Genomic DNA, 57671 nt, shown 5'->3' on the forward strand with positions numbered 1-57671 from the left:
GAAAAGAATGCCGACTTGAGACTGCCGAGCTTGCTGGCGTCGATCACCAGGATGCTCTCCATCGCGGTTTCGATGACGGCCTGCTTGACGGCGACCTCGTGAAAATTCGAGCAGCTCGCACCGCGGGTCCAGTGCACGCCGCCGGCGGAAATGAACGCCTTGTTGATGCCGAGCCGCCGCAGATAGGACAGCCCGTCGTCCGACGCAAAGGACTGCGAAGAGGGATGATAGAGCCCGCCCATCAGCATCACCTGCGTGCCGGGCCTGTGCGTCACGATCGACGCCACGTTCATCGAATAGCAGATCACCGAGAGCGGCAGATCCTCGGGCAGGCAGTCCGCCAGCGACTGCATCGTGGTGCCGCAATCGATGAAGATCGTATCGCCTTCCTTGATCGAGGCGGCCGCGGCCCGGCAGGCGAGACGCTTGTCCTGGGTGTGCTGGTCGATCTCCTGCTCGAACGTGTACTTGATCCCGGTCGGCGATGCCGCGTTGACGACGTAGCCGCCGAGCAAAGCGAGGGCAGCCTCCGCGCCGGCAAGGTCACGTCGCACCGTCATTTCGGAGACCTTGAGCAGTTCGGCGGCGTCCTTCAAGTGCAGCGCACCACTCGATTCGACGGCGCGGCGCAGCCTCTGCAGGCGCTGGACGCGTGTCTCGCTTGGTCGTGCGTTAGGGGTTTCAGCCATTTTTGTCGCCGAGCTTGCTTATCTGATTGACAATGATCTTACAATGTTGTGAGTTTAGCAACGTCGATTTGTTACAATAATAACATCCAGTTTGGCGGCGCATCTGACGTCGGGACGATGTCGTTCCTCTCCAGGTGGCAAGCCCAGCGGCAAGGTCAGGGGAGGATCACATGTTGCGATCGACACATTCAATTTATCTGGCGATCTCGTCGATTCGCTAGGACCGCAGGCGCTTCCATGACGCAGAGCGTCTTCATGCAGAATCCGACCGCACTGACCGCGGTGCCGCCTTCGCCCGACGGCGGGCAGTCGCATTCGGCCCCGCGCAACAGCGGCCGCGCGCTCGACATGGATTGGGTCGACGAAATCAGGATCAATCTGTCGGCCGCAGAACGGCGGGTCGCGAGCCTGCCGGGCCGTCGGACGGTCAAGAAGGATGCGCAGGCGGCGTGGCTGCTCAAGGCGGTTACCTGCATCGACCTGACGACGCTCAACGGCGACGATACCACCGAACGGGTGAAGCGCCTCTGCGCCAAGGCCAAGGCGCCCGTGCGCGGCGACCTTCTCGAGCGGCTTGGCTTTGCCGAGCGCCAGCTGCACACCGGCGCGGTCTGTGTCTACCACCGGTTCGTCGGCGCGGCTGTCGAAGCGCTCGCTGGATCCGGCATCCCGGTCGCCGCGGTCTCGACCGGATTTCCGGCGGGTCTGGTCCCCCACGAACTGAAGCTGAAGGAGATCGAGGCGTCGGTCCGCGACGGCGCGCGCGAGATCGACGTCGTCATCACGCGCGAGCACGTGCTGACCGGCGACTGGCGGGCGCTCTATGCCGAGGTCCAGGACTTCCGCGCCGTCTGCGACAACGCGCATCTGAAGACGATCCTGGCCACAGGCGACCTCAAGACGCTGCGCAATGTCGCGAAGGCATCGATGGTCTGCATGATGGCCGGTGCCGATTTCATCAAGACCTCGACCGGCAAGGAAGGCGTCAACGCCACGCTGCCGGTGACGCTGGCGATGCTGCGGATGATCCGCGTCTACCAGGAGCGCACCGGCTTCAAGATCGGCTTCAAGCCGGCCGGCGGAATCTCGACCGCAAAGGACGTGCTCAACTATCAGCTCCTGATGAAAGAGGAATTGGGGCGCGACTGGCTCGAGCCGGATCTGTTCCGCATCGGCGCCTCCAGCCTGCTTGCCGATATCGAGCGGCAGCTCGAGCATCACGTGACCGGCCACTATTCGGCTTTCAACCGCCACCCCGTGGGATGAGACTCCAGCGATGAGCGTCGCAAACTATTTCGAGACCATGGAGTACGGCCCGGCGCCCGAGGCGGACGGCGAAGCGCGCGCCTGGCTGGCGCGACATGACGCCACGTTCGGGCATTTCATCGCCGGCAAGTTCACAACGCCGCATGCCGGCAAGCACCTCACCACATTCGAGCCCGCCACCGGCAAGGCGCTGGCGCGCATCGCGCAGGGCGCGGCTGCCGACGTCGAGGCGGCGGTCCGTGCCGCGCGCACCGCACAGACAGCATGGGCAAAGCTTGGCGGTCACGGCCGCGCCCGTCATCTCTATGCGCTGGCGCGCATGTTGCAGCGTCACGGCCGGCTGTTCGCCGTGCTGGAGGCGATCGACAATGGCAAACCGATCCGCGAGACCCGCGACCTCGACGTGCCGCTTGCCGCCCGCCATTTCTACTATCACGCCGGCTGGGCGCAGTTGCAGGAACGGGAATTCGCCGATCAGGTGCCGATCGGCGTGATCGGGCAGATCATCCCGTGGAATTTCCCGCTGCTGATGCTGGCCTGGAAGATCGCGCCGGCACTGGCTGCCGGCAATACGGTGGTACTGAAGCCGGCGGAGTTCACCTCACTCACCGCGCTGCTGTTCGCCGAACTCTCGGCCGAGGCCGGCCTGCCGCCGGGTGTGTTGAACATCGTGACCGGCGATGGTGCGACTGGCGCGCTGCTGGTCGAAAGTCCCGTCGACAAGATTGCCTTCACCGGCTCGACCGAGGTCGGGCGGCTGATCCGTCAGACGACAGCAGGCACCGGCAAATCGCTGACGCTGGAGCTCGGCGGCAAGTCGCCGTTCATCGTGTTCGACGATGCCGATATCGATGGCGCGGTGGAAGGCGTGGTCGATGCGATCTGGTTCAACCAGGGCCAGGTCTGCTGCGCCGGCTCGCGGCTGTTGCTGCAGGAGGGCATTGCAGAGATCTTCCGCAGGCGGCTGATCCGCCGCATGTCGACGCTGCGCGTCGGCATGCCGCTCGACAAGACGATCGACATGGGCGCGGTGGTCGCCCCGGTGCAGCTCGAGCGGATCAAGTCGATGGTCGAGACCGGGGTGAAGGAAGGCGCCGAGAAATATCAGACGCCCGGCGCGATGCCCGCGGAGGGATGCTTCTATCCGCCGACGTTGCTTTGGAACGTGCATCCATCCTCGACGGTTGCGACTGAAGAGATATTCGGTCCTGTCCTGGTCGCGATGACGTTCCGCACGCCCGACGAGGCGGTCATGCTCGCCAACAACACGCGCTACGGCCTTGCCGCGAGCGTGTGGAGCGAGACGATCGGTCTCGCGCTCGACGTCGCGCCGAAGCTGCTGGCCGGCGTGGTCTGGGTCAACGCCACCAACCTGTTCGACGCCAGCGTCGGTTTCGGCGGCTACCGGGAGTCCGGCTTCGGCCGCGAGGGCGGCCGCGAAGGCATGGTCGAATATCTCAAGCCGAAGGCCTGGAGCGGGCGCAAGGCGCGGCCCAAGCCATCGCCGCTGCCGATCGCGTCCGGCGCCAGTGCCGGTTTCGACGCGCCGCCGATCGATCGGACGGCAAAACTGTTCGTCGGCGGCAAGCAGGTTCGCCCGGATGGCAATTATTCGCGCGCGGTGCTCTCGCCGAAAGGCCGGCGCCTCGGCGAGGTAGGAGAGGGCAATCGCAAGGACATCCGCAATGCGGTCGCCGCGGCGCGCGCCGCCGAGGGGTGGGCGCGGGCGACGGCGCATAATCGCGCCCAGATCCTCTATTACCTCGCTGAAAATCTCTCCGCGCGCAGCGACGAGTTCGTCCGGCGCATCGCCGACATGACCGGCGTGCCGTCGGCGAAGGCGCGCGCCGAAGTCGATGCGAGCATCGAGCGGCTGTTCAGCTATGGCGCATGGGCCGACAAGTTCGAGGGATCGATCCACGCGCCGCCGCTGCGCGGCGTGGCGCTCGCGATGCACGAGCCGATCGGCGTGGTCGGCGTTGCCTGTCCGGACGAAGCGCCGCTGCTCGCCTTCATCAGCCTGGTCGCACCGTTGATTGCGATGGGCAACCGGGTCGTCGCCGTGCCGAGCGAGCGGCATCCGCTCGCCGCGACCGACTTCTACCAGGTGCTCGAGACGTCGGATGTGCCGGGCGGCGTGGTCAACATCGTCACGGGTGATCGCAACGAACTGGTCAAGGTGCTTGCCGAGCATGACGATGTCGACGCGCTCTGGGCGTTCGGGTCGGCGGGCGCTTCGGCGGCAGCGGAACGGCTGTCGATCGGCAACCTCAAGCGGACGCTGGTCGATCATGGCCTCGCGCTCGACTGGTACGACAAGGCCGCGAGCGAGGGCCCGATCCTGCTCCGCCATGCCGTGCAAGTGAAGAACATCTGGATTCCGTACGGCGACTAAGGAAGTCACCTTGCGGTGATATGGCTGGGGTCCGGGCCGCCAGAGCCCGGCGATGCCGAAGACGAGGGAGGGACGCAACATGCTCAAGGGCATCAATCCACTGCTCAATGCCGACGTGCTCTATGCCCTGCGGGCGATGGGGCACGGCGATCGCCTGGTGGTGTGCGACACCAATTTTCCGGCCGACTCGATTGCCCGGCAGAGCGCGCTTGGCGAACTGCTCCGCATCGACAATGTGGGCGCCGCCAAGGCGGTCGAAGCCGTGCTCTCGGTGATGCCGCTCGATACCTTCGTCGACGATGCCGCGATCCGCATGGAGATTGTCGGCCAGCCGCAGGAGGTGCCTCCCGTGCAGCACGAGGTGCAGGCCGCGATCGATCGCGCCGAGGGACGGTCCTGGCCGTTGGTCGGCGTCGAGCGCCATGCGTTCTACGAGAAGGCCAAGACGGCTTATTGCGTGATCGCGACCGGCGAGCGGCGATTCTACGGCTGCTTCCTGTTCAGCAAGGGCGTGATCGCGCCGGACGGGGAGTGATCACATGAGCAAGCGTGGCGTCGCCGTCCTCGGCGTCTTTGTCGTCGACCTCGCATTCCGCGCCGGCAATATGCCGGCGATCGGCGAGACGATCGCCGGCTCGGGATTCGCCATGGGGCCCGGCGGCAAGGGATCCAACCAGGCTGTCGCGGCCGCGCGGGCCGGTGCTAGCGTGAGCTTCATCTCCCGGATCGGCAGCGACGCCTTCGGCGAGCTTGCGGTCAAGACCTGGGAGGCCGAGGGAATCCGGCCGCGGGTGGCGAGGACAGCGGACGCGCCGACCGGTGCTGCGTTCATCTACGTCCACGAGACGCGCGGCGACAACGCCATCATCGTGGTGCCGGGTGCGGCGGGCGGCATCAGCCCGGCCGATGTCGATGCCGTGGCGGACGCCATTCGTGACGCCAGCGTGTTCGTGACACAACTCGAGCAACCGGTCGATGCGGCATTCAGGGGGCTCGAGATCGCGCGCGCCGCCGGCAGCATCACGGTGTTCAATCCGGCGCCCGCGATCAAGTTCGACGATAGCCTGTTTGCGCTCTGCGATTACGTCGTGCCCAACGAGACCGAAGCGGAAGGGTTGACCGGCATCGCGGTCAGCGATCTCGCCGGTGCCCGCCGCGCCGGCGATGCCTTGCTGGCGAAGGGCGCAGGCACCGCGTTGATCACGCTCGGCGAGCGTGGCGCGCTGTTCCATGCGCGGGATCGCTCGCTGCACGTGCCGCCGTTTGCGGCCGGCAAGGTGGTCGAGACCACCGGCGCGGGCGATGCCTTCGTCGGCGGCTTCGCTGCGGCGCTCGCGGATGGCGTCGATCCGCTCGAGGCTGCGCGGTTCGGTTCGGCCACCGCCGGAATTTCCGTCACGCGCCCAGGGACAGCGCCCGCCATGCCGCGGCGTGCCGAGATCGACGCGCTGCTGAAGGGATGATCGCGCGATGATGCGGAACGATCCGATCAAGCATGTCTTCATCTGGCCGGCGGTGCTCGTCGTGCTGGCGATCTCGATCTTTCCGCTGATCTATTCGCTCACCACGAGCTTTCTCAGCTATCGCCTGATTCCGCCGATCCCGCCGCGCGTGGTCTGGCTCGGTAATTATGCCACGCTGTTGCAGGAGCCGCGGTTCTGGAGCGCGCTGTTCACCACGACGCTGATCGCCTTCATTGCGGTCGGCCTGCAATATGCGATCGGATTCGGCGTCGCGCTGGCGCTGAACGCGCGGGTGCCGGGCGAGCGGCTGTTTCGCGTCGCCCTGCTGCTGCCGATGCTGCTGGCGCCGGTCGCGGTCGCGCTGGTGGCGCGCATGATGTTCAACCCGACCATGGGACCGCTCAACCAGTTCCTGTCGAAGTTCGGTCTGGTCAATCTGCCCTTCCTCACCAATGGACATTGGGCACTCGCCTGCATCATCGCTGTCGAAGTCTGGCAGTGGACCCCGTTCGTCATCCTGATGATGCTGGCCGGCCTGCAAACGCTTCCCGAAGACGTCTATGAGGCCGCCGAGCTCGAGAACGCCAGCGCCTGGCAGCAGTTCTGGGGGATCACGTTTCCGATGATGCTGCCGATCTCGGCCGCGGTCGTCTTCATCCGCCTGATCGAGAGCTACAAGATCATGGACACGGTGTTCGTGATGACCGGCGGCGGGCCGGGCGTCGACACCGAGACGCTGACCTTGTTCGCCTACCAGGAAGGCTTCAAGAAGTTCAATCTCGGCTACACGTCGGCACTGAGCTTCCTGTTCCTGATCGCGATCACGATCATCGGCGTCACCTATCTGGCGCTGCTGCGGCCGCATCTGGAGAAGCGCCGATGAGCGGACAGGGCTTGACCGGACTGTCGCAATGGAGCCGCCGGCTGGTCGCGGTCGGCGTTCTCGCCTGGTGCCTGATCACGGTGTTTCCGCTCTATTGGGTGGTGGTGACCGCGTTCAAGACGCCGCCGGGCGTCGTCGGCGGGCCGACTTACATTCCGTTCGTCGACTTCACGCCGACCTTGCAGCCCTTCATCGATCTCTATCAGGGAATTCGCGGCGAGTTCTTCCGCACCTTCTTGAACTCGACCATCGTGGGCCTGTCGGCGGCGGCGATCGCCACGGCGATCGGTGCGATGGCGGCCTATGCGCTGGTGCGGTTCGAGTTCAGAGTCCGGTTCGGCGCGGGCCTCGTGTTTTTCCTGCTCGCGCTCGGCCTCTACCTGCTGTTCAACGCAACGCTCGGATTGACCCGCCCGCAGGCACTCCTGCTCGCCTTTCCGATCGCGTTGATCGCAGCCGTCGTCGCCAATCGCCTGCCGCTGCCCGGACCGATCCTCGGCAATGAAGACATCCTGTTCTGGTTCGTGAGCCAGCGCATGTTCCCGCCGATCGTCACGGCGTTCGCGCTGTATCTGCTCTACAGCGAGATCGGCCGGCTCGGCTTCCAGCTGATCGACAGCTATGTCGGCCTGACGCTTTGCTACGTCGCCTTCTCGCTGCCGATCGTGGTCTGGCTGATGCGCGACTTCTTCGAGGCGATCCCGATCGAGGTCGAGGAAGCCGCGATGGTCGACAACGTGCCGAGCTGGCGCATCTTCATCGGCATCGTGGTGCCGATGTCGATGAACGGGCTGCTGGCGACGTTCATGATCACGCTGGCCTTCGTCTGGAACGAGTTTCTGTTCGCGCTGTTCCTGACCAATTCCAGATGGCAGACGCTGCCCATCCTGGTGGCGGGACAGAACAGCCAGCGCGGCGACGAATGGTGGGCGATCTCGGCTGCGGCGCTGGTCGCGATCGTTCCCATGATGATCATGGCGGGCCTGCTCAGCCGGATGATGCGGTCGGGCCTGCTGCTCGGGGCCATCAAATAACAGAAAACTTTGTAGGGAGGACTAAACGATGTTGCGACGGACGTTCCTGATGTTGACCACTTCGCTCGCGATGGCCTGCGCCGCAGGCCATGCGAATGCTGCCTGCAGTCCGGATTACACCGGCGTCACCCTGACGGTGGCGTCGCAGACCGGACCCTATATCGCCTCCGCGCTCAAGCTCGGCGCCGACGAATGGGCCAAGAAGACCTGCGGCAAGGTCAATGTCGTCGAGTTTCCCTGGTCCGAGCTCTATCCGAAGATCGCGACGTCGCTGACGGCGTCGGACGCGACGTTCGATCTCGTCAGCTTCGCGCCGGCCTGGCTGCCGGACTTCGTGCCTTATCTGAGCGAGATGCCGAAGGAGATGCAGTCCGGCAAGGACTGGGACGACATCGAACCGGCCTATCGCGAACGCCTGATGGTGTGGGAAGGCAAGATCTATTCGCAATCGATGGACGGCGACGTCCACACCTATACCTACCGCATCGATCTGTTCAGCGATCCCAAGGAGAAGGATGCTTTCAAGGCCAAGTACGGCTACGACCTCGCGCCGCCGAAGACCTGGAAGCAGTATCTCGACATCGCGGAGTTCTTCCAGCGGCCGGACAAGGGGCTGTGGGGAACCGCGGAAGCCTTCCGTCGCGGCGGTCAGCAGTTCTGGTTCTTCTTCAGCCACGCGGCGGCTTACACGAACAATCCGAACTATCCGGGCGCGATGTTCTTCGACCCCGAGACGATGGACGCGCAGATCAACAATCCGGGCTGGGTGAAGGGCCTCGAGGAATACATCAAGGCATCGAAGCTCGGGCCGCCCAATGCGCTGAACTTCTCGTTCGGCGAAGTCAACGCGGCGGTCGCCGGCGGCCAGGTCGCGGAATCGATCGGCTGGGGTGACACCGGCGTCATCGCCGCCGACCCGAAGCAGTCGAAGATCTCGGGCAAGGTCGGCTCGGCGATGCTGCCCGGTTCGGACGAGATCTGGAACGCCAAGACCAAGAAGTGGGACAAGTTCCCGGGCGTGCTTCCAGCCCCGTTCATGGCGTTCGGCGGCTGGCAGATCGCGGTGCCGAAGGCCGGCAAGAACCAGCAGGCGGCGTGGGACTTCGTCAAGACCCTGACCAGCCCCGACGTGTCGGGCCAGGCGGCGATCACCGGCGGCAGCGGCGTCAATCCCTATCGCAAATCGCACACCGCCAATCTGCAACTGTGGAGCAAGATCTTCTCGCCGGAAGAGGCCAAGGAATATCTCGGCGCACAATCGGACTCCATCAATGCCAAGAACGTCGCGCTCGACATGCGTCTGCCCGGCTATTTCTCCTACACCGAGGTGGTGGAGATCGAGCTCGGCAAGGCGCTGGCCGGCCAGACCACGCCGCAGGCAGCGCTCGACGCGATGGCGAAGGAGTGGAACAGGCTGACCGACGAGTTCGGCCGGGCCAAGCAGCTCGCCGCCTATCGCGCGGCGATGGGCCTGCCGCCGAAAAACTAGCTTTCAACCGAGACATCCCGGATGATGCGCGCGCGTCATCCGGGATTTTGACGAGCCGTCGACGAAGGGACGGAAAAGGATTCCATGGCGCACGTCGAGATCGAAAACGTCAGCAAGGCATACGGGCCCTACAAGATCATCGAAGGGCTCGACCTCACCGTGGCCGACGAGGAGTTTGTCGTGCTGGTCGGCCCGTCCGGCTGCGGCAAGACCACCACGCTGCGCATGATCGCGGGGCTGGAGGCCGTCACCGGCGGAACCATCCGCATCGGCAACCGCGACGTGACCCAGTTGCGCCCCGGCTTGCGCAATTGCGCGATGGTGTTCCAGAATTACGCGCTCTATCCGCACATGACGGTCGCCGAGAACATCGGCTACGGCATGAAGGTGCGGGGCGAGCAGCGCGCCAGCATCGAGAAGGCCGTGGGTGACGTGGCGCGGGTCCTCGGCCTCGAGCAATATCTGCAGCGGAGGCCGAAGCAGCTTTCCGGCGGCCAGCGCCAGCGCGTGGCGATCGGACGGGCCATCGTGCGCAGCCCGGACGTCTTCCTGTTCGATGAGCCGCTGTCCAATCTCGACGCCAAGCTGCGCATCGAGATGCGGACCGAGATCAAGGCGCTGCATCGCCGCCTCGCCAAGACGATCGTCTATGTCACGCACGACCAGGTCGAAGCCATGACGATGGCCGACCGCGTCGTGGTGATGAACAAGGGCCGGATCGAACAGGCGGCCGATCCGATCACGATCTACGAGAAGCCGAGCAACCTCTTCGTCGCGGGCTTCATGGGCGCGCCCAGCATGAATTTCATCCAGGGCGAGCTCGCGGCTCGTGACGGCGCGCTCATGTTCACCGAGCCGTCCGGCACCGCGTTGAAGGTGCCGAGGTCACGTGAGGCGGCCTATGCGGGCAGCGTCGGCAAGCCCGTGGTACTTGGCGTGCGGCCCGATCATGTGTTGCGGCAGGGTGCGCCGGCGGGCTCTTCCGTCCGTTTGCTGGTCAAAGACGTCGAGCCGCTCGGGCCGCACACGCTGGTGATCGGAACCGTGGGCGCATTCGCGTTCACGGCGCAAATGCCGGTCGGCGTCGCCGCCGAGCCGGATCATGTCATTGACGTCGCGCTCGATCTCGAGCGAACGCATCTGTTCGACAAGGCATCGGGGATGGCCATCTCCTGATTTTGCTGCTGGGCCGGACCAGGCGTTCGAACGCCCCTGGGAGCCGCAAGGGGGCCTCTGACGCGATTGTTTTCTATGTTATCAAGTGATCCGTCGAAGCTGCGCTCGTGCAGGACCTGCCCGAGCCTTACGAACCCGGATCCCGATGATGCTGTCGCTTCCCAAGACCAAGATACGCGTGCTGCTGCTGGAGGGCGTGAATGACTCCGCGGCCCGGATGTTCGAGGCGAACGGCTATACCGAACTGCAACGGCTGCCCAAGGCGCTGGGACCCAAAGAGCTCCGGCAAGCGCTGTCAGGCATCCATATGCTGGGGATTCGGTCGCGGACGCAATTGACCGCGGAAATCCTGGAGGCCGCCGACCGGCTGCTGGTCGTCGGCTGCTTCTCGGTTGGCACCAACCAGGTCGACCTCGACGCCGCGCGAAAACTCGGAATCCCCGTCTTCAACGCGCCATATTCCAACACCCGCAGCGTCGCCGAGCTGACCATTGCCGAGATCGTGATGCTGTTCCGCCGGATCTTTCCGCGGTCAGTCTCGGCACATGCCGGCGGCTGGGACAAGTCCGCCGAAGGCAGCCGCGAGGTGCGCGGCAAGACGCTCGGCATCGTCGGCTACGGCAATATCGGCTCGCAGCTGTCGAACCTCGCCGAAGCGATGGGCATGCGCGTGATCTATTTTGATCACACCGACAAGCTGCGTCACGGCAATACCGAGCCGGTCGACACGCTCGACGAACTGCTCGCGGCCAGTGACGTGGTCTCGCTGCACGTGCCGGAAACGCCGGCGACCGCCAATATGATCGGCGCGGCCCAGCTCCGGTTGATGAAGCCCGAGGCCTATCTGATCAACAATTCGCGCGGCACCGTGGTCGATCTCGATGCGCTGGCGAGCGCCCTGCGCGAGAACCGCCTGGCGGGTGCCGCAGTCGACGTGTTTCCGGTCGAGCCGGTGTCGAACGAGGCGCGCTTCGTCTCGCCGCTGCAGGGCCTCTCCAACGTCATCCTGACGCCGCATGTCGGCGGTTCGACGGAAGAAGCTCAGGATCGCATCGGCGGCGAAGTCGCCCGCAAGCTGATCGATTATTCCGATGTCGGGTCGACCTTCGGCGCGGTCAATTTTCCGCAGGTGCAATTGCCGGCGCGGCCGACCGGCACCCGCTTCATCCATGTTCATCGCAACGTTCCCGGCGTCATGCGCCAAGTCAACGATGCGCTCTCCCGGCACGGCATCAACATCCTGGCGCAGTATCTGCAGACCGATCCGGAAGTCGGCTATGTCGTGCTCGAGACCGACGTGGTCGGCGGCGAGGGCGAGGCACTGCTGGCCGATTTGAGAGCCATCGACGGCACCATCCGCGCGCGGGTGCTGTACGACCAGAACCGGCCGCAGGGGTGATCGACTGCGTCAGTCGGCAGAGAAGCCGAACGGGACGCTCGAGGTCCTGAAATCATCGGGAAGAATCTCGCGTCCGATCGGCGGCGCGGATCGCGCCGCGCATCGCGGACGATGGCAGACGCGGCATGCGACGCCGATCGGCGTCGGCTCGTCCGCGTTCGGCCCCTGTCCGTCGCGCGTGTAGATCAGCTGGCCCGCGTGCTCGGCGGCGCAACCGATCGCGATCGCCCGCTCGACGCGGATGGCGCCGAATGCGCCGCCGCCGGCGGTCACGGTGCGGGCGATCGAGAAGAACCGCTGTCCGTCCGGCAGTTCCAGCCATTGCGTCACGATCTGGCGTGGCGTCTTGAAGATGCCGTGGACCGACCACAGCGGACACGCGCCGCCGTGCTTCGCAAACGGAAATCCCGCGCCGTCGAGCAGCTTGGAGATGTTGCCCGCCGGATCGACGCGGATCAGGAAGAACGGGACCTTTTCCAGGCCCGGCCGCTGCAAGGTCGTGACGCGATGCGCCGTCTGCTCGAAGCTGGTGCCGAATTGACGCGCCAGTGCCTCGAGGTCGTAGCGACGGGCTTCGACCGCTTTCGCGAACACGGAGTAGGGCATGATGAGCGCGGCTGCCGCGTAGGCGCCGAGCGCGCGGCGGGCCAGCAATTCGGCGCTCTTGCTGGTGAACTTGCCGTCCTCGACCGCCGCGCCGATCTCGTCTTCCAGCTCGAGATAGGCGAGCTGCTTGGCCAATTGAAAGTTGAGACCCGCGGTATCGAGCGAGTCCTCGAGCAGCAATTGTCTGCGATGCATGTCCAGTCGCCTGACCGAACCGAGCATGACGTTGGGCGGCAGATAGCGGACTTGAAGCTTGTGACGCTCGCGCAGCCGCTCGATAAATCCGGCCGGCCCGGCAGGCTCGTGGACGAGGCGCTCGGCTGCGTCGTCGAGGTTGGCGAAATTGTTGCGGCGCGCGGCGAGGAACCGCCTGACCTCCGCGACGGGATCGTTGGCGTCGAAATTTTGCTGCCCAGGAAAGGATCCGCCGCCAGCCAGGTCCGGAGCGCTGCGCTCCGCCAGCGCCAGCTGTTCCTCGCGATAGGCGGTGTAGAGGCGAAGGAACGCTTCGGTCATGCCGGGATAGCTGACCGCGAGGTCGCTGACCTCGAGCGCGGGGATGTCGATGTCGGCGAACATCGGTTCCTTCAGGATCGACTGCATCCGCGCGGTGTGATCGGCGCCGCCGTCGCCGGCGAGATCGGCCAGATCGATCTTGTAGGTGCGGGCGAGGCGAAGCAGCATGTCGGCCGTCACCGGCCGCTGATTGCGTTCCAGCAGCGCGACATAGGGGGCGGAGATTTCCAGGTCGGCCGCCATGTCGGCCTGGGTCAACCCGAGATCGCGCCGCAGCCGGCGCAGCCGGGGGCCCATGAAAACGGAACGGGCGCTTGAGGTTGCCATCGCCTAATCCAGGTGAAGTGTAAGATTCTTACAATAATACAACGGTTTCTTGTAAGTTATGACAAGTTTTCCGCGCCAAGTCTAGCTCCCGGCGAGACTGGGCTTACAAAAGAGCCCAGTTATTTCGTCACCGAAGGGATCACGGACATGAACTTCCAACCGCGCGGGATCAGCGACCGGGCCATCCAGGGACCGGCTTCCTATCAGAGCGAGCTCGAGGCTGCTGAAGCGCTGCTCAAGACCAAGGACACCTGGAACGGCGTCACCGCCGAAGCCGTGGCGCGCATGCGCCTGCAGAACCGCTTCAAGACCGGTCTGGACGTCGCCCGTTACACGGCTGCGCTGATGCGCGCCGACATGGCGGCCTATGATGCCGACAGCACCAAGTACACCCAGTCGCTCGGCTGCTGGCACGGCTTCATCGCGCAGCAGAAGCTGATCTCGGTCAAGAAGCACTTCGGCAACACCGATCGCCGCTATCTCTATCTCTCGGGCTGGATGATCGCCGCGCTGCGCTCCGAGTTCGGCCCGCTGCCCGACCAGTCGATGCACGAGAAGACCTCGGTGCCGGCCCTGATCGAAGAGCTCTACACCTTCCTGCGTCAGGCGGATTCCCGCGAGCTCAACGACATCTTCCGCGCGCTCGATGCGGCGCGCAAGGAAGGCGACAAGGCCAAGGAAAAGGCGTTGATCGAGAAGATCGACAACTTCCAGACCCACGTCGTGCCTGTCATCGCCGACATCGACGCCGGCTTCGGCAATGCCGAGGCGACCTATCTGCTCGCCAAGAAGATGATCGAGGCGGGCGCCTGCGCCCTGCAGATCGAGAACCAGGTTTCGGACGAGAAGCAGTGCGGCCACCAGGACGGCAAGGTCACCGTGCCGCATGAGGTGTTCATCGCCAAGATTCGCGCCTGCCGCCATGCGTTCCTCGAGCTCGGCGTCGAAGACGGCATCATCGTGACCCGCACCGACTCGCTCGGCGCCGGCCTGACCCAGCAGATCGCGGTCAGCCACAAGCCGGGCGACATCGGCGACCAGTACAACAGCTTCCTCGATTGCGAGGAAGTGACGGCTGCCAATGCGCGCAACGGCGACGTCATCATCAACCAGAACGGCAAGATGATGCGTCCGAAGCGGCTGCCCAGCAACCTCTACCAGTTCCGTCCCGGCACCGGTGCGGATCGCTGCGTGCTCGACTGCATCACCTCGCTGCAGAACGGCGCTGACCTCTTGTGGATCGAGACCGAGAAGCCGCATATCGAGCAGATCGCCTCGATGGTCGATCGCATCCGCAAGGTCATCCCGAACGCGAAGCTCGCCTACAACAACTCGCCGTCGTTCAACTGGACCCTCAACTTCCGTTGGCAGGTCTACGACGCGATGAAGGAAGCGGGTCAGGACGTCAGCAAGTATAACCGCGCCGAGCTGATGAAGGCCGAGTACGACGACACCCCGCTGGCGAAGGAAGCCGACGAGCGTATCCGCACCTTCCAGGCGGATTCGGCCAAGCGCGCCGGCATCTTCCACCACCTGATCACGCTGCCGACCTATCACACGGCTGCGCTGTCGACCGACAATCTCGCACGCGAGTATTTCGGCGAGCAGGGCATGCTGGGTTACGTCAAGAACGTGCAGCGCGCGGAGATCCGTCAGGGCATCGCCTGCGTCAAGCACCAGAACATGGCGGGCTCCGATATCGGCGACGATCACAAGGAGTACTTCGCCGGTGAGGCTGCCCTGAAGGCGGGCGGCGCCCACAACACGATGAACCAGTTCGGCTAACGGCTCGAACGGATCATTCGAATATCGGCCGGGCAGGCGGGATTGCGATGCAGTCCCGCCTGTTCTCCAAGTTGGCGGGGCGGTCTCGATCACGGTGATGCGAGATCGCCCCGCATTGCTTGCAAAGCCGACTCCCTCAGGCCTCAGCCCTTTCGAGATTCCCGCATTCCGCACGAGCGTGGTACGTTGCGATCCCGGGGGCATGTCGCGCTACCGATGGACCTCGGGAACGCGGCCGGTGATTGCCCGCTTTGTATGGGACGGTTGGCCGTTCGAACTGTTCGGCGATCACCGCCCTGTGGATCAGCAGCGCGGCTGGATCCATTTCGAGGTCGAGCGGCGACTGCTCGCGCTTGATGGCGGGACGTTGCGCCGAGCCGTTGGCAAGCTAAGGGCAGATGGCCTCAAGACCGAGCCTGCATTCGCCGCCGTGCTCGGCATATCGGGCGATCCCTATCGAGGCTTGCTCCAACTCGCGGCGGAAACGGACGCCGAGTTGCGCGCCCGGCTTGCGGTGCGCGGCCTCGGCTGATCGCGAGGTCATTCGCCCGGAACGAGATGGCCGACCGGCTGGCGTACGAGGCGCCGGTGCCTGCGGCGGGACAGATAGAGCAGCAGGCCGGTCACGGCGAATAGCGGCATCATGGCGGCGGCGAGCATGAAGGCGAGCTTGCCGGGCCATCCGAGGATGGCGCCGCGGTGGATGTCGAGCACGCCGGCGAGGACGCGCTCGCCCAAGGTCTTGTCCGCGTAGCGATCCGACGAGATGACGTGACCGGTGACGGCATCGATGCGGAACTCGTCGCGCACGCTCTCGAGCGATGAACTTCGCGACCATGACCGCACGCGCACGGCGGCGCCCGCACCCGCCGGCAGGGTCAGGAGCGCCCTTCCGTAATCGTTGTTCTCTTGCTGCAGGAACGTGGTCCAGACACGATCGAAGCCGAGCGGCTTCGTCTCGGCGGTCTTTGTATCGGTCTTGTTTGTCTCAGCCTTGGCGTCTGCTTTGCCCTCGGACGCCGCCGCGCCGCGCGGCGGCTTGGGTTGCATCGCCGCGGCCATGGCCTGCGGCCGCGCCAGCAGCCAGTTGGCGCCGGCCTTGTACCACTCGAATGAATACCACAGGCCGGTCAGCGTCATCACCAGATAGACCGGCAGCACCCAGGTGCCGATCACGGCGTGCAGCGAACGATGCAGGCCGCGCCCGCGCAGTGCCAGATTTGGCTTCAGCCACATCTTGACGCTGCGCGCGCGATGCGGCCAGCGCAGCACGAGGCCTGATATCAGCATCACGATCAGGCAGATCGCGGCTGTGCCGGTGATCTTGCGGCCGATGCCGTTGCCGTCGCCCGGCAGCAGCAGCCAGCGATGCAGCTTGCGGACGGTCGCGAAGAAGTCCTCGCCGCGCGGCGAGCCGAGCACGTGTCCGTCATAGGGATCGACATAGACCGAGGACGGCCGCGTGCCGCCTTCGCTGCGGGCAAAGCGGATATGCGCCGCCGCCGCCGGATCGCTGGCCATCGCTACTGCGGAGACCCCGCCGAAATCACCCACCTTCTGAAGCTGCGCGACCAGCTCGTCCGGCGTGAGCCGCCGGGCCGCGCTGGCCTCGACGCGCATCAGATGGCTGTTCAGGCTGGCCTCGATCTCGTCCTCGAAGCTCATCGTCGCGCCCGTGAGGCCGACCACAGCCCAGAGCAGTGCCAGCGCAAGACCCGCGATGGAATGGATCTGCAACAGCACGGCCTTGATCGGGCGTCGAGCATCACTCATCGAAGCCGGCCTTTCGGATCAGGGCGATTGCGGCTGCCTGATGCGCGGCGATCCTCTCGACAGGCAACGCATCGATGGGGAACGATCCGATCTCATCGACGACCGGAGGCCGCTTTGCGGTCGCCAGCACCGGATATTCCAGTTCGGCGGCTGCAAAGATCGTCTGGGCTTCCGGCGTGACGAGGAATTCGAGGAACGCGCGCGCGGCGGCCGGGTGCGGTGCGTGCCGCGCCATCGCAGCTCCAGTCAGATTGACGTGACTGCCGCCGCCTCTGAACACCGCCGGTACCGCCTTCACGGCGTCCGCCCAGGCGCGCCAGTCATTGCCTTCGCGGCCGTCGCGGAGTTGCGCGAGCGCGACCGTGTTGCCGATTCCGATGTCGCAACGCCCTTCCGCGATCTCGCGCACCACGTCGTTGTCCTTGCCGGCAGGCTTGCTCGCGAGATTACCCTTCAGGCCGGCGAGCCAGCCCTCCGTCGCGTCAGTCCCGTGATGCGCGAGATAAGCCGCGATCAGCGCGACGTTGTTCTGGTGGAGCGCCGGCCGCATGCACAATCTGCTGCGCCATTTGGGATCGGCGAGCTCTTCATAGCTGATCGCGGCGAGGGGATTGTCCTTGCGTGCGAACACCACTCGCGGACGGACGGCGAGCGCGATCCACTGGTCGTCGCCGCCGCGCAGGTTCGCGGGCACCGCCTGATCCAGCGCCGGCGATGCAAGCGGTTGCGTCAGTCCGCGCGCGGCAAGCTGCGTCGTCTTGTCGAGACCGATGGTGAGGAGGACATCGGCGGGTGAGCGCTCGCCTTCGGACATCAGCCGCTTGACCAGACTGTCTTCGATGAAGACGGTCTTGACGGTGGTGCCGGTCGCGGCTGTGAAGGCCGCGACCGCGGGCTCAACCAGATTGGCTTCGCGGGTCGAGTAAAGTGTGAGTTCCTCGGCGTGCGCCGTGGCGCAGGCGAAAGCGATCGCGGCCAAGGGGGCCAGCAGTCTGATCGCTGTCCGCGCGGTGGCCATGCTAGAATTTCACCGTTGCCGACAGCGAGACGCGGCGCGCATCGCCCATCGCGACCGACAGAATGTTGTTGGCGGAGGGATAGTAGACAGTGTCGAACAGGTTCTTGACGTTCAACTGGTAGATCACCGGGAACGTCTGGACCTTGGTCTCGTAGGTCGCAAACACGTCCGCGACCGTGTAGGACGGCAGCACGAAGCTGTTCGTCGCGTCGCCGGGGCGGTCACCGACATAGCGCGCGCCGCCGCCGAGACGCAGCCGGCCGGGCAGGGTGGTGCCGAAATCATAGACCAGATAGAGCGATGCGGTGTTGAGCGCGACGTTCTGCAGGGCATTACCGACGAGCGTCGGATCCTCGGTGACGCGTGCGTCGGTATAGCCATAGCTGCCGATCACGCTCCAATTGTCGGTCAGCCTGCCGGTGACGTCGAGTTCGACGCCGCGCGAGCGAACCCTGCCGGCGGTGCGGTATTCAACGATGCCGGTCGTGGGATTGAGCTGCGAAACCAGCACGTTCTTCTTGTCGATGTCGTAGAGCGCAAGCGTGCCGGAGATCCGCTTGTTGAAGTCGAACCTGACGCCGGTCTCCCACTGGGTGCCCTCCTCGGGCGCGATGTTGGAGCCGATCACGACGCCGCCGGTGAGCGGCGCGATCGTCGAGGTCGGCTTCAGCGACTGCGTATAGCTCGCATAGAGCGAAACCTGGTCGGTGAGCTTGAGGATGGCGCCGCCGAGCGGCAGCACCTTGTCGGCCGAGACGTTGGTGTTGGTGATGAACGGCCGGCCCCTGCCGGCAATCTGGTCGTAATCCATGTAGCGCACGCCGCCGACCAACGCGAAGCGCTCGGTCAGGTGCAGCGTGTCCTGGAAGAACAGCGACCACTGGCCGAGCTTGTCGGTCTGGGCGCTGTCGCTGGCCGATATTGTGCTGCCGGGAACGACCAGCCCATACACCGGATTGTAGAAGTTGAAATTCGGTGTCGCCTGCCGGATCAGATTGTCGCGATAGATCGTGCGGTATTCGCCGTCACCGCCGAACAGCACCTCGTTGCGGAATCCGCCGAGCCAGACATTGCCCTGCAGATAGGACGTGCCGTAGCTGGCATTGCTGAGCGAACCCTGGGTGCCGTCATTGCTGCGGGTCTCGACGCCGGTCCTGGCGTTGACACCGGTGATGCGGAGCTGGTTGGCGCTGAAAGTCTCGGTGTTGTAGCTGTAGGCCGCGAACAGCTTCCAGTCCTGGTTCAGGCGGTGCTCGACCGAGGCCTGCATCAGGTCGGAGGTGCCCCACATGTTGTTGAAGGGCTCGTCGAGCCGGCGCGTCGCCGGGAGCGCCAGCGGCGTCTTCGTCACGGAATCGAACGCGGTGCCGCGGTCGAACGGCGTGATGAATTCGCGATGCTCATAGTTGAGCTGGACGGTGGTGTTCTCGCCGTACCAGGCCAATGACGGTGCGACCAGCATTTCGCGATGGCGCCCGAAATTGCGCCAATAGTCTTCGCTGACGCCATAACCGATGAAGCGATAGGCGAGGCCGCCATTGCCGATCGGGCCGGTGATATCGACCGTGCCGTCGGCGCCGCTCTTGTTGCCGGCGTAGGTCGAGCCGAGCAGGGTCATCGAGCCATGCTGATAGAGTTCGGGGCGCTTGCTGATCGTGTTGACGATGCCGCCGGGATCCATGATGCCGTAGAGCAGCGAGGCCGGCCCCTTCAGCACTTCGACGCTCTCGACCGCGGCATTGAGGCTGCGGCCCTGCACCAGCGGCATGCCGTTGCGCATGATCGAGCCGTCGCGATTGTCGCCGAAGCCGCGGCGCATCACGGCATCCAGCGTGCCGGCCAGCGTGTTGCCCTGGGTGACGCCGCTGACATTGGCCAGCGCGTCATCGAGATTGCGCGGCAGCTGATCCCTGAGCACCTGCTCGGGCACGACGTTGACCGTCTGCGCGGTGTCGAGCGGTGAGGCACCGCTGCGCAGCGTGGTCGAGCTCGGCATCGCGCGGTAGCCGAGCTTGGCTTCGTTCAGCGCGGCGGCTGCTGCGGCTGCGCGCTCGGACGCTGTCGGTGGCGTCGGCTGGGCGTTCCGGCTGCGCTGCCGTGCCGCGGCGGTCGTCTGGGCCGGCTGTGCCGATCGCGCCGAATTGGCTGCAGGCTTGCGCTTCTGTGTCGGCTGCTCGACCGTGACCGGCGGCAATGCGACGCTCGATTGGGCGTTTGCCGGCGTCACCGAGGAGGCGGCGTCGGCGAGCAGGAATGCTGCGCCGATCAGCAGATGGGTGCGGCTCCTGTCGGCGGCATTTCGACGGTCGCCGACAACCCGGCCATCAGCATTCACAGACACGCTTGGACTTCCGATTCACGCGAACTCATTCACGACGCGCCTCTAGCAGTCGGCGCGCGCGAAAAGAACCGGAGCAGACTTGAATCTCTCTAACTGGATTGGATTTGAAGCGTTCTAAGACGCAACGAGGCCGCGCACATAGGCAAGCCTCGCACCTCATGACGTGGTTGCTGCGTCGCGCGTCAAATCGTCGCGCGATGCGCCTCACGACATCGTCAGGCTTACCGGAGCTTTGCCGACCATGCCCGTGCTCACGCCATCGCGCGCCATCGATTCGATCTCGCCCCAGTTCTCGCGAAAGATACGCGCCGCCTCGTTGGCATTTTCCGCATGGATCGTCAGACTGCACGCGCGTCTCGCGCCGTTGCTGGCAAGCTGGAAGTAAAGAACATATCCGGACGATTCCGCGCTCCGTGCGTCCAACGGTGCCTGCTGCATGTAGGTTTTCCCCATCAGTGTTTTGTTGCGCCACCCGCAGGCAGGATTTGACAGGGATGCGGCACGGTCGTGATTCAGAACGCGCAATCTGAAGGCTTGCGCGTTTTGTTTGGCGGTGTTGCCGGGATTCAACAGGCGATGGAACCGGCGGTGCGCGGCAACTGCAACTCAGCGGCGATCGCGGCGCGGCCTCAACTGTCGTGGCGTGGCTTCGCGTCGTCGTCGCCGCGCACCGCTAGGATTCCCCGGATCGAAGTCGTGAGCGCCGTTCCGTCGTGGTCGTCGGCGCCGGTGATCGAGTGTCCGCGCGAGCGTGACAGCGGGCCATGACGCCGCCGACCGCCGGGTATTTGGCAGCGTCTGGGATGCGTGGCGTTCGTAAAGCCGCTTGCCCGCCCGTGGGGCCCGTGCTATTCATTTACCGAACGGTCGTTCGGATTATTATTGGCGGCCGGCGAGGGAGACGGAGCGATGAACATGATGACCGGCGTCTCGCCATGGGAGCGGCTGATCCGGCCCGACCGGGTGCACGGATCGCTCTACACCGACCCCGAGATCTTCGAGGCCGAGCTCAAGCAGATCTGGTACCGGACCTGGGTCTATGTCGGCCATGAGAGCGAGGTGCCGAACGCCAACGACTACGTGGTCAAGTCGATCGGCCCGCAATCCGTCATCATGACGCGCGACGAGCAGGGCAAGGTCAATCTGCTGCTCAATCGCTGCTCGCATCGCGGCAACCAGGTCTGTTCCTTCGAGCGCGGCAATGCGCGCTCGTTCACCTGTCCGTTCCATTCCTGGACCTTCGCCAATGACGGCCGGCTGGTCGGCTATGCCTTCCCCGACGGCTACGAGGGGCAGGACAAGTCGCAGCTCGCGCTCGGGCGGGTGACGCGGGTCGAATCCTATCGTGGGTTCGTGTTCGGCTCGTTCGCGGCCGATGGGCCGACCCTCAAGGAACATCTCGGCGGCGCCGCCGAGACCATCGATCGCCTGGTGCGCACCTCGCCGGAAGGCGAGGTCGAGATCACGGCGGGCTTCCTCAAGCACCGCGTCAAGGCGAACTGGAAGTTCATCCTGGAGAATGAGTGCGACGGCTACCACCCGGCTTTCGTGCACACCTCGATCTTCGGCGTCGCCGACAGCATGATCGGCAAGCTCTATGGCGGCGCCTCGACCGCGCTGACCCGCGATTACGGCAACGGCCATACCGAGATCGATCTGCGCCCGGAGTTCCGCAAGCGCGATGCGCCGATGAGCTGGTTCGGCACCAGCGAGGAGCGGTTGCCCGACTATTCGGCGCGGATGAAGACGGCCTATGGCGACACCGCGGCGCGCGAGATCATGATCGACGGCACGCCGCATGTGATGATCTTCCCGAACCTGTTCATCGCCGAGATCCAGATGTTCGTGATCCAGCCGCTCGGCGTCGACGACAGCGTGCAGCACGTCACCGCGCTGCAATTCAAGGGCGCGCCCGACCTGAACCGGCGGCTGCGCCAGCAGACCATGGGCTCGGTCGGTCCGGCCGGCTTCCTGCTTGCGGACGATTCCGAAATGTACGAACGCTGCCACCGCGGCGTGCTGGCGCGCAATCCGGAGTGGATATTCCTTGGTCGCGGCGAGAAGCGTCAGCGGCAGGACGAACTCGGCTTCATCGTCGGCCACGTCACCGACGAGGTGCCGTCGCGCGGCATCTGGACCCATTATCGCAAGCTGATGGAGCCGGCCTGATGCTGTCGCGCGAAAGCAGCGCCACCTTGATGAGCGCCATCACCGCCTTCCTCTATCGCGAGGCGCGGCTGCAGGACGAGCATCAATACGAGGCCTGGGAGAAGCTCTGGACCGACGATGGCGTCTACTGGGTTCCGGCCAACGGCGCCGACATCGACCCGGAGCGGCAGATGTCGATCATCTACGACAATCGCTCGCGGATCGCGCTGCGGGTCCGGCAGCTGATGACCGGCAAGCATTTCACCCAGACGCCGCAGTCGAATTTGCGCCGGTTGATCTCCAATATCGAATTGATGGACGAGCAGCCTGACAACGGCGACTTCGCGGTCGCCAGCAACAGCCTGATTTTTGAATCCAGCCTGCGCGACGACACGCTGTGGGCGGCGCGCAACGAATACCGGCTGCGCCATGTCGATGGTGAATTGCGAATGGCCCACAAGAAGGTCGTTCTCGTCAACAACGACAAGGCGATCTACACGCTGTCATTCCTGGTTTAGGGAAGGTCTCGCCATGATCGACAAGGGCCCCGTCCTGCTCGACATCACCGACGGCATCGCGCGGCTGCGGCTCAACCGGCCTGATGCCGCCAACGGCATGAGCGCCGAGCTTTTGAGCGCACTGTGCGACGCCATCATGGTGTGCCACGGCCATTCGGACCTGCGCGTGGTGCTGCTGAGCGGTGAGGGCACCAATTTCTGCGCCGGCGGCGATGTCCGCGCCTTTGCCTCCAAGGGCGAGAAGCTGCCGGACTATATCCGCCAGGCAACCGCCTATCTGCAGAACGCGGTGACCGGATTGCTGCGTCTCGAGGCGCCGGTGATCGCATCGGTGCAGGGCTTTGCGGCGGGCGGCGGCGGCTTCGGCCTGGTCTGCGCCTCCGACATCGTGATTGCGGCAGAGTCCGCCAAATTCCTTGCGGGTGCGACGCGGGTGGCGATGGCGCCGGATGCCGGCGTCTCCGTCACGCTGTCGCGGCTGGTCGGTTTGCGGCGGGCGATGTCGATCCTGCTGACCAATCCGGTGATCCCGGCAGCCGAAGCGTTGCAGATGGGCATCGTCACCAAGGTCGTGCCCGATGCCGAACTCGCCGATGCATCGCTGGCGCTGGTGCGCGAGCTTGCTGCCGGTGCGCCGAAGGCGCTGGCGGCGACCAAGCGGCTGGTCTGGGCCGGCACCGGCACCAGCATCGAGCAGTGCCTGTCGGAAGAGGCGCGCACCGTTGCCGAGCTCTCGGGCATGGCCGATGCTCGCGAAGGGCTCGCCGCCGTTATCGAGCGGCGCAAACCAGTGTTCACGGGGCGCTGAGGTGGCGACCTTGCCATTCGGACGCCTCGACGGCCGCCGTGCCTTCGTTTCCGGCGGGGCGCGCGGCATTGGAGCTGCGATCGTTCGCAGCTTTGCCGCCGCGGGCGCCAGAGTCGTAATCGCCGATCTCGACGTGGCTGCGGCGTCCGAACTCGCGCGCGAAACCGGTGCCGGCGTCGCGGGGCTCGATGTCAGCGATACCACGGCGGTGCATGCCATGATGACGCAGGACGGCCCGTTCCACATCGTCGTCAACAATGCCGGCATCGATCAGCATGCCTTCTTCACCGACACGTCCGCGGACGATTGGGCCCGTCTGATCGCGGTCAACCTCACCTCGGTCCTGGCCTGCACCCATGCCGCGCTGCCGGCGATGCAGGCGGCGCGCTTCGGCCGCATCATCAACGTCACCTCGGAGGCGGCGCGGCTCGGCTCCAAGGGCGGCGCGGTCTATTCCGCAGCCAAAGGTGGCGTGATCTCCTTCACCCGGAGCATCGCGCGGGAGAATGCGCGGTTTCGCATCACTGCGAATGCGATCGCGCCGGGGCCGATCCGCACGCCGATGCTGGAGCAGGCCGTGGCAAAAGGCGGCGACAAGATCCTGCAGGCGATGACCGGCGCGACGCTGCTCGGCCGCCTCGGCGAGCCGGAGGAGGTTGCGGCCGCCGCGCTGTTCCTGGCTTCCGACCAGGCGGCCTACATCACCGGCGAAACGCTCGGCGTGTCCGGTGGCATGGGTATCGGCGGCTGAGATGGCGAGCGCGAGCGACGATATCGCAATCGATCCGGTCGAACGTGCGATCGAGCGCCTGCGCGTGATCTATCGGAGCTGGACCCGCGAAACGACTGTGGCGCAGATGCGCAGCGATTGGGATGCCGCCTTTGCCGGCTGCTCGGTTCCGGTGACGTGCCAGCCGGTCTCGGCTGGTGGTGTCCGTGGCGAATGGATTGTGCCGGCCAACGCGCCGCGCGACAAGGCGATCCTTTATTGTCACGGCGGCGGCTTCCGCATCGGCTCGGTCGCCTCGCATCGCGACCTGATCGCGCGGATTGCCGATGCATCCGGCTGCCGTGTGCTCGCGATCAACTATCGCCTCGCGCCGGAGCATCGCTTCCCTGCCGCGCTGGATGACGCGCTGATCGCCTATCGATATCTGCGTGATCAGGGATTGCGTCCCGCGGATGTCGCCTTCGCGGGCGACTCGGCCGGCGGCAATCTCGTGCTCGCGGCGATGCTGGCGGCGCGCGAGCGCGGCTGGCCTCTTCCCGCCGCCAGCGCTTTGATGTCGCCCTGGACCGATCTCGCCGCGACGGGCGCGAGCTATGAGACCAGGGCCGAGGCCGATCCGATCCACCAACGCGCGATGATCCTGGCGCTGGCGAAGAATTATCTCGGCAAGGATGGCGACGCCCGCGATCCGCTCGCCTCACCGCTCTACGCCGATCTGACGGGTCTGCCGCCGCTGCTGGTTCAGGTGGGCGACCGAGAGACCGTGCGCGACGATGCGACGGAGCTCGCCGTGCGCGCCAAGGCAGCCGGCGTCGACGTCGAGCTGCAGGTCTGGGACGGCATGATCCATGTGTTCCAGCTCTTTCCGGAGATTCCGCAGGCGCGAGAGGCGATTGCATCGCTGGCAAAATTCCTGCGCAGCCATCTTCACATCGGCCAAGAGAGGGCGCCACAATGAACGTCATGACCTCGGACCCGCGCCAGCTCGCTGAGACCGAATTCCATTTCCCGGAGCCGCCCAATCTGCCCGAGGAGCTGCGCATGCTGCGCGAGCAGGTCCGCCGCTTCGTCGAGAAGGAAGTGGTACCGCATGCCGAGGCGTGGGAGCGCGACGGCAAGATTCCGCGCGAGATCTATCGCCGCATGGGCGCGCTCGGCTTCCTCGGCATGCGCCATGCGGCCGAGTATGGCGGCACCGACATGGGGCCGCTGGCCTCGATGGTGTTCGCCGAGGAGCTCGGACGCTCGAGCTTCGGCGGCTTCACCTCGTCGATCCTCGTGCACACCGACATGTCGGCGGTGCATATCTCCCTGCGCGGCACGCCGGAGCAGAAGCAGAACTACCTGCCCGCGATCATCCGCGGCGAGACGGTCTGTTCGATCGCGGTGACCGAGCCCGACGCGGGCTCGGATGTCGCCGGCCTCAAGACGCGCGCGCGGCGCGACGGCGATCATTGGGTGATCAACGGCGCCAAGATGTTCATCACCAACGCGGTCTATGGCGACATCCTGATCGTCGCCGCGCGCACCGACCCGCACGCCAAGGGCAGTCGCGGCATTTCGCTGTTCATCGTGGAGCGCGACACGCCGGGCATCACGGCGACCAAGCTCGACAAGCATGGCTGGCTTTGCTCGGACACCGCCGAGCTCGGCTTCCAGGACGTCCGCGTGCCGGCGGGGAATCTGCTCGGCGAGGAGAACAAGGGTTTCTACGGCATCATGGAGACGTTCCAGAACGAGCGCATCTGCATCGGCGGCATCTGCGCCGGCGAGTCGGCCAAGGCGATCGAGCTGACGACCAATTATGTGAAGACGCGGCAGGCATTCGGCGGCCCGCTGTGGAACCAGCAGGGTGTGCGGATGAAGCTCGCCCAGCTCGCCGCGAAGGCGGCCGCTGCGCGGGCGCTGGCCTATCAGGCCGCCGAACTCGCGGCGGCCGGGAAGGAATGTCTGCGCGAAGTGTCGATGGTGAAGGCGCTGTCGCCCGAGGTGCTGCACGAGGTCGTGCACGGTTGCCTGCAACTGCATGGCGGCTCAGGCTTCATGCGCGGCACCGCGATCGAGCGCATGGTGCGCGACGCCCGCGTGCTGACGATCGGCGGCGGCGCCACCGAGGTGATGCTGGAGGAAGTCGCCAAGCGGATGTGAGGGCTTATCGCTGCGGCGCTGACGGCTTGCCCTGGCCGACCGCCTGCGCGGCGATCCCCGGTTTCAGCCGCCAGTCCTCGCCGAAATCCGCCAGCGGATGGAAGAACAGCGGCTCGGTGGTCTCGAGCTGGCGCAGGCGCTCGGCATAGTCGTCGAGATAGCGCTGCCGCGTGGCTTCGTCGACGAAGTTCACGGAATACGACACGAAGGGCGGCAGCACCTTGCAGCCGGCATAGGCCAGCATGCCGTTCTGGATCGGCCACAGCACCACGTCGAGCGCGCCGACCAGCCCGTCGGGCGCGCACATGCCGGGATAGGCGGCGGTCGAGGTCACGACCATCGCCCGGCGCCCCGCGAGGCCGCCGGTGTCATAGCGGCGGCCGCTGCCATAGACCGCGCCGTTGACGAACACGCGGTCGATCCAGCCCTTCATGATGGCGGGGACGGAGAACCACCACAGCGGAAACTGCAGGATCAGCAGGTCGCACCACAACAGCTTCTCGATCTCGACCGTGATGTCGCTGCTGAGCGTGCCCTGTTGCAAATTGTACTTCTGCTCGCGGTCATATTGCAGCCGGTCGGGAAACCGCCGCTCGCCGAAGTCATCTGATGTCGCCACCGGATTGAAGCCCATGGCGTAGAGATCCGAGATCCTGACCGCATGTCCGAGCGCGGTGAGCTCCGCCACCGACCGCGCCAGCAGCGCGGTGTTGAACGATCGCGTCTCCTGATGGGCAAAGACGATCAGGACCTTCATCGCTCTCAGTCCACCGGCTTGAAGCTGAGCGTGGCCGTGTCGGCCTGCATGATCTGCAGCTTCTGGTTGGAGAATCGGACGCCTGGGCCGAAGCTGATCGGCGCCATCACTCCGGTCTCGACATTCCTGGTCTTCTCCAGCTCGGAGATGGTGCAGGCCCAGGTCGGCTGCTTGCCGCAGCGCTCGATCGCCGCGATCAACACTTTGGCCGCGGCGTAGCCGGTCATGGTGTAGCGGTTGATGCCCTTGAATTCGGCTTCCGACACCAGGGGCTTGGCCTTTTCCAGGAACGCCTTGCCGGCTGGCCCTGCGAACGGCTCGACATAGTCGACCGCATAGATGCCGTCGCCGGCCGGGCCCATCAGCTTCAGCACCGGCTCGATCCGGCCGGGCCAGAAGATGCCGGTCACCGGCTTGATGCCGAGCTTCTCGATCTCCTTCATCATCGCGATGTTCTCGGCGATGATGCCGCCGGCCAGGAACACCTCGGCGCCGGAATCCTTGAGCTGCAGCATGTCGGACGAGAAGTCCTGCTGGCCCTTCTTGTAGTTGCCGCTGTAGACGACGTTCAGCTTCTTGGCCTTGACCACGCTATCGAAGCCGTCACGAACCGTGATGCCGTAATCGTCGTCCTGGGTGATCAGGCCCCATTTCTTGCCCGGGTTCTTGTCGGCCAGGAAGTTGACGAGGTGGACGATGCCCTCCTCGTAGGATTGTCCGATCACGAACACGTTCTTGCGCGGCGGCTCCCACAGGTGCTTGACCGGCGCGACGTCGATCACGGTCGGGATGCCCGACTTTTCCAGCACCGGCATCACGGCGATCGACTGGCCCGAGCCGGAGATGCCGATCATGGCGAAGACCTTGTCGACGTCGATCACCTTCTTGACGCCCTGGATGGTGCGCGCTGTCACGTAGCCGTCGTCCTCCAGCACATATTTGATCTTGCGGCCGTTGATGCCGCCGGCGGCATTGGCCTCCGCGATCGCGATTCTGTGGCCGAGCGAGGCCGCGACGCCGAGCAGCGCCGGCGGGCCGGTCAACGGTTCGACGTCGCCGATCAGGATCTCGGTGTCGATGATGCCGGGATCGGCGGCACGAGCAGGGCCGATAGCAAGACAGGAAGCTGAAAGCAGCAGCGACGCTGCTGCCAGATGTTTGATCATCGTCTCCTCCTCATGGTGTTGTGTCTTTTCTTGTCAGTAGCGCAGCGGCCAGTGCACCCAGGCTCGCTTGATGTCGTGCCAGGCGCCGACCAGCCCCCTCGGTTGGAAGCGCAGGAACAGGATGATGACAAGGCCGTAGAGCATGCTCTTCAGTTCTTGCGCCCCGGTCGTGAACGTCGCGTCCATCTGTGCGCTGAACAGGCTGAAGACGAGCCTGGTCGCCTCCGGCAGCAGCACGATCAGGACAGTGCCGAGCACCGCGCCGAGCGCCGAGCCGAGCCCGCCGACGATCAGGATCGCCAGCGCCTCGATCGAGAGCAGGAACGGAAAGCCCTCGACGCTGACGAAGGACAGATAGATGCCGTAGAGCGCGCCGGCGATGCCGGTGATGAAGGCAGAGGTGACGAAGGCGAACAGCTTGTAGGCGTGCAGATTGATGCCCATGACGCGGGCCGCGGTGTCGTTGTCCCTGATCGCGACGAAGGCGCGGCCGACCCGGCTGCGGCGGATGTTGAGGGTGGCAAAGAGAGTCAGCGCCGCGATGGCAAGGCAGAGATAGGTGAAGGCGGCATCGCTGTCGAAGCTGATGCCGAAGATCTCGGGCCGCTGCAACTGGATGCCGCGGGCGCCGTTGGTGAGCCAGCGCATCTCCAGGATCACGGTGTTGATGATGAAGGAAAAGGCGAGCGTGGTGATGGCGAGATAGAGCCCCTTCAGCCGCAGCGACGGCGCGCCGACGATCAGGCTCGCCAGCGCCGGCACCACGCCGGCGCCGAGGAAGCCGACCGGCGGCGGCATCTGATATTTCGACACCAGCACCGCGTAGGCATAAGCACCAGTGACGAGGAAGCCGACATGGCCGAGCGAGATCAGGCCGGTGTAGCCGGTCAGAATGTTGAGCCCGAGCGCGCCGGTCACCGTGATCAGGATGATCATCAGGAACGACAGCGCATAGGAGTTCAACAGGAAGGGCGCCGCGATCAGCGCCAGCAGCAGCACGGCCGACCACAGCCAAACCGGCGGGGAATCGATCAGCGCGACCAGCTCGCTATGGGTCTGTTTGTAATCGCCGGTCCGCATCACACCCTCTCGATATCGCGTTCGCCGAAGATGCCGAACGGGCGGATCATCAGCACCACGATGATCATGGCAAAGCCCGCGACTTCCTTCATCCCGGAGCCGAGATAGCCGCCGGCCAGGTTTTCGGTGATGCCGATCAGGAGACCGCCGATGCCGGAGCCGAGCACCGCATCGAGGCCGCCCAGGATCGTCGCCGGAAACGCCTTCAGCCCGAGCTGGAACATGGCCGGCGACAGATCGTAGGACAGTGCGAAGAACACGCCGCCGATGCCGGCGATCATGGAAGACGCGGCCCAGGCCAGCGCATGGACCTTCGTCGCGCTGATGCCCATCAACAGCGCGGTGCGGTCGTCGGCCGCGACCGCGCGCATCGCGACGCCGACCTTGCTGTATCGGAAGAACGCCCAGATCGTGGCGAGCAGCAGCAGCAGCGCGGCGATCACGGCAATCTGGCCGGTGCGCACGCCGATGCCGCCGAGATGGACGATGCCGCGGCCCATGCCGAGTTCGAGGCCGTGCGGGTAGGCATCCCAGATGAAGTTGATCGCCGAGCGCAGGATCACTGCGAGCCCGATCGTGACCATTACCGTCGCGAACACCGGCTCGCCCAGCATCGGCCGCATCACCAGCCGCTCGATGACGAGGCCGAGCACGACGGCCGCCAGGATCGCGCCGATTGCGACGACGAACACGTTGCCGCTGACCGTGGTCGAAATCGTCCAGGCGATATAGGCGGTGATCATGGTCATCTCGCCCTGCGCGAAATTGACCAGGCCGGTCGACTTGTAGATCACCGCAAAGCCCATCGCGATCAGGCCGTAGATCGCGCCGATCGCAAGTCCCGAGATCAAGAGTTGGATGAGATACTGCATTCAGCCCTCCGACTGATAGATGATCGCGAGCTCGCGGGCGAATTTCTTCTCGATCATGGCGCGGCGTACCTTCTGCGTCGCGGTCAGCTCGCCGTCGTCGTGGTCGAGCTCCTTCTCGATGATGGCAAAGCGCCTGATGTTCTCGACTCGGGCAAACCGCTTGTTGGTCTCGCCCACGATCCGTTCGACCAGCTCGTGCACGTCAGGCAGCTGCGACAGCGACTTGTAGTTGGTGTAGGCCAGCGCGCGGTCGCGGGCCCAGCGTCCGACATTGTCGTAGTCGACCTGGATGATGGCGCCGAGATACTTCTTGGCCTCGCCCACCACGATCGCTTCCTTGATGAACTCGGAATCCTTCAGCGCGTTCTCGATCTCCGATGGCGCGATGTTCTTGCCGCCGGCGGTGATGATGATCGCCTTCTTGCGGTCGACCACGGCGATCTCGCCGTTGTCGAGGATGTCGATGATGTCGCCGGTGCGCAGCCAGCCATCGCTCTCCAGCGAAGCTGTTGAGGCTTTCTCGTCGAGGAAATAGCCTTTGAAGACGCCGGGGTTGCGCAGCAGGATCTCGCCGTCGGCGTCGCACTTCCATTCCGTCTGGGGTAACGGCACGCCGCAGCCACCGATCCGGTGATGGCTTTCGGTCTGGATGAAGGCGACGCCACCGCTCTCGGTCAGGCCGTAACCCTGCGAAACCGGACGGCCGATGATGTCGAAGAAGCGCAACGTCTCCGGCGAGATCGAGGCGCCGGCACAGAGCCGATGCCGGCTGTAGGCGAAGCCGAGATGACGCTGCAAATTGCGGAACATCAGCATATAGAGCAGGCCGAACGCCGCGCGATCGAGCAAGTTGGCCTTGCCGGCCTGCCGTCGGTCGGACAGCGTGCGGCCCCAGGCGAGACACGCTCTTGTAAAGCCCTGCCGCAGCCTGCCGCTTTCGCCGAGGCGGAACAGAAAGCCCTGCTGAAGCTTCTCGTAGATTCTCGGTACGCCGACGAAGAAGGTCGGCGCGATCTCGCGGATGTTGATCGCGACCGTGTCGATCGATTCGGCAAAGGACACGGTGCCGCCGAGCACCAGATGCGTCACCGTGCCGTAGCAGCGCTCGGCGACGTGGCACAGCGGCAGATAGCTCACCGCCTCGAACGGCTTGTCGGCGATCCCGACGGTTTTGGCGTATGCAAAGGCGGCGTAGACGAGGTTCCGATGGGTCAGCATCGCGCCCTTGGGCGGACCCGTCGTGCCCGACGTGTAGACGAGGATGCAGACATCGTCGGGCGTGCCCTGGCTGATCAGCCGGTCGAGCGTGGCATCGGCGTCCGGGTTCTGCTGCCCATAGGCCTTGCCGCGCTCACATAGGGCCTCGAACGACATCAGCTCCGATTGGCGGTAGTGCCGCAGCCCCTTCATGTCGATGCAGACGATGGCCTCGAGATCCGGCAGGCCGCCATTGTTGGCCATCGCGTCGAGCACCTTGTCGGTCTGCTCCTGGTCGCCGGTGACGACCATGCGGGCACCCGAATGCTTGACGATGTATTGCAGCTCGACCCAGGGATTGGTCGGATAGATGCCGACCGCGACCGCGCCGATCATCTGGGTGCCGAGATCGGCATAAAACCACTCCGGCGTGTTCTCGCCGGCGATGGCGATGCGATCGCCGGGTTTGACGCCGAGCGAGAGCAGGCCTAGCGCGACCGCGCGCGCCGTTTCGTAATAGTGCCGCCAAGAATACGGATTCCAGATGCCGTAATCCTTCTCGCGCAGCGCCAGCGCATCGCCATGCATGGCGGCGCGCTGGCGCAGCAATTGCGGGATGGTGATGGCGGCGCCCTCGAGCGCCGCCTGAAACGTATCGGCGCTCGCCACCGGTGCGCTGCGCGCGGCGCCGGCCTGCAACGGCGGATGAACGGTGCGAAAACTGTCCAGCGTCGACATCACGCGCCCACCTTCATCGCCTCGGCGCGCTGGCCGCCGAGATAGGCCTCCGCGACCGCGGGATCGCGCCTGATCTCGTCGGGCGTGCCCTCGGCGATCTTGCGTCCGAAATTGAGCACATGGATGCGGTCGGAGATGTCCATCACGATGCGCATCTCATGTTCGATCATCACGACGGTGATGCCGAGCTCGTCGCGGATGTCGAGCACGAAGCGCGCGATGTCCTCGGTCTCCTCCTGGTTCATGCCGGAAACCATCTCGTCGAGCAGCAGCAATTTCGGTTCGCAGGCGAGCGCACGGGCGAGCTCGACGCGCTTCTGTTGTCCGTAGGACAGCGTGCCGACCACGGCATCCCTGATGTGCTCGATTTCGAGGAATTCGATAATGTGCTCGACCCGCTGCCGGGCCGCGATCTCTTCCTTGCGGGTGCGGCCGAAGAACACCACGGCATCGAGCACGGTCGAACGCAGATGGGTGTGCCGGCCGGTCAGGATGTTCTCGACCACGGTGCCGTGCTTGAACAGCGCCAGGTTCTGGAAGGTGCGGCCGATGCCGACGGCGGCGAATTTCCAGGGTGAAATGGTCGCAAGGTCGATGCCGTCGAAGCTGATGCGGCCGCCGCTCGGCCGCAGCACGCCGGAGATCATGTTGAACAGCGTGGTCTTGCCGGCGCCGTTCGGGCCGATCACGCTGCAGATCTCGCCGCTGCTCACCTTCAGACTGACATCGGCGACGGCCTGCAGGCCGCCGAAGCGTTTTGAAAGATTCTCGATCGCGAGCAGCGCAGTCATGACAGCCACCGCTTGCGGCGCTTGTAGTGCTTGACGTCGCGCAGGCTCTTGCGCCCCGTCGAGGAGACGCCGAGATAGAACTCCTGCACGTCCTCGTTGGCCGTCAGCTTGCTTGCGGTGCCGTCGAGCACGACGCGACCGGTTTCCAGGATGTAGCCGTAGTCGGCGATATCGAGCGCGCGCTGCGCATTCTGCTCGACCAGCAGCACGGTCATCTTCAGCTCGTCGCGCAGCCGGGCGATCACCTCATAGATGCGGTCGATGATCAGCGGCGCGAGGCCGAGCGACGGCTCGTCGAGCGCCAGTAGCACCGGATCGGTCATCAGCGCGCGGCCGATCGCGAGCATCTGCTGCTCGCCGCCGGACATGTAGCCGGCGATCTGGTCGCGTCGCTCATACAGGCGTGGAAACAGCGCGAACACCTTGTCGCGGCGCTCGCGCGCCTCCGCGCCGGTCCTGGTGTAGCCGCCCATCAGCAGATTCTCGTCGATGGTCAAGGCGGCAAATACGCGGCGGCCCTCTGGCACCTGCACGATGCCGCGGCGGACCAGCTCGTCCGGCGCGAGGCGATGCACCTCGTCATTGCGGAAACGGATGCTGCCGTTCTCGACCACGCCTTCCTCGGTGTAGAGGATGCCGGACATCGCCTTCAGCAAAGTCGACTTGCCGGCGCCGTTGGAGCCGAGCAGAGCGACGATGTTCCCGTTGGGCACCGCGATCGAAACGTCGCGGATCGCCTCGATCGCGTTGTCGTAGACGATGCGGATGTTGCGGAATTCGAGCAGCGCATCCGGCACGGTTGCCGCGAGCGGCGCTGCTGATGGCGTCGGATCCGGGATGGTCATGGGCATCGCGCTCAGACCCGGCCGGCCGAACGACGCGGGCGCGCGGCGAGGATCGCATCGCTGACGATCTTGGCGGTCTCGGCGCAGGCCTGGGTGCCGCCATTGCCATATTGCTTGACCGCGTCGCCGACGCACCACAAGCCCTCGATGCCGGTTTCGCGCGGCAGGTCGTAACCGGCGCAGCTGCGTTGCGCCGGCCAGTCGTCCCGCATCACCCGGATCGACAGGATTTTGGTCTGGTCGAAATTGGCGAACTGCTCGCGCAGGTCTTCCAGCGCGAGCGCGACCTCGGCATCAGAGTCGAAATCGCCGAGCGCAGGCACCGGCACGGCATAGGCGACATAGAGGTGCCAGTCGGGCGGAGCCAGCTCCGGACAGGTCGCGGAGAGATTGGCCATGTTGCAGAGCCGGCGCGTCTTGCCGAAGGTGACGATGCCGGGATGATTGATCAGCGGCTCGCGGCTCGCGACATTGATGACGATATTGGCGGCCGGGCGCAGGTCGTTATTTACCCTGGCGATGTAATCTGCGGGAAACGCCTCGCTTCCCGCCAGCGCGACGGTAGCTTTCGGTCCCGCATTGCTGACGACGAGATCGGTGTCTATTCGCACCTTCTCGCCGTTGCGCAGCACGGTGACACCTTCGACCTTGCCATTCGCGGTGTGGATCGTCGTCGCCGGCGTGCCGAGCCAGATATCGCCATTGCGCTTGATCGCGGTGCCCAAGCTGTTCCAGACCCCGATCGTGCCCTGCGGGCAGAAGCCGAATTTCTTGAAGGCGCCCTTGCTGGTGAAATAGGTGAGGAAGGCGCGCGCCGGCAGCTCGGCGGCGTTGCAGGCGAAGATCGCCGCGCAGAGGTTGCGGAACAGCGCGTGCACCGTGGCATTGCTGGTGTAGCCCTTCAGCCAGTCCTCGGTCGATTGTCGCCCGTCGGGCAGGTTGCCGGAGCGAGCGTCGGCGAATTTCTCCAGGATGCGCGAGGCCTGCTTGGTCAGTTGCCCGAGCAGCAGCGACCAGCCGCCGCGGCCGACATCGATCACCTTGCCGTCGATGAAGAACGAGCTCGCCGGCTCCGGCGCGCGGATGTCGAGCGGCGCACCGACGGTGTGGAAGGTCTCCTCGAAAACGCCGCCGAACTCGATGGCGATCGCGCCGATATTGACCTTGAAGCCGTCGATCTCCTCGGTCGAGGCGCGGCCGCCGAGCCGGTCCTTGTCGTCGACCACGAGCGTATGCAGCCCGCCATGGGCGAGACGCGCCGCGGCGCACAGCCCGCCGGCGCCGGCTCCGATCACGACAGCATCGACCTTGTGAGCATCCACGCGCAACCTCCCTCGATGCCGCCGGGTTGGTCCCGGCATGCGCAATCCACTTGCTTGATGACGGTCACGATAATATAATCCGACCGGTCGTTCAAATTATTTTTTGACGCAGGTCAATGACCTCGCCGCGCCGGGTAGATGAGTTCTGGTGGACGGTGCCCGCAAAGGGGAGGAGGGCGCGGTGGCAATGGTATAGAGAGACGGAAGCCGCCCGATTCCGGCGGCGGCGCCGGTGCACGAAAGAGACGGGTATGGCGCGGACGCGCTCAGAGAATTACGACGAGATCCAGCAGGGCATTCTCACCACCGCCTGCGGCCTGTTCGCACGGCAAGGCTACATGCGTGCCTCGATCGCCGACCTCGCGGATGCCTGCAAGCTGTCGCGCGGCGCGCTGTATCATTATTTCGACTCGAAGGAAGCGATCCTGTTCGCGATCCTCGATGCGCATATCCGCGAGATGATCGCCGACGTCGAGGCCGCGATGGCCGGCAAGGCGACGACGCTGGAGCAGTTTCGCGCCGCGATCCAGGCCATCGTTGCGCTCAACGCGCGCTCGAGCGACGAGCAGCGCGTGATCCTCAACGATCTCTCGTTCCTCGGCGAGACCGAGCAGGATGCGATCAAGGCGCTCGAGCGTCAGCTGGTCGATACGGTCTCCGACCTCCTGCTCAAGCTCGACAAGGAAGGCAAGATCGTCCGGCGGACCAAGAAGATCTACAGCATGATGCTGTTCGGCATCCTGAACTTCAGCCACACCTGGTACGACCCCAAGGGCGGGGTCGACCCCAGCGAATTCGCCGACATGGTGGTGGACCTGTTCCTGTACGGTTTCACCATGCCGGTGCCGGCGAAGGATGCCGCGCGGCCGCTGCGCCAGCGGGCCTAGGGCGATCGCGGCGAAGCGTCACTTCTGCAGGATGTGCACGTAACAGACCGCGCCTACGCCGACCATATGCGCGAGCCCGGTCCGCGCGCCTGCGTGCTGACGTGCACCCGCTTCGCCACGGAGCTGCATCACGATCTCGCCGATCTGGCCGATGCCGGTCGGGCCGATCGGGTGTCCCATCGCGATCAGGCCGCCGGAGGGATTGATCGCGCACTGCCCGCCGATATCGAGCGCCCCCTCTTTCAACATGCGAACGCCGTGTCCCTCGGGGCAGAGGCCGATGCTCTCGATGTAGTGCAGTTCCTCGACGGTGAAGGCGTCGTGCAACTCGACGATGTCGAGATCCCCCGGCGCGAGCTTGGCCTGCGCCAAGGCAAGGTCGGCGGTCTCCTTGGTGAGCGCCGCGTCGAAGCCGGCGCCGGGCGGATAGACCCGCTCGCTGCGGCCGACCGACGCCGTGGTCCGGATGGCGCGGCCGGCATCGATGCCCAGCCTGCGAATGCCGTCCTCGGATGCGACGATGACCGCGGCAGCGCCTTCGCCGATCGGCGTGCATTGCAGTGCCGTCAGCGATCCCGACACCCGCTTGCCGCCGAGCACCTCGTCGAGCGTGCGCTCCTGCTGCCGCTGCGCATTGGGATTCTTCGCCCCGTTGCGATGGTTCTTCACCGCGACCCGAGCGATGTCCTCGGCCGAGGCGTTGTGACGGACCGAATATTCATTGGTCAGCAGCGCGAAATGCGTGAAGGGAACGATGGCGTCCTCGGCGAGGTTTCCAATGCCGGTCTCGGCGCGCCGCACCGGATTGCGCTTGTCGACGCCGACCGCCAGCGCAACATCGGAGATGCCGCTTGCGACCTCGATGCAGGCATGGCGGAACGCGGTCGATCCGGAGGCCGACGCATTCTCGACATGCATCAGCGGCGCGCCGGTCGCGCCGAGATGGCGCAGCATCGGTCGCCCCGACGCCATACCAAGCAGCGCGGTCGCGACATAGCTCGATTCCACCGCCGGCCATTCGATCCGCGCATCTGCAAGCGCGGAGCGGATCGCGGTGAGGCCGAGCGCCACATAAGGGGTCTCGCTCGGGTTCTGATAGCGATGCCAGCCGATGCCGACGACGTAGACCGGCCGCAGCTCGTTGAGTGATCGTGTCATGGCGAAGCTCCGGATCGATCAGGATGCGATGCTGAAGCGGAGGTCGAGCGCGGTCTCGCCGGTCTCGCTCTGCGTCGTCGGAACGAGTCTGCCCGTCATGCGCTGTCCCGGCGCAACCGGTGGGCTGTCATCAGCGAGCAGGGTGCGGATCACAGGCCCGTCGTCGAGTGCGACTTTGACGATAGTGAAGGGGGCCGGGCGGTTCTTGTCGGCGTGCAGATGAACGGTCGCTTCCGCAAGCAGCGTGCCTTCGGCCGATAATTCGCAGGGCGTCAGCGCGTCCCCATAGCTGCCGCAGCGCTCGCAGCCATAGGTCTGCATCGGGAAGAAGACATATCCGCAGCGGCACCGGCCGCCCTTGAGGCGGGCGCTCGTTCCGGCCAGGTCAGTCGAGCCCGCAGAATAAAGTCCGGGTTTCAATAGCTTGTCTCGGGGCATGCGTTCCCTCCAAAGAAACTTGTTGACTGACCAACAAACATTATTCTAGCTTGAATGCAAGCAAGAAGTCGCCGCACGGCAAAGGGAGCGAAGCTGAATGGCACGAGCAGTTCGACGCGCGCAGGAGCCGCGAGATGACGCACCGACGTCACGGCGAACGCAGGTCGAGCGCCGCGACGAGGCGGAGCGGCGGATCCTCGAGGCGGCCGCGTTGATCGTCGCTGAGAACGGGCTCGAGGCGATCACGCTGGCGGAGGCCGGCGCGCGTGCCGGTTACAGCCGCGGATTGCCGTCGCACTATTTCAAGACCAAGGCGGATCTGTTGTCGGCGCTGGGCGCCTACATCATCGATTCATTCATCAACGACCGCCGCGCCGCTTCGCCGGAGCTGACCGGCTATGACGGCCTGATCGCGTCGTTCAAATACTACTTCGTGATGCCGGCCCGGACGCCTGTCATGGCGCGCGCGTTCCACGCCGTGCTGGCCGGTGCGCTCACCGTGCCGCCGATCACCGCCACCGTCGCCAAGCTCAATCGCGAAACGCGAGGTGAGATCGCCGCGGGTCTCAAGGCAGGGATCGCCGCAGGCCGGTTGAGACCCGACATCGATCTGGAGACCGAGAGCGCGCTGATCCTCGCCGGTCTGCGCGGATCGGTGGCGCAGTGGCTGGTCGATCCGGAGGGCGTCGATCTCGAGGCCATCGGCGCGCGCTTCGTTGCCACGGTGGAAGGAAGGCTGGCAAAATGAGCATTCTGCCGAACAGCGTTGAGTATTGGGCGGCCAATCGCCCCGACGATGTCGCCTTCCTCGAAGGCGATCGCCGGATGACGTGGTCGGAGCTCAACGATGCCGCAAACCGCGTTGCGCATGGCCTGGCTGCTCGCGGCGTCGTCGCCGGCGACATCGTGGTGCTGCGGACCCAGATCCGGATCGAATGGCCTGTTCTGAGCGACGCCATCGGCAAGCTGCGCTGCTCGTTGCTCGGCTTGAACTGGCGGCTGACGCCGGCGGAGACGCAGTACGTGCTGTCCAACAGCGGCGCCCAGGTCGTGGTCTGCGACGACGAGGATCCGGCCGCGCTGAAGCCCGCTTTCGAGGGCTTGCCGATCAAGCTCGCGGTCTCGATCGGCGCGTCGGCGCCCGGCTTCGTCGCCTTCTCCGATCTTCTCGACACCTCCGCCGAGCCGCCGCTGCATTCAACCGGGCGGCCGCCGCTGATCCTCTACACCTCGGGCACCACCGGCCTGCCCAAGGGCGTGGTCTCGGTGGTGCAGCCGGGCGCCCAGATGGATGCGCGCATCAGCGAATATCTCTCCGACGTTGCCTCGACCCGGCGCGGCCAGCCGGGCGGCGTGTCGCTGCTGACGTTGCCCCTGCACCACGGCGCCGGGCCGTCGCAGGTGTGGGGCGCGATCCAGCTCGGCAATCCGACCGTCATGATGCGCCGTTTCGATCCCGAAGCCGCGCTTCGCCTGATCGCGCAACATCGCGTCACCAACTGGACCGGCGTTCCCACCATGTACAAGCGTCTCGCGGCGCTGCCGAAGGGCGTGCTCGACAGCTACGACGTGTCGTCGATCCGCGCGCTCTCGGTCGGCGCGGCGCCGGTGCCCTTTGAACTCAAGCGCTGGATCATCCGCTATTTCGGCGACGGCGTCCTCGGCGAAGGTTACGGCGCCACCGAGGTCGGCATGATCAGCTTCCTGCCGCCTGAGATGCAGGAGCGCAAGCCCGGCTCGAGCGGCCGGCCGCACAAGCACGTCGACATCTCGATTCGCGATGCCGAGGGGCGCGAGCTGCCGCGCAACCAGTCCGGCGAGATCTGGATCAGGACGCCGGTGACGATCCATTCCTATTTGAACGGCAAGCCGCTCGGAGCCGACACGCGCGACGCCGACGGATACTTCCGCGTCGGCGACGTCGGGATGCTCGACGACGACGGTTATCTGTTCATCACCGATCGCGCCAAGGACATGATCATCGCCGGCGGCGTCAACATCTACCCGGCCGAGATCGAGGCCGCGATCCTCCGGCATCCCGATGTCCAGGACGTCGCGGTCATCGGAATCCCCGACGACGAGTTCGGCGAGCAGGTCAAGGCGTTCTGCGAACTGAAGCCGGGTCACGCGACCGACGAGGCCGCGATCCTCGCTTTCTGCCGCGACCACCTTGCTTCGTACAAGCGGCCCAAGACGCTGTCGATCGTCGATGAACTGCCACGCAACACCATGGGCAAGCTGCTCAAGCGCGAATTGCGCGAGCCCTACTGGAAGGGACGGGAGAGAAACGTATGAGTGATATCCTTGATCTGGACGGCAAGGTGACGCTGATCACCGGTGCGGGCCAGGGCGTCGGGCGCCAGATCGCGCTGCATTTCGCCGCGCACAACGCGGCGGGCATTGTCGTCAATGATTACTTCCTTGAACGCGCAGAGCAGGTCGCGCGCGAAATCAACGCCGCCGGCGGCAAGGCGATCGCGCTGCAGGCCGACGTCACCGATCTCGCCTCGGTGAGGGCGATGATCGGCAAAGCCGAGCAGGCCTTCGGCCCGATCGACGTTCTGGTCAACAATGCCGGCAATGCGGGCGCCACGCCCGATCCCGACGCGCGCAAGCCGTTCTGGGAGACCGGCCCCGAAGTCTGGAACAGCTTCATCGGCGTCAACCTGTACGGCGTCATCAACTGCGCCTCGGCCTGCATTCCGCAGATGATCGAGCGCAAGGGCGGCCGCATCGTCACCATCATTTCGGATGCCGGCCGCGCCGGCGAAGCGGGCCTTGAGGTCTATTCAGGTGCAAAGGCGGGCGCCGCGGGCTTCACCCGCGCGGTCGCGCGATCACTCGGCCGCCACAACATCACGGCGAATTGTGTCGCAATCGCCGCTACCCTGACGCCTGCGATCGAGGCGCGGCTCAAGGCCAACCCCGAAATGCAGAAGAAGATGATGGAGAAATACGTCATCCGCCGCCCCGGCCTGCCGTCCGACGTCGCCAACATGGTGCTGTTCCTCGCCTCCGAAGCGAGCGCGTGGATCACCGGCCAGACCTATCCGGTCAATGGCGGCTTTACCTTCGCATTGTGAGGCATCGATGAGCACCGAGAACGAACAGGTCGTTCTGACCGAGCGGCGCGGCCATATCCTCGTCGTCACCCTGAATCGCCCCGAAGTGCACAATGCGTGCAACCTCGCGCTCGCGCGCGGCATTTCCGATGCGATGGATCTGCTCGATGCGGAGGATGGGCTGTTCGTCGGCGTCATCACCGGCGCGGGCGGTAATTTCTCGGCCGGCGCCGATCTCAAGGCGGTCGCGCGCGGCGAGCGTGGTGTCACCGAGCGCGGTGGCTTCGGATTGTTTCGCCGGCCACCACGCAAGCCATTGATCGCTGCGGTCGAGGGCTATGCAGTCGGCGGCGGGCTCGAGCTCTGCCTGTCCTGCGATCTGATCGTCGCCGCGCGTGACGCCAGGATGGGATTGCCGGAAGTCCGGCACAATGTCGTTGCCGTCGGCGGCGGCTTGTTCCGGCTGCCGAAGCGGATTCCCTATCACGTCGCCATGGAGCTGGCGCTGACCGGACAGTTCAAGGGCGCGGAGTATTTCGAGCGCCTTGGCCTCGTGAACCGGCTCGTCGAACCCGGCCAGGCGCTTGAGGCAGCGGTCGCCTTCGGCAACGAGATACTGGTCAACGGTCCGACGGCGCTCGCCGCCTCGAAGGAGATCATCTTCCAGGCTGCGAACTGGACCGACGAAGCAGGATGGACCGCACAGGCGCCGATCGCGGAACGCGCCTTCAACTCCGAGGACCGCGCCGAGGGGCTGAAGGCGTTCGCCGAGAAGCGGAAGCCGGTGTGGAAGGGGCGTTGATCATGCACGCCCCCGACCGCCGCAGCGCGCTTCCGGCCGCGATCGCGCAACGGCTTCGCTTGCCGCTGATCGCAGCGCCGATGCTGCGCATCTCCGGCGTCGATCTCGTGACCGCGGTCTGCCGCGCCGGCGCGATCGGGGCATTTCCGACCGCGAACGCCGGTTCGGTCGAGGAGCTCGATGCCTGGCTCACCCGGATCGAGCGCAATGTCGCCGAGCTCGGCCGTCCCGCGGCGCCGCATTGTCCCAACCTCATCATCCGTCAGCCGCGCTTCAAGGACGATCTCGCCTGTCTCGTCAGGCACAGGGTCGAGATGGTCATCACCAGCGTCGGCTCACCGGCGGCCGCCGTTCAGCCGCTGCATGATGTCGGCTGCCTCGTGTTCGCGGATATCGCCTCGCTGCGCCATGCCGAGAAGGCGATCGAGGCGGGCGCCGATGGTTTGATCTTGCTGACCGCGGGGGCCGGCGGGCAGACCGGCTGGGCCAATCCATTCGCCTTCGTGCGGGCGGTGCGCGCCATGTTCGACGGTCCGGTCGTACTTGCGGGCGGCGTGACCGACGGCACCGCGCTCGCCGCGGCGCGGCTGCTCGGCTGCGACCTCGCCTATATGGGAACACGCTTCATCGCGGCCCGCGAGAGCATGGCGAGCGATGCTTATCGGAGAATGCTGGTCGACAGCACGCTCGACGACATCATGTTGACCAAGGCGTTCACGGGGCTCGACGCCAGCATGCTGCGGCCATCGATCGTGGCCGCGGGCCTCGATCCGGCCAATCTCGACGAGTCCGTGTCGGAGGCGCGCGCGCGCGAAAAGTTCGGCGGCAAGAACGATGCCGGAGGACCACGGCGCTGGATCGAGGTCTGGAGCGCCGGGCATTCGGTCTCCGGCGTCCATGCGGTGACGGGCGCGGCCGACATCGTCGACGAGATCGCCGCGCAATATCGATTGGCATTCGAAATAGGCGCTGCATAAGACGCCCAATCCAGCGGAGGAAACCATGATGACGATCAGCCGTAGAACGCTGCTCCGGACGACGGCGGCCGGTCTCGCGGCGTCGATCGGCGGCAAGGCATTTGCCGGCGCCTCATACGATCCCGGTGCCAGCGACGCAGAAATCCGCATCGGGCAATTCGGACCGCTCAGCGGCCCGGTGTCGTCGTTCGGCGTGCTGGCCAATGCGATGGATGCCTATTTCCGCATGCTGAACGATGCCGGCGGCATCAACGGCCGCAAGGTCAAGTTCATCAACTATGACGACGCCTACAGCCCGCCGAAATCGGTTGAAGCGGCGCGGCGTCTGGTCGAAGGCGACGAGGTGCTGTTCATCGCCGGCGCGATGGGGACGCCGGGCAACATCGCCGTGCAGAAATATTTGAACGCGCGAAAGGTCCCGCAGTTGTTCCTCGCGGCAGCCGCGAGCAAGCTGTCGGATCCGGCCACCAATCCGTGGACCATGGTCGGCGGATCGACCTACGAGATCGAAGGCGGCGTCGTCGGCCGCTACATCGCCGGCTCCACGCCCGATGCGAAGATCGGCCTGCTGTATCAGAACGACGACGCTGGCAAGGCAACGCTCTCAGGCCTGAAGACGGGACTGGGCGCGAAGTCCGCGCAGATCGTTTGCGAGCTGAACTATTCGGTCGGCGACCCCACCATCGATTCCCAGATCGTCCAGTTGAAATTGTCGGGGGCCGACGTGGTGTTCCTCATCACCATCCCGAAGATGGCGAGCCAGGCGCTGCGCAAGATGGCCGCGCTCGAATGGCGGCCGCAGGTGTTTCTCGGCGCCGGCAATGCTTCGGTGCGTGCGACGCTGAAACCGGCGGGTTTCGAGACCGCCCAGGGCATTCTCGCCTTTGCAACGCGGATCGACCCCGGCAATCCGCTCTGGGCCGACACCGTGGACATGAAGCAGTACATGGCGTTCCTCGACCGCTACGTCCCGAACGCCGACCGCGCGGACGACCTCTACGCCATCGGCTACACGGCCGCGGCAACCGCCGCGCACGTCGTCAGGCAATGCGGCGATCAGCTGACGCGCGCCAACATCCTGCACCAGGCGACCAGCCTGAAGAATTTCGCCGCGCCGCTGCTGATTCCCGGCATCACCCTCAACACCACGCCGAGCGATTATGTTCCGATCAAGCAGTTTCAGCTGATGCGGTTCAAGGGCGAGGCCTATGAGAAGGTCGGCGAGCTGCTCACCGCGGCCTGACCGATCACGTCGCCCGCACATCCTTGTGATGGATCTGACGGAGTGCGCACGCGTAAAACATGCGCGGCACGCTGCGTAGTCCGCCACGAACGCCGCAACAGCGGCCGATCGTGGCATCGCAGCGAGGGAAGATACATCCGCATGAATCCGTCGTTCAACATCGTCGAACGCGGCGAGGGGTCCTTCGTCTGCTCGCGATCCTGCGCTGGGTCATGGTGGTGATCTTCGTGTCGTTCGGCATGCAGAAGTTCACGCTGCAATCGGCGCAGGGCATCGCGCAGTTCATCAGCAACAGCACGTTCATCTCGTGGTTGTCGGTGTTCGGCCTGCGCGGCGAGGCCCATGTCGACATCGTGCTGCTGTGCGTCTGCCTCGTGCTGCTGCTGGCGTCGTTGCCGTGGTCGATCGTCCGGTTGCGCGGCCAATAGGTCTTGCGCTTGGCGATCGTTGGTTAACCCGCGCTTAAACGCGCACCGCGTGTGTCCGCGATCCGGAACAGGACAATTCGTCGCACGGCGCCGTGTCTTGTCACTCGAATCCGGTCGACCTACGCAACCCTCGATTGACGATTTGTTGCTAGGATGAAACGGTCCCCCGGTTGGGAGCGGAATGTGACGAAGTCAGACATATCGATGGCCGGCCCGGCGAGCGTTGGTGTTGTCTTCGTATCAGAGCACGCTCCCGGCATTTTCAATCGTCCCGCATTGCTTAGTTCCGTTGCAATTCCCGCACCGTGGCTGGAGTGGGAGGGCGGTCGCGATCGTGTTGTCCGGCAGTGACCCGCCGGAACAGCGATCGGGCCGCCCCTTTCCCCAGCCGCGACAGATCCAAGACGCGGAATCGTGACTTCGGACGGGCAGGTTCCGTCGCTTGAGATCGCGATGTCGACATCTCGCGATGGCTGAAACAGATCGGCCTGCGGTCACATCGCAACATCGTTCCGATTTTGCTTTTGATGAAATACTGGTTCCCTGTCCGGATCGCGGCCGTCCTGGTTGCCGTCGCTGTTGGCGCACTTGCGGGGGCGCGCGCGGATTCCGACATGGATGCGCAGATCAGGGACATCGTCGAGACGGAGCTCGCGCCGACCGCGACCGCGGCCGATCCGGGCGGCCTCGCCGCCGCGGTCTATGCCGGCGGCCGGGTCACCGTGTTCGACTTCGGTTTCGCCGACGCCGCCGCAGAGCGCACGATCACTTCGGACACGCTGTTCAACCTCGCCTCGCTGCGCAAGCTGTTTGAGGCGACGCTGGTCGCGCTCGGCAGGGAGCGCGGCGAGGACAATCGCGCGGCGATGATGCCGGAGATCATGCAGCGCATGGTTCAGGGCTATTCCCACGACGGCACGCCGATCGGCCCAATCGGCAATCAGCAGAGCTATTACGATTTTCCGGGCGCCGGCCAGATGTTCTCATCAGTGCGCGATCTCCGCATCCTGCTGCGGGCCTGTCTCGACCGCGGGGTGATCGATCCCGAATTGCGCGGAGCATTGCAGATGACCATGCGCGAGAGTTTTCGCGTCGATGCGAAGTTCGGGCAGGCGATGGCATGGGAGCCTGCGGCTCGACGGCGCCACCGTCATCGACAAGCCGGGCGGTCTCAACAATGCGTCGGCCTATATCGGTCTGGTGCCTGCGCGCAGGTTCGGGATCGTGCTGCTTGCCAATCGTGGCGACTACCCGCACGAGATCGCGCGCTACAGGATTTCGCCGGCACTCGCGCGGCTCTAACCAAACCAAAATACCTTAGCAATTCTGCGTGCTAATCCGATGACACGGCCTTCACGGCCAAGCAGGGGATGCATGCAAAAAATGCGATGGCACGGAACCATGATCGGCTGTATAAGCCGGTAGCTTCTTCTCCATGTTGAAGAGGCTGATATGACTGACCTGCAAAATCCTGATTTGCACGCTCCTGATCTACATACTTGGCTTTCGCAGCAGCCGCACGGCTTGCGGACCTTCAGGACCTTCCAGCAAAAACTCGAGATATTGAGCAAGGACGACCCCGAGCAACGCGGCGTTTGCCGGTTGTTGAGCGGTCTCGTCGGTAATTATGTCGAAACCTTTGACGAGGAGCCGTTGCCTGTTGCGGTCGCCGACCGAGCCTATGGCCGCCTGCTCGATCTCGTCGCCAGCCTTGATCTCAAGGGCAATCCCGACCGCCGCCTCGCTGACATCAACCGTATCGCGTCCTGCGATCTCCTGAACTGATTGCGCCTTATCTGCGAGCCGCTGCGATCTCGCGATACAGCGCAGCATAGCGGCTGGCGCGGTTGTGCCAGGAGACGTCGGTGGCCATGCCGGCCTGCTGCAGGCGGCGCCAGGTCACCTTGTCGTTGAACAGCAGGTTCGCTGTGCGCAAACCGTGGGCGAGCGCCTCCGAGGTCACGGGAGCGAACTTGACGCCGGTTGCCGCACCGCCCGTGACCGCGGCTTCGTCGAAACCCAGCACGGTGTCGGCGAGGCCGCCGACATCAGCGACAACGGGGACCGCGCCGTAGCGCAGCGCGCAGAGTTGGGTGAGGCCGCACGGCTCGAACCGCGACGGCACCGCGAGCGCATCGGAGCCGGCCTGGATCAGGTGCGCCAGCGCCTCGTCATAGCCGATCACGACTGCGATCCGTCCGGGATTGTCGCGCGCAAGCGCGGTGTAGCGATCCTGCAGGTCACGATCGCCACTGCCGAGCAGCGCGAGCTGAATGCCCTCGCTGAGCAGCGTCGGAATGTTGTCGAGCAGCAGGTCGAGGCCCTTCTGCCATGACAGCCGGCTGATGACGCCGAGCAGCATCGCGTCCGGCACCGGATCGAGCCCGAAGCGCCGCTGCAACGCCGCCTTGTTGGCGGCGCGCTCCGCGATCTGCTCGGCGCTGAAGCGCGCGGCGATGTCGGGGTCGGTGGCTGGATTCCACACCTCGATGTCGATGCCGTTGAGGATGCCGCTCAGCACGTCGGCGCGTTCGCGCAGCAGGCCGCCGAGCCCCATGCCGCCCTCGTCGCTCTGGATCTCCTGCGCATAGGTCGGCGACACCGTGGTGATACGGTCAGCGAATTGCAGGCCGGCTTTGAGCAGGCTGATGGTGCCGTAATATTCGACGCCGTGAAGCGAGTAGGCCTCGCCGGGCAAGCCGAAGGTCGGGAGCATGTCCGGCGAGAACTGGCCCTGATAGGCGAGGTTGTGCACGGTCATCACCGTGCCCGGCCGCGGCTGCCCGCCATAGTGCAGGTAGGCCGGTGCGAGGCCGGCCTGCCAGTCATGCGCATGCACGATGTCGGGAACGAAGGCGGCGATTGCACCGCGGCCGATTTCCGCCGCCATCCGCGAGAGCGCCGCAAAGCGGATGCCGTTGTCGGGCCAGTCCCGTCCGTCGGGGTCAACATAGGGATTGCCGGGACGTGCATATAGATGCGGCGCGTCGAGCGCGAACAGATCGAGGCCGTCATGCGAGCCGGCGAGTACACGGATCGGCCCGCCGTAGAATTCTTCGCGGTGCAGCAGCGTCTCCGCGGAGGCCAGCGCCTTGAGTACCGCAGGATAGCCGGGCACCAGTGTCCGCGTCGCGACGCCGTGCTCTTTCAGTGCTGCCGGCAGCGCGCCGACCACGTCGGCGAGGCCGCCGGTCTTGACGATCGGGTAGACTTCGGAGGCGACCGCGAGGACGCGGATGGGCGTCATGTCGCGAGCCTGTCGATCATCGATTGGGTGATCAGCGTGATTCCGTTCTCGGTGGTGCGGAAGCGCTTGCCGTCGAATTCGGGATCCTCGCCGACCACGAGCCCTTCCGGAATCCGCACGCCGCGATCGATCACGACGTTTCTGAGCCGCGCGCCGCGGCCGACATTGACATAGGGCATGATCACCGCGTTCTCGACATTGGCGTAGGAATTGACGTGGACGCCGGTGAACAGCAGCGAGCGCCGCAGCGCCGCGCCCGAGATGATGCAGGCGCCCGAGACCAGCGAGGTCACCGCCTGGCCGCGCCGTCCGTCCTCGTCATGCACGAATTTGGCCGGTGGGGTGATCTCGGCATAGGTCCAGATCGGCCATGCGCGGTCGTAGAGATCGAGTTCCGGCACGACATCGGTGAGATCGATATTGGCGCCCCAATAGGCGTCGACGGTGCCGACGTCGCGCCAGTAGGAGCGGGGATCGTCGCCGGAGCGGACGCAGGAATCGCTGAATTGATGCGCGACGGCGCGGCCGTGCTTGACGATGTAGGGGATGATGTCCTTGCCGAAATCGTGGTTGGAATTCGGGTCGGCGGCATCGCGGCGCAATTCGTCGTAGAGGAATTGGGAGTCGAAGACATAGATCCCCATGCTGGCGAGCGACTTGTCCGGCTTGCCGGGCATCGCCGGCGGATCCGCCGGCTTCTCCAGGAACGACTGGATCACGCCGTTGTCGTCGACATGCATGATGCCGAAGCCTGAGGATTCCGCGCGCGGCATTTCGAGGCATCCGACCGTGACGTTCGCGCCGCTCTCGACATGCTGCTTCAGCATGATCTCGTAGTCCATCTTGTAGATATGGTCGCCGGCGAGCACCAGGATGTACTTGGTGCCGTGCGCCTCGAGGATGTCGATGTTCTGGTACACGGCATCCGCAGTGCCGAGGTACCAGTTGGTCTCCGAGACGCGCTGGCTTGCGGGCAGGATGTCGAAGCTCTCGTTTCGTTCCGGGCGGAAGAAGTTCCAACCGCCTTGCAGATGCCGGATCAGGCTGTGTGCCTTGTACTGGGTCGCCACCGCGATGCGGCGGATGCCCGAGTTCACCGCATTGGAGAGCGCGAAATCGATGATGCGCGACTTGCCGCCGAAATAGACGGCAGGCTTGGCGCGCTTGTCGGTCAGCTCCTGAAGTCTGCTGCCGCGTCCGCCGGCCAGCACATAGGCGAGGGCGTGACGCGACAATGGTTCATTTCCGACGGATCTCATGGTCATCCTCCCAGTACTTCAGGCTGGCCCCGCTGCCTTCTCTTGTCCGGAAGGCCTGATCGGGCGCCAACGGGGCCGATCGGAACGTAGCAAGCGCGCCCCGGTTGAGCAAAGCGGGATGGCGGTTTTCGTTCCCAGGGTTTCGCCTCCCGGGCAGCGGGGTTGCGACTTGGTTAAAGCTATTGACGGCGCGCGATTTCGGCCTAGAGCAAGCCTGCGCATTTTCCCGCCCAGGCCAGCCCGCTCATGACAGTTTCTTCCGTTTCCCCCCAGGATATCCGTGCAACGCTTTTGCTGCGCCGGGAGATCGCGCTGCTCGACGTCAGGCACGAGGCGGAATTCGCCACCGGCCATCCGCTGTTCGCCGCCAACATGGCGGCCGGGCGGATCGCGCTCGAAGCCGAGCTGCGCCTGCCGCGCAAGGACGTACCGATCGTGCTCTATGACAATGGCGAGGGACTGGTCGCCGCCGCTGCCGACCAGTTGCGGGCATTGGGCTACAGCAATGTCGCTGCGCTCACTGGCGGCCTCGAGGCCTGGAAAGAGGCCGGCTATGAGGTGTTCGAGGACGTCAATTCCTACGCCAAGGCGTTCGGCGAATTGGTCGAGGCACGACGCCATACCCCGTCGTTCAGCGCCGACGAGGTCGCCGCGCTGATCTCGAACAAGGCCAACATCGCGATCCTCGATGTGCGTCGGTTCGACGAATATGCCACCATGAACATCCCGGGCTCGGTCAGCGTGCCCGGTGCGGAGCTGGTGCTGCGCGCAGGCGGCGCGGCGCCCGATCCCGACACCACCATCATCGTCAACTGCGCCGGCCGGACCCGTTCGATCATCGGCACGCAATCGCTGATCAATGCCGGACTGCCCAACAAGGTGCGGGCGCTGCGCAACGGCACGATCGGCTGGACGCTCGCGAAGCACGATCTCGAGCACGGCGCCGGCAAGCGCGGCGATGTCGGGCCGTTCGCGGGCGCGGCTGACAATGCGCGCGACGTCGCCTATCGGGCGGGCGTCCGTCACATCGGCGCGGCCGAGCTCGCCGCGCTGGAAGCCGACGTGCTGCGCACGCTGTATCGCTTCGACGTGCGCGAGACGGAAGAATATGCGGCCGGTCATCTGGCCGGCTTCCGGCATTATGCCGGCGGCCAGCTGGTGCAGGAGATCGACATGGCCGCGCCGGTGCGCGGCGCCCGCATCGTGCTGAGCGACGACAGGAGCATCCGCGCCGATATGACGGCGTCCTGGCTCGCCCAGATGGGCTGGGAGGTGTATGTGCTCGAAGGCGGCTATGACGGACCGCTCGACGTCGGTCCACCGCGCGTCGTGCCGCGGCCAGATCCCGCGCATCGCTACCGGCGTCCGTATGAGGGCACCGATGTCGCGGAGCAGGCGATGCAGGCCTATCTCGATTGGGAGTACGGCCTGGTCGACCAGCTCCGTCGCGACGGCACGCACGGGTTTTATGTGATCTAAGGAGCGATGAGATGCGGTCGAGCTTTGACCGCAAAGAGAGCCCGTCATTGCGAGCGCGAGCGAAGCAATCCATCTGTCCGCGAGTGCATGGATAGATGGATTGCTTCGTCGCTTCGCTCCTCGCAAGGACGAAAGGACTGCGCGAACTCAGTCCGGGCTGAACGCGTCGTACACCAGCTTGCGGAACATCGGCGTGATGCGCTGGCGTTCGTTCTGGGTCTGCTCCAGCATGATGTAGATCATGTCGAGCTTCGGATCGACGCCGAAATAGGTTCCGCTGCCGCTGTCCCATTTCAGCTCGCCGATCGAGCCGGGCGGCGGCGGCCTGGCAATGCCGGGATCGGTACGCACCGCGATGCCGTAGCCGTAGCCGAACCCGTCGCCGGGAAAGTACCAGTAGTCGCGGCCGACGCCGGAACCAGGCCCGATATGGTCCCTCGTCATGTCCTTGAACGCGGCCGGGCTCAGATATCGCTTGCCGTCGAGCTCGCCGCCATTGAGCAGCATCTGCGCGAAGCGCGCATAATCGAGAATGGTCGACACCAAACCGCCGCCGCCGGATTCCCACTCCGGATGCGCGCGCCGGTCGTTCTCCCCGTCGATCAGGATGGTGTCCGAGGGCAGCGGCTCGGCTAGCCGCGTCCGTTCGGTCTCCGCATCGAGCACAAATCGGGTGTCGTTCATCTTCAGGGGATCGAAGATGCGCTCCTTCTCGAACTGATAGAGCGACTTGCCCGAGACGATCTCGATCACCCGGCCGAGCACGTCGGTGGAATGACCATAGCGCCACAGCGTGCCGGGCTGCCGCGACAGCGGCAGCTTGGCGAGCCGCGCGGTGAATTCCTTGTTGTCGAATTTCCCGTCGAACAGGTGGCCGTCGCGGTAGATCTTCTGGATCCAGTCGGCGCCGATATATTCGTAGGTGATGCCCGAGGTGTGCCGCATCAGGTCTTCGATCGTGACGGGGCGGATCGGCGGCACCAGCTCCACCTTGGCCGGATCGTTGCCGCCATCGGGTTCGATGGCGACCTTCACGTCGGCGAAGGCCGGGATGTATTTCGACAGCGGATCCTGCGGCGACAATTTGCCCGCGTCGACCAGCATCATCGCAGCGGTGTTGGTGATCGGCTTGGTCATCGAATGCAGCGCGAACATCGTGTCCGGCCGCATCGGCGATTTGGTGGTGACGTCGCGATAGCCGAAAGTCTTCAGATAGACCGGCTTGCCGTGCTGCTGGATCAGGATGGCGGCGCCGGGAATGCGGCCGCTCGTGACCTCATCGTTGAAGAACGCGGTGATGCGTTCGAGTTTCTCCGGCGACGGGGCGGGGGCGTCGGAGCCGCGCGCCGCGCCCGATGTGACAAGCGCAAGACAGGCGACCGCGGTCAATGCTCCGCGAACCATCCGCATGGCGAGGTGGATCGTCGGCCGATCATATCCGCATGACATTGAAAAAAGCCGCCCCTGCCTGATGCCTTGAACGCCGCAGTCTTAGCGCAGGCGCCCCCGCACCATAATCATTTTCAGGCGACATTATTCCCGGACGATGGGCGAAATTCATACAATTTGCGTGGCGCCGACCGGCGTCCGCACGGCATTCGACAGCACTTGCAGGGCCTGGCTCAGTTCGGCGCGGTTGCGCGCGGCGCCGAGCGACACCCGCAGGCCGCGCGGTGCCGCTTCACCCGTCGCAAAGGCGTCTTCGCCGACCACGGCGAGGCCATTGCGCATCAGATGCGACAGCAGGTCGGTGCCATCGAAATGTTTCGGCAACGGCATCCAGAGATGGTGGCTGGCCGGCCGCGCTGCGTAGCTGACGCCCTTGAGGAAGCGGGCCGCGAGCTGCTGGCGCGCGGCCGCCTCGTTGCGGATGGCGCGGATGATGTCGGCGGCGATCCCGGAGCGCAGCCATTGCGTGACCAGCGCCACCATCAGCGAGGGCGGCATCTGCATGGTGGCCTGCATGCCCGCGCGCATGCGCTGCTCGGCGCTCGCATCGGGCGCCAGCAGATAGGCGACCCGCAGCGCCGGCGCGATGCATTTCGCGATGCTCGCGGCAAGGTAGGTGTGTTCCGGAATCAGGCTGGCAATCGGTGCCACCTGCGGTTCGAGCGGGCCATAGACGTCGTCCTCGATCAGGACGCAGCCGCGCTTCCTGATGATATCGGCGACCGCCTTGCGCCGCGCCGCGCTCATTGTCGCCGTGGTCGGGTTCTGCTGCGTCGGCACCAGATAGACTACCTTCGGCTTGTGCTTGCGGCAGGCCTCGTCGAGCGCGTCCGGCCGGGCGCCCTCGGTGTCCATCGCAACGCCGACCAGGCGGACGTCGAGCCGCGCCGCCGCGGCCTTGATGCCGGGGAATGTCAGCGCTTCCGTCAGCACCACGTCGCCGGGCGATGTCAGCGCCAGCAGCGCGTTGAAGATGATCGCCTGCGAACCCGGATAGATCACGATGCGGTCGGCCGATGCATTCGGCACGCGCGGCGCGAGCCACGCCGCGCCGACCTCGCGCTCGTCCGCGGTGCCGCCGGGCCGGGTATAGCCGAGATAGGCTGAAAATCCGGCCTCGGAGCGGATGGTCGCAAGTCCCTGTGCGATACGCAGGTCGAGATTCGCTTCCACCGGCTGCGGCGGCAAATTCATCGACAGGTCGATGTTGACCGGAGCGGGCAGGTCGGAGGCCGCGCGCGCCGTGGTCTCCGAGACAAAGGTGCCCTGGCCGACGCGGGCGTCGAGCAGCCCTCGCCGTCGCGCCTCGCCATAGGCGCGCGTCACGGTGGTCAGATCGATGCCGAGCGCGGTCGCCAGCGCGCGATGGGTCGGCAGGCGTTGGCCGCGCACCAGCCGACCGCTCGCGATGTCGGCGGCAAGTGCATCGACGATGCGCAGAAACATCGGGCCGTGCCATTCCGAAACTGTAGGGATCCAATCCATGCAATTCGACGCTTTGTCTTTGATTGTATGCTCTTAGAGGCATATTGTATGGATCATCAGATCAGGTCAAGGACAACGACCAAGGACGACTGCGATGACCGAGATGGTTTCCCTGCCAAAGGCGATGTTGCGCGGCTTCACCATGAAGTGCCCGAACTGCGGGCGCGGCCACCTGTTCGGCCGCTTCCTTAAAGTGGCTGATCATTGCGAGGTCTGCAGCGAGGACTTCACCCCGCAGCGCGCGGACGATTTCCCGGCCTATCTCGTGATCGTTGTGGTCGGCCACGTCGTGGTGCCGGCGCTGCTCTGGATGGAGATGACCTACGCGCCGCCGGCCTGGCTGCAACTGGCAATCTGGCTGCCCGTGACGTTGTTCAGCGCGCTTGCGTTATTGCAGCCGACCAAGGGCGCGATCGTCGGCTTGCAGTGGCAGCTCGGCATGGAGGGGTTTGCGGCGACGCGGCGTGCGGTAGCGCGGGCGCCGAGTGCCGTTGGGCGAACACGCCAAGCCTAACGTGATGTCGTAGCCCGAATACAGCGAAGCGAAATCCGGGCCGGAATCTTCAAATCGGATGATGATGGGGTCGGAACATGCGGCCCTTCTCCGTCACCAGCACCACGGCGAGCGCTGCCAGCGTGCAGAGCAAGAAGCCGGTCGCGAACGGCAGCAGCGTGCCGTTGTAATCCTGGCCGATCGTGGTGCCGATGCCGATCCCGAGCAGGGTGGTGATTGTGCCGTAAAGCGACGAAGCGGTGCCGGCGATCTTGCCCTGCGGCTCCATCGCCAATGCTGTGAAGTTCGCCATTATCAGCCCGAACGCGAACATCATCAGGACTGACAGCGCCATGAACAGCGACAGCGACAGCATGTCCGTCTTCACCGCGACGAACAATGCCGCGGCGACGACGGCAAAGCCGGTCAGCGCCGCGTGCGAGATCACGCGCATGCCGATGCGGCCGACGATCCGCGAATTGAGGAAGCCGGCGATCGCGACGCCGACCGCACAGGCGGCGAAGGCGACCGGGAAGTAATGCCCGAGCTTGAAGACCTCGGTGAAGATCTGCTGTGACGAGAACACGAAGGCGAACAGCGAGCCCTGCACGCCGCCGGCGGCGAGCGCATAGCCGAGCGTCTGGCGGTTGGTGACGGTCTGGCGGAACGCGGACAGCACCTCCGGGATCGCCAGCGACTTGCGCAGCTCCTTGGGCAGCGTCTCCGGCATCCGCATCGCGCTCCAGGCCAGCGCGATCACGCCGTAGATCATCAGCAGCACGAAGATGCCGCGCCAGTGCGTCAGCAGCATCACGGCCTGGCCGAATGACGGCGCGATCACCGGAACCGCGATGAACACCATCATCGCCAGCGACATCACGCTCGCCATCCGTCGTCCGGCGTAGCAGTCGCGCACGATCGAGGTCGCGATCACGCGGGTTGCCGCGGTGCCGAGCCCTTGCAGCGCGCGCGCCAAGAGCAGCGTCTCGAATGACGGCGCAATGATCGCGAGCAGGCCGGCGATGGTGTAGACGGTCATGCCGCCGAGCAGCACCGGGCGGCGGCCGAAGCGGTCCGACAGCGGGCCCATCACGAACTGGCCGACACCGAAGCCGACCAGGAAGATCGACAGCACCATCTGCGGGCGGTTGGCGTCGGCGATTTGGAACGCTGAGCGGATGTTCGGCAGCGCCGGCAGCATCATGTCCATCGCCAGCGGGTTCAGCGCCATGATGGAGGCGATGACGACGACGAATTCCGGAAAGCCCATCGGGCGGTGGCCTGAGGAAACCCAGGCATCGGCATTGATGTCAGACACTTACGACCTCTTGGAGAGCCCCGGATCATAGTGTTCTTGCTGCGTTGCACAATCGGCATTTCCAGATGGGAGACCGTCGGCGAGGGCTGAGGTAATCCGGTCATGGAACCGGACCGGCGGCCTCGGCCTGGGCGATATCGTTGCTGCTGCAACTATTTAGCTCGTGCCGCGCGAAAACCTCTGCTATCCCCGTACCAGCATCCGCACGGGGCAGGCGCATCGCGTCGGTCACGCCCGCGCGGCCAAGAACTGATTCAAGAACGGGTTTGGGGAGGCCAATGTCCATCGAGATCTCCGCGCGCTCGCGCGGCGCTGAACTGTCGGATGAGGAGCGCAAGGTCCTCACCGCAACGCTCGTCGGCACCACCATCGAATGGTACGACTTCTTCGTCTACGCCCAGGCGGCGGGCCTGGTGTTCGGCGCGCTGTTCTTCGCGCCGATGAACGCGAACAATCCGCTGCTGGCACAGATCGTCTCGTTCGCGACGCTCGGCCTGTCCTTCCTGTTCCGTCCGCTCGGCGCCATCGTCTGCGGCCATCTCGGCGACCGCTTCGGGCGCAAGAACATGCTGGTGGTCACGCTGCTGCTGATGGGCGCTGCGACCGCGCTGGTGGGCCTGTTGCCGACCTATGCGCAGATCGGCGCCTGGGCACCGGCACTCCTCATTCTGCTTCGGATCCTGCAGGGCTTCTCGGCGGGCGGCGAGTGGGGCGGCGCGGCCCTGATGGCGGTGGAATCGGCGCCTCGCGACAAGCGCAGCTTCTTCGGCTCGTTTCCGCAGATCGGCACGCCGCTCGGTATGATTCTGGCGACCGGCGTGCTGTGGGTGCTCACCGCGACGCTCGGCAAGCAGGCGATGATCGAATGGGGATGGCGCATTCCGTTCCTGCTATCGATTCTTTTGATCGTCGTCGGCATCGTGATCCGCCGCACCGTGGAGGAATCCCCGGTGTTCAAGGCGATGCAGCGCCGGCACAAGGAATCCTCCGCGCCGCTGAAGGAGTTGATGCGCAATCATGCCAAGGAGATTTTCCGCACCGCGCTGATCTTCATGGCCAATAATGCGGCCGGCTATATCCTGATCGCGTTCCTGATCAGCTACGGTGCCAACACGCTGAAGATGCCGTCCGAGCAGCTGCTGCTGATCGGCACGCTGGCGGCGGTGAGCTGGTTCATCTTCACGCTGCTGGGCGGCATCCTCGGTGATAAGATCGGCCGCGTGCGCTGCTTCCAGATCGGATACGGCCTGATGGTGCTGTGGGCGGTGCCGATGTGGTTCCTGATCGACAGCAAGAACCTCTTGCTGTTCTTCGTCAGCGCCGTCGGTCTCACCATTGCGCTTGGTTTGTCCTATGGCCCGCAGGCGGCGCTCTATGCCGAGCTGTTTCCAGCCAAGGTGCGCTATTCCGGCGTCTCGATCGGCTACGCGCTCGGCGCCATCTTCGGCGGCGCCTTCGCGCCGATGATCGCGCAATGGATCATCGGCAGCTACGGCGAGTCCTGGCGCGTCGGCGTCTACATCGCGGTGCTGGCGCTGATCTCGCTGATCACGGTCTCGACCATCAAGGACCCGCAGGGCGTCGATCTGAATGTGAATGACGCGGGCACGTGAGGTGTGCAGGGCGGATTAGCCGCAAGGCGCGATCCGCCACTGCCTCTGCGTTGCGGTGGATTGCGCCGGAGCTTGTCGTCGGGCCGCGCTTTGCGCGGACCCCGGTGGGCCAATCCACCCTACGCAGCGCTGGAACTTCGGCGCGCCATTCAGATGCGGGCGCCGCGGTTGTAGCCGTCGACGAGCTGATTGTAGTCACGCATCAGCCGGGCCGGCGACCCCTCCACCATCCAGCCGGCGCCGGGGTTGCTCAGCATCATCTTCTCACCCGAGCTGTAAGGCACCTTGTCGCGAACCCGGCGCATCAGTTGCTTCGCCGTGGTGAGGAACGATTTGGCGCTTCCGATGAACATCGAGCCGAGCTTGGCGTCGCCGTCCTTGCCGGAGGCCTCCTCGGTTGCCTTCACCGTGGCCTCATACTCGTTGAGCGCCTGGGTGATCGCGTCGATGTCGGGCTTGTCGGCCTGCTGCGCGCGAAGCACGCGTTTGGCCTGGATCATCAGGGCCTCGACATAATAGTGCGTCTTGCGGCCTTCACTCGCCTCGATCGCGGCCAGCTGCTCGGCGGCGTGCTTGTCGTTGATGGCCTCGACGCCGGCGCGCAACGCCTTGTCGGCGCCGGCGAACGCATCCCAGGCCGCGACCAGGCGCGGATGCAGCGCCTTGCCCTTGGCCATCTTGTCGTCCTTGTAGTTCTCCTGGGTGTAGTAGTCGTCCGCCTCCTTCAACAGCGGCTCGAGCGTGGTGACGGCGGCAACATAGGCATTCGCGGCGGCTTCAAGCCCGGCATCGTGCGGGTCCGCCGCATTGGCGGCTGCGACGCTCGTCTTGCAGTCGGACGTGTCGTAGATCGTATAGGTGCCGTAGATGATCCGCTCCTTGCCGGTGGGACCGCTCTTGGCGGCCCAGGAAAAATAGCGGTCGCGGGATTCGTACGATCGCGCCGAGAGGCGGTTGATGCACCCGACATAGGCATTCATCTTTTGCGTCAGTTGCGCATTCGCCGATGACGCAGGCGGGGCCTGCTGGGCGGCGGCCGGTTCGAGAAAGGAA

General features: G+C 65.2%; 51 protein-coding genes and 3 pseudogenes (2 of these 54 only partly in view). 31 read left to right on the forward strand and 23 right to left on the reverse strand.

All coding sequences use genetic code 11. The features are described from left to right. Window positions 1-689 carry the 5' portion of a DeoR/GlpR transcriptional regulator gene (locus tag JQ507_06765; protein ID QRI71198.1) on the reverse strand. Its footprint begins 106 nt before the window's first position, so only the first 689 of its 795 coding nucleotides appear in the window; the start codon lies at window positions 687-689; its stop codon lies beyond the left edge, outside the window. Window positions 690-944: 255 nt separating this feature from the next. Here JQ507_06765 and deoC point away from each other — a divergent pair, with 255 nt between their 5' ends. From deoC to serA, 9 genes are all read left to right on the forward strand, one after another. After that, window positions 945-1955 carry a deoxyribose-phosphate aldolase gene (gene deoC, locus JQ507_06770; GenBank protein ID QRI73220.1) on the forward strand — a complete coding sequence of 337 codons (1011 nt, stop codon included), beginning with the start codon at window positions 945-947 and terminating at the stop codon, window positions 1953-1955. A 10-nt stretch (window positions 1956-1965) separates the two neighbouring features. Then, window positions 1966-4350: an aldehyde dehydrogenase family protein gene (locus JQ507_06775; protein QRI71199.1), complete on the forward strand. Its 2385-nt coding sequence runs from the start codon at window positions 1966-1968 to the stop codon at window positions 4348-4350. A gap of 79 nt (window positions 4351-4429) precedes the next feature. Continuing rightward, on the forward strand, window positions 4430-4885 hold the full coding sequence (locus tag JQ507_06780; GenBank protein QRI73221.1) for an RbsD/FucU family protein: 456 nt from the start codon (window positions 4430-4432) through the stop codon (window positions 4883-4885). Window positions 4886-4889: 4 nt separating this feature from the next. Then, on the forward strand, window positions 4890-5813 hold the full coding sequence (locus JQ507_06785; GenBank protein ID QRI71200.1) for a ribokinase: 924 nt from the start codon (window positions 4890-4892) through the stop codon (window positions 5811-5813). A 7-nt stretch (window positions 5814-5820) separates the two neighbouring features. Next, window positions 5821-6696: a sugar ABC transporter permease gene (locus JQ507_06790; GenBank protein QRI71201.1), complete on the forward strand. Its 876-nt coding sequence runs from the start codon at window positions 5821-5823 to the stop codon at window positions 6694-6696. Next, window positions 6693-7730 carry a carbohydrate ABC transporter permease gene (locus JQ507_06795; protein QRI71202.1) on the forward strand — a complete coding sequence of 346 codons (1038 nt, stop codon included), beginning with the start codon at window positions 6693-6695 and terminating at the stop codon, window positions 7728-7730. Before JQ507_06790 ends, JQ507_06795 begins: the two co-directional genes overlap by 4 nt. Before the next feature lie 28 nt (window positions 7731-7758). Next, window positions 7759-9219, forward strand: coding sequence for an extracellular solute-binding protein (locus JQ507_06800; protein ID QRI71203.1), 1461 nt, complete (start codon window positions 7759-7761; stop codon window positions 9217-9219). 84 nt (window positions 9220-9303) lie between these two features. Continuing rightward, window positions 9304-10395, forward strand: coding sequence for a sn-glycerol-3-phosphate ABC transporter ATP-binding protein UgpC (gene ugpC / locus JQ507_06805; protein ID QRI71204.1), 1092 nt, complete (start codon window positions 9304-9306; stop codon window positions 10393-10395). A 145-nt stretch (window positions 10396-10540) separates the two neighbouring features. Beyond that, window positions 10541-11794, forward strand: coding sequence for a phosphoglycerate dehydrogenase (gene serA, locus JQ507_06810; GenBank protein ID QRI71205.1), 1254 nt, complete (start codon window positions 10541-10543; stop codon window positions 11792-11794). A 9-nt stretch (window positions 11795-11803) separates the two neighbouring features. Here serA and JQ507_06815 read toward each other — a convergent pair whose 3' ends face one another. Then, the gene (locus JQ507_06815; protein ID QRI71206.1) at window positions 11804-13243 is read right to left on the reverse strand and encodes a DUF2083 domain-containing protein; all 1440 of its coding nucleotides are present in this window, start codon (window positions 13241-13243) and stop codon (window positions 11804-11806) included. A gap of 147 nt (window positions 13244-13390) precedes the next feature. Here JQ507_06815 and JQ507_06820 point away from each other — a divergent pair, with 147 nt between their 5' ends. Together JQ507_06820 and JQ507_06825 are read left to right on the forward strand one after the other, a co-directional pair. Beyond that, a complete protein-coding gene (locus tag JQ507_06820) occupies window positions 13391-15028 on the forward strand; it encodes an isocitrate lyase (protein ID QRI71207.1) in 1638 nt (545 codons plus the stop codon). Window positions 15029-15239: 211 nt separating this feature from the next. Beyond that, window positions 15240-15560: pseudogene (locus tag JQ507_06825) on the forward strand (DUF4269 domain-containing protein). A gap of 8 nt (window positions 15561-15568) precedes the next feature. Here JQ507_06825 and JQ507_06830 read toward each other — a convergent pair. From JQ507_06830 to JQ507_06845, 4 genes are all read right to left on the reverse strand, one after another. Beyond that, window positions 15569-16801, reverse strand: a complete 1233-nt coding sequence (locus JQ507_06830) for a PepSY domain-containing protein (GenBank protein ID QRI71208.1) — start codon at window positions 16799-16801, stop codon at window positions 15569-15571. Next, the gene (locus JQ507_06835; protein QRI71209.1) at window positions 16794-17819 is read right to left on the reverse strand and encodes an extracellular solute-binding protein; all 1026 of its coding nucleotides are present in this window, start codon (window positions 17817-17819) and stop codon (window positions 16794-16796) included. The genes JQ507_06830 and JQ507_06835 overlap by 8 nt, the downstream gene beginning before the upstream one ends. A 1-nt stretch (window position 17820) precedes the next feature. Further along, on the reverse strand, window positions 17821-20154 hold the full coding sequence (locus JQ507_06840; protein QRI73222.1) for a TonB-dependent siderophore receptor: 2334 nt from the start codon (window positions 20152-20154) through the stop codon (window positions 17821-17823). A gap of 210 nt (window positions 20155-20364) precedes the next feature. Then, window positions 20365-20598, reverse strand: a complete 234-nt coding sequence (locus tag JQ507_06845; protein ID QRI71210.1) for a hypothetical protein — start codon at window positions 20596-20598, stop codon at window positions 20365-20367. A gap of 69 nt (window positions 20599-20667) precedes the next feature. Here JQ507_06845 and JQ507_06850 point away from each other — a divergent pair, with 69 nt between their 5' ends. The 7 genes from JQ507_06850 (at window position 20668) to JQ507_06880 (ending at window position 26512) form a co-directional block, all read left to right on the forward strand. Next, window positions 20668-20928 carry a hypothetical protein gene (locus JQ507_06850; protein QRI71211.1) on the forward strand — a complete coding sequence of 87 codons (261 nt, stop codon included), beginning with the start codon at window positions 20668-20670 and terminating at the stop codon, window positions 20926-20928. A 141-nt stretch (window positions 20929-21069) separates the two neighbouring features. Further along, window positions 21070-22329, forward strand: coding sequence for a Rieske 2Fe-2S domain-containing protein (locus tag JQ507_06855; protein QRI71212.1), 1260 nt, complete (start codon window positions 21070-21072; stop codon window positions 22327-22329). Further along, window positions 22329-22826 (forward strand): nuclear transport factor 2 family protein, encoded by a 498-nt coding sequence (locus JQ507_06860; GenBank protein QRI71213.1) that lies wholly within the window; start codon window positions 22329-22331, stop codon window positions 22824-22826. The genes JQ507_06855 and JQ507_06860 overlap by 1 nt, the downstream gene beginning before the upstream one ends. A gap of 13 nt (window positions 22827-22839) precedes the next feature. Beyond that, window positions 22840-23634, forward strand: coding sequence for an enoyl-CoA hydratase/isomerase family protein (locus tag JQ507_06865; protein ID QRI71214.1), 795 nt, complete (start codon window positions 22840-22842; stop codon window positions 23632-23634). Between the two features lies 1 nt (window position 23635). Next, complete coding sequence (locus JQ507_06870) at window positions 23636-24385, forward strand: SDR family oxidoreductase (protein QRI71215.1); 750 nt, start codon at window positions 23636-23638, stop codon at window positions 24383-24385. Window position 24386: 1 nt separating this feature from the next. After that, complete coding sequence (locus JQ507_06875) at window positions 24387-25322, forward strand: alpha/beta hydrolase (GenBank protein QRI71216.1); 936 nt, start codon at window positions 24387-24389, stop codon at window positions 25320-25322. Continuing rightward, window positions 25319-26512, forward strand: a complete 1194-nt coding sequence (locus JQ507_06880; GenBank protein ID QRI71217.1) for an acyl-CoA dehydrogenase family protein — start codon at window positions 25319-25321, stop codon at window positions 26510-26512. Before JQ507_06875 ends, JQ507_06880 begins: the two co-directional genes overlap by 4 nt. A 4-nt stretch (window positions 26513-26516) precedes the next feature. On the opposite strand, the gene JQ507_06885 is transcribed toward JQ507_06880, so the two are convergent. Genes JQ507_06885 through JQ507_06920 form a run of 8 tightly spaced genes read right to left on the reverse strand, consistent with a single transcriptional unit; the run spans window position 26517 to window position 35286 of the window. Continuing rightward, a complete protein-coding gene (locus JQ507_06885; GenBank protein QRI71218.1) occupies window positions 26517-27269 on the reverse strand; it encodes an NAD(P)H-dependent oxidoreductase in 753 nt (250 codons plus the stop codon). 5 nt (window positions 27270-27274) lie between these two features. Next, the gene (locus JQ507_06890) at window positions 27275-28435 is read right to left on the reverse strand and encodes an ABC transporter substrate-binding protein (protein QRI71219.1); all 1161 of its coding nucleotides are present in this window, start codon (window positions 28433-28435) and stop codon (window positions 27275-27277) included. A gap of 33 nt (window positions 28436-28468) precedes the next feature. Next, window positions 28469-29515, reverse strand: a complete 1047-nt coding sequence (locus tag JQ507_06895) for a branched-chain amino acid ABC transporter permease (protein QRI71220.1) — start codon at window positions 29513-29515, stop codon at window positions 28469-28471. Continuing rightward, window positions 29515-30387, reverse strand: coding sequence for a branched-chain amino acid ABC transporter permease (locus JQ507_06900; protein QRI71221.1), 873 nt, complete (start codon window positions 30385-30387; stop codon window positions 29515-29517). Before JQ507_06900 ends, JQ507_06895 begins: the two co-directional genes overlap by 1 nt. Next, window positions 30388-32322 carry an AMP-binding protein gene (locus JQ507_06905; GenBank protein QRI73223.1) on the reverse strand — a complete coding sequence of 645 codons (1935 nt, stop codon included), beginning with the start codon at window positions 32320-32322 and terminating at the stop codon, window positions 30388-30390. Further along, window positions 32322-33113, reverse strand: coding sequence for an ABC transporter ATP-binding protein (locus JQ507_06910; protein QRI71222.1), 792 nt, complete (start codon window positions 33111-33113; stop codon window positions 32322-32324). Before JQ507_06910 ends, JQ507_06905 begins: the two co-directional genes overlap by 1 nt. Beyond that, window positions 33110-33964: an ABC transporter ATP-binding protein gene (locus JQ507_06915; protein QRI71223.1), complete on the reverse strand. Its 855-nt coding sequence runs from the start codon at window positions 33962-33964 to the stop codon at window positions 33110-33112. Before JQ507_06915 ends, JQ507_06910 begins: the two co-directional genes overlap by 4 nt. 5 nt (window positions 33965-33969) lie before the next feature. Continuing rightward, window positions 33970-35286, reverse strand: a complete 1317-nt coding sequence (locus JQ507_06920) for an NAD(P)/FAD-dependent oxidoreductase (GenBank protein QRI71224.1) — start codon at window positions 35284-35286, stop codon at window positions 33970-33972. A gap of 245 nt (window positions 35287-35531) precedes the next feature. On the opposite strand from JQ507_06920, the gene JQ507_06925 reads away from it, so the two are divergent. Beyond that, window positions 35532-36167 (forward strand): TetR family transcriptional regulator, encoded by a 636-nt coding sequence (locus tag JQ507_06925; GenBank protein QRI71225.1) that lies wholly within the window; start codon window positions 35532-35534, stop codon window positions 36165-36167. A gap of 18 nt (window positions 36168-36185) precedes the next feature. Here the strand turns inward: JQ507_06925 and JQ507_06930 are convergent, their stop codons facing one another. Together JQ507_06930 and JQ507_06935 are read right to left on the reverse strand one after the other, a co-directional pair. Continuing rightward, window positions 36186-37325 carry a thiolase family protein gene (locus JQ507_06930; protein ID QRI71226.1) on the reverse strand — a complete coding sequence of 380 codons (1140 nt, stop codon included), beginning with the start codon at window positions 37323-37325 and terminating at the stop codon, window positions 36186-36188. Window positions 37326-37343: 18 nt separating this feature from the next. After that, on the reverse strand, window positions 37344-37763 hold the full coding sequence (locus tag JQ507_06935) for a hypothetical protein (protein QRI71227.1): 420 nt from the start codon (window positions 37761-37763) through the stop codon (window positions 37344-37346). A gap of 97 nt (window positions 37764-37860) precedes the next feature. Between JQ507_06935 and JQ507_06940 the strand changes: the two genes are divergently transcribed. The 9 genes and pseudogenes from JQ507_06940 (at window position 37861) to JQ507_06980 (ending at window position 46060) form a co-directional block, all read left to right on the forward strand. Then, on the forward strand, window positions 37861-38511 hold the full coding sequence (locus JQ507_06940) for a TetR/AcrR family transcriptional regulator (GenBank protein ID QRI71228.1): 651 nt from the start codon (window positions 37861-37863) through the stop codon (window positions 38509-38511). Further along, complete coding sequence (locus JQ507_06945; protein ID QRI71229.1) at window positions 38508-40058, forward strand: AMP-binding protein; 1551 nt, start codon at window positions 38508-38510, stop codon at window positions 40056-40058. Before JQ507_06940 ends, JQ507_06945 begins: the two co-directional genes overlap by 4 nt. Beyond that, window positions 40055-40846 carry an SDR family oxidoreductase gene (locus JQ507_06950; GenBank protein QRI71230.1) on the forward strand — a complete coding sequence of 264 codons (792 nt, stop codon included), beginning with the start codon at window positions 40055-40057 and terminating at the stop codon, window positions 40844-40846. Before JQ507_06945 ends, JQ507_06950 begins: the two co-directional genes overlap by 4 nt. A gap of 7 nt (window positions 40847-40853) precedes the next feature. Then, window positions 40854-41627 (forward strand): crotonase/enoyl-CoA hydratase family protein, encoded by a 774-nt coding sequence (locus tag JQ507_06955; protein QRI71231.1) that lies wholly within the window; start codon window positions 40854-40856, stop codon window positions 41625-41627. Between the two features lie 80 nt (window positions 41628-41707). Further along, window positions 41708-42604 carry a nitronate monooxygenase gene (locus JQ507_06960; protein ID QRI73224.1) on the forward strand — a complete coding sequence of 299 codons (897 nt, stop codon included), beginning with the start codon at window positions 41708-41710 and terminating at the stop codon, window positions 42602-42604. Window positions 42605-42638: 34 nt separating this feature from the next. Next, window positions 42639-43847, forward strand: coding sequence for an ABC transporter substrate-binding protein (locus tag JQ507_06965; GenBank protein ID QRI73225.1), 1209 nt, complete (start codon window positions 42639-42641; stop codon window positions 43845-43847). A 141-nt stretch (window positions 43848-43988) separates the two neighbouring features. Beyond that, window positions 43989-44275, forward strand: a pseudogene (locus tag JQ507_06970) (DUF417 family protein). A 527-nt stretch (window positions 44276-44802) separates the two neighbouring features. Continuing rightward, a pseudogene (locus JQ507_06975) lies at window positions 44803-45577 on the forward strand (serine hydrolase). A 150-nt stretch (window positions 45578-45727) separates the two neighbouring features. Beyond that, window positions 45728-46060, forward strand: a complete 333-nt coding sequence (locus tag JQ507_06980) for a hypothetical protein (GenBank protein ID QRI71232.1) — start codon at window positions 45728-45730, stop codon at window positions 46058-46060. Between the two features lie 7 nt (window positions 46061-46067). Here JQ507_06980 and glgA read toward each other — a convergent pair whose 3' ends face one another. Both glgA and glgC read right to left on the reverse strand, forming a co-directional pair. Continuing rightward, a complete protein-coding gene (gene glgA, locus JQ507_06985; GenBank protein ID QRI71233.1) occupies window positions 46068-47522 on the reverse strand; it encodes a glycogen synthase GlgA in 1455 nt (484 codons plus the stop codon). Next, on the reverse strand, window positions 47519-48781 hold the full coding sequence (gene glgC / locus JQ507_06990; GenBank protein QRI71234.1) for a glucose-1-phosphate adenylyltransferase: 1263 nt from the start codon (window positions 48779-48781) through the stop codon (window positions 47519-47521). The genes glgA and glgC overlap by 4 nt, the downstream gene beginning before the upstream one ends. 246 nt (window positions 48782-49027) lie before the next feature. Here glgC and JQ507_06995 point away from each other — a divergent pair, with 246 nt between their 5' ends. After that, a complete protein-coding gene (locus JQ507_06995; protein ID QRI71235.1) occupies window positions 49028-50260 on the forward strand; it encodes a thiosulfate sulfurtransferase in 1233 nt (410 codons plus the stop codon). Between the two features lie 147 nt (window positions 50261-50407). Here JQ507_06995 and JQ507_07000 read toward each other — a convergent pair whose 3' ends face one another. Together JQ507_07000 and JQ507_07005 are read right to left on the reverse strand one after the other, a co-directional pair. Beyond that, window positions 50408-51664 (reverse strand): beta-lactamase family protein, encoded by a 1257-nt coding sequence (locus JQ507_07000; protein QRI73226.1) that lies wholly within the window; start codon window positions 51662-51664, stop codon window positions 50408-50410. A 153-nt stretch (window positions 51665-51817) separates the two neighbouring features. Then, entirely contained in the window at window positions 51818-53194 is a 1377-nt protein-coding gene (locus tag JQ507_07005; protein ID QRI71236.1) for a PLP-dependent aminotransferase family protein, read from the reverse strand. 94 nt (window positions 53195-53288) lie between these two features. Between JQ507_07005 and JQ507_07010 the strand changes: the two genes are divergently transcribed. Beyond that, window positions 53289-53708, forward strand: a complete 420-nt coding sequence (locus tag JQ507_07010) for a DUF983 domain-containing protein (GenBank protein ID QRI71237.1) — start codon at window positions 53289-53291, stop codon at window positions 53706-53708. A gap of 49 nt (window positions 53709-53757) precedes the next feature. Here JQ507_07010 and JQ507_07015 read toward each other — a convergent pair whose 3' ends face one another. Beyond that, window positions 53758-54957, reverse strand: coding sequence for a multidrug effflux MFS transporter (locus tag JQ507_07015; GenBank protein QRI73227.1), 1200 nt, complete (start codon window positions 54955-54957; stop codon window positions 53758-53760). 148 nt (window positions 54958-55105) lie between these two features. Then, window positions 55106-55291, reverse strand: coding sequence for a hypothetical protein (locus JQ507_07020; GenBank protein QRI71238.1), 186 nt, complete (start codon window positions 55289-55291; stop codon window positions 55106-55108). On the opposite strand from JQ507_07020, the gene JQ507_07025 reads away from it, so the two are divergent. Further along, the gene (locus JQ507_07025) at window positions 55284-56618 is read left to right on the forward strand and encodes an MHS family MFS transporter (protein QRI71239.1); all 1335 of its coding nucleotides are present in this window, start codon (window positions 55284-55286) and stop codon (window positions 56616-56618) included. The two genes, JQ507_07020 and JQ507_07025, sit on opposite strands and share 8 nt — an antisense overlap. A gap of 149 nt (window positions 56619-56767) precedes the next feature. Here JQ507_07025 and JQ507_07030 read toward each other — a convergent pair whose 3' ends face one another. Continuing rightward, window positions 56768-57671: the 3' portion of a YiiG family protein gene (locus JQ507_07030; GenBank protein ID QRI73228.1), read on the reverse strand. Its footprint extends 14 nt past the window's final position; only the last 904 of its 918 coding nucleotides appear in the window; the start codon falls outside the window, past its right edge; its stop codon occupies window positions 56768-56770.

This window comes from Bradyrhizobium sp. PSBB068 (genome assembly GCA_016839165.1).
Classification (GTDB): Bacteria; Pseudomonadota; Alphaproteobacteria; order Rhizobiales; family Xanthobacteraceae; genus Bradyrhizobium.

Coding starts and splice junctions, on each gene's coding strand:
- glgC (QRI71234.1), bottom strand. CDS start 48,781: ATGAGATCCGTCGGAAATGAACCATTGTCGCGTCACGCCCTCGCCTAT.
- JQ507_06875 (QRI71216.1), top strand. CDS start 24,387: ATGGCGAGCGCGAGCGACGATATCGCAATCGATCCGGTCGAACGTGCG.
- JQ507_06950 (QRI71230.1), top strand. CDS start 40,055: ATGAGTGATATCCTTGATCTGGACGGCAAGGTGACGCTGATCACCGGT.
- JQ507_06955 (QRI71231.1), top strand. CDS start 40,854: ATGAGCACCGAGAACGAACAGGTCGTTCTGACCGAGCGGCGCGGCCAT.
- JQ507_06820 (QRI71207.1), top strand. CDS start 13,391: ATGAACTTCCAACCGCGCGGGATCAGCGACCGGGCCATCCAGGGACCG.
- JQ507_06995 (QRI71235.1), top strand. CDS start 49,028: ATGACAGTTTCTTCCGTTTCCCCCCAGGATATCCGTGCAACGCTTTTG.
- JQ507_07005 (QRI71236.1), bottom strand. CDS start 53,194: ATGGATTGGATCCCTACAGTTTCGGAATGGCACGGCCCGATGTTTCTG.
- JQ507_06885 (QRI71218.1), bottom strand. CDS start 27,269: ATGAAGGTCCTGATCGTCTTTGCCCATCAGGAGACGCGATCGTTCAAC.
- JQ507_07025 (QRI71239.1), top strand. CDS start 55,284: ATGTCCATCGAGATCTCCGCGCGCTCGCGCGGCGCTGAACTGTCGGAT.
- JQ507_06935 (QRI71227.1), bottom strand. CDS start 37,763: ATGCCCCGAGACAAGCTATTGAAACCCGGACTTTATTCTGCGGGCTCG.
- JQ507_07020 (QRI71238.1), bottom strand. CDS start 55,291: ATGGACATTGGCCTCCCCAAACCCGTTCTTGAATCAGTTCTTGGCCGC.
- JQ507_06960 (QRI73224.1), top strand. CDS start 41,708: ATGCTGCGCATCTCCGGCGTCGATCTCGTGACCGCGGTCTGCCGCGCC.
- JQ507_06925 (QRI71225.1), top strand. CDS start 35,532: ATGGCGCGGACGCGCTCAGAGAATTACGACGAGATCCAGCAGGGCATT.
- JQ507_06790 (QRI71201.1), top strand. CDS start 5,821: ATGATGCGGAACGATCCGATCAAGCATGTCTTCATCTGGCCGGCGGTG.
- JQ507_06895 (QRI71220.1), bottom strand. CDS start 29,515: ATGCGGACCGGCGATTACAAACAGACCCATAGCGAGCTGGTCGCGCTG.
- JQ507_06865 (QRI71214.1), top strand. CDS start 22,840: ATGATCGACAAGGGCCCCGTCCTGCTCGACATCACCGACGGCATCGCG.
- JQ507_06915 (QRI71223.1), bottom strand. CDS start 33,964: ATGCCCATGACCATCCCGGATCCGACGCCATCAGCAGCGCCGCTCGCG.
- deoC (QRI73220.1), top strand. CDS start 945: ATGCAGAATCCGACCGCACTGACCGCGGTGCCGCCTTCGCCCGACGGC.
- JQ507_06890 (QRI71219.1), bottom strand. CDS start 28,435: ATGATCAAACATCTGGCAGCAGCGTCGCTGCTGCTTTCAGCTTCCTGT.
- JQ507_06835 (QRI71209.1), bottom strand. CDS start 17,819: ATGGCCACCGCGCGGACAGCGATCAGACTGCTGGCCCCCTTGGCCGCG.
- JQ507_07000 (QRI73226.1), bottom strand. CDS start 51,664: ATGGTTCGCGGAGCATTGACCGCGGTCGCCTGTCTTGCGCTTGTCACA.
- JQ507_06845 (QRI71210.1), bottom strand. CDS start 20,598: ATGCAGCAGGCACCGTTGGACGCACGGAGCGCGGAATCGTCCGGATAT.
- JQ507_06910 (QRI71222.1), bottom strand. CDS start 33,113: ATGACTGCGCTGCTCGCGATCGAGAATCTTTCAAAACGCTTCGGCGGC.
- glgA (QRI71233.1), bottom strand. CDS start 47,522: ATGACGCCCATCCGCGTCCTCGCGGTCGCCTCCGAAGTCTACCCGATC.
- JQ507_06940 (QRI71228.1), top strand. CDS start 37,861: ATGGCACGAGCAGTTCGACGCGCGCAGGAGCCGCGAGATGACGCACCG.
- JQ507_06775 (QRI71199.1), top strand. CDS start 1,966: ATGAGCGTCGCAAACTATTTCGAGACCATGGAGTACGGCCCGGCGCCC.
- JQ507_06860 (QRI71213.1), top strand. CDS start 22,329: ATGCTGTCGCGCGAAAGCAGCGCCACCTTGATGAGCGCCATCACCGCC.
- JQ507_06780 (QRI73221.1), top strand. CDS start 4,430: ATGCTCAAGGGCATCAATCCACTGCTCAATGCCGACGTGCTCTATGCC.
- JQ507_06905 (QRI73223.1), bottom strand. CDS start 32,322: ATGTCGACGCTGGACAGTTTTCGCACCGTTCATCCGCCGTTGCAGGCC.
- JQ507_06800 (QRI71203.1), top strand. CDS start 7,759: ATGTTGCGACGGACGTTCCTGATGTTGACCACTTCGCTCGCGATGGCC.
- JQ507_07010 (QRI71237.1), top strand. CDS start 53,289: ATGACCGAGATGGTTTCCCTGCCAAAGGCGATGTTGCGCGGCTTCACC.
- JQ507_07015 (QRI73227.1), bottom strand. CDS start 54,957: ATGGGCTTTCCGGAATTCGTCGTCGTCATCGCCTCCATCATGGCGCTG.
- JQ507_06855 (QRI71212.1), top strand. CDS start 21,070: ATGAACATGATGACCGGCGTCTCGCCATGGGAGCGGCTGATCCGGCCC.
- JQ507_06980 (QRI71232.1), top strand. CDS start 45,728: ATGACTGACCTGCAAAATCCTGATTTGCACGCTCCTGATCTACATACT.
- ugpC (QRI71204.1), top strand. CDS start 9,304: ATGGCGCACGTCGAGATCGAAAACGTCAGCAAGGCATACGGGCCCTAC.
- JQ507_06830 (QRI71208.1), bottom strand. CDS start 16,801: ATGAGTGATGCTCGACGCCCGATCAAGGCCGTGCTGTTGCAGATCCAT.
- JQ507_06795 (QRI71202.1), top strand. CDS start 6,693: ATGAGCGGACAGGGCTTGACCGGACTGTCGCAATGGAGCCGCCGGCTG.
- JQ507_06945 (QRI71229.1), top strand. CDS start 38,508: ATGAGCATTCTGCCGAACAGCGTTGAGTATTGGGCGGCCAATCGCCCC.
- serA (QRI71205.1), top strand. CDS start 10,541: ATGATGCTGTCGCTTCCCAAGACCAAGATACGCGTGCTGCTGCTGGAG.
- JQ507_06930 (QRI71226.1), bottom strand. CDS start 37,325: ATGACACGATCACTCAACGAGCTGCGGCCGGTCTACGTCGTCGGCATC.
- JQ507_06880 (QRI71217.1), top strand. CDS start 25,319: ATGAACGTCATGACCTCGGACCCGCGCCAGCTCGCTGAGACCGAATTC.
- JQ507_06785 (QRI71200.1), top strand. CDS start 4,890: ATGAGCAAGCGTGGCGTCGCCGTCCTCGGCGTCTTTGTCGTCGACCTC.
- JQ507_06815 (QRI71206.1), bottom strand. CDS start 13,243: ATGGCAACCTCAAGCGCCCGTTCCGTTTTCATGGGCCCCCGGCTGCGC.
- JQ507_06900 (QRI71221.1), bottom strand. CDS start 30,387: ATGCAGTATCTCATCCAACTCTTGATCTCGGGACTTGCGATCGGCGCG.